Annotated in this window: 57 protein-coding genes, 1 tRNA gene and 1 riboswitch (2 of these 59 running past the window's edge); of the genes, 54 read left to right on the forward strand and 4 right to left on the reverse strand. The window is 43.6% G+C overall.

Going from position 1 to position 57,671, the window contains the following annotated elements; genetic code table 11:
• From OCV54_RS02940 to OCV54_RS02995, 12 genes are all read left to right on the forward strand, one after another.
• Positions 1-414 carry the 3' end of a formate--tetrahydrofolate ligase gene (locus OCV54_RS02940; RefSeq protein ID WP_022216523.1) on the forward strand. 1,257 nt of this gene lie to the left of the window's left edge, so the window shows 414 of its 1,671 coding nt (coding positions 1,258-1,671); its start codon lies beyond the left edge, outside the window; its stop codon occupies positions 412-414.
• A 12-nt stretch (positions 415-426) separates the two neighbouring features.
• On the forward strand, positions 427-1,269 hold the full coding sequence (folD, locus tag OCV54_RS02945) for a bifunctional methylenetetrahydrofolate dehydrogenase/methenyltetrahydrofolate cyclohydrolase FolD (RefSeq protein WP_055222582.1): 843 nt from the start codon (positions 427-429) through the stop codon (positions 1,267-1,269).
• Positions 1,270-1,297: 28 nt separating this feature from the next.
• Positions 1,298-2,611 (forward strand): 30S ribosomal protein S12 methylthiotransferase RimO, encoded by a 1,314-nt coding sequence (gene rimO / locus OCV54_RS02950; RefSeq protein ID WP_055144533.1) that lies wholly within the window; start codon positions 1,298-1,300, stop codon positions 2,609-2,611.
• On the forward strand, positions 2,608-3,132 hold the full coding sequence (gene pgsA, locus OCV54_RS02955) for a CDP-diacylglycerol--glycerol-3-phosphate 3-phosphatidyltransferase (protein WP_055222584.1): 525 nt from the start codon (positions 2,608-2,610) through the stop codon (positions 3,130-3,132). The genes rimO and pgsA overlap by 4 nt, the downstream gene beginning before the upstream one ends.
• 240 nt (positions 3,133-3,372) lie before the next feature.
• The gene (locus OCV54_RS02960; protein WP_015534885.1) at positions 3,373-4,788 is read left to right on the forward strand and encodes an acyl-CoA carboxylase subunit beta; all 1,416 of its coding nucleotides are present in this window, start codon (positions 3,373-3,375) and stop codon (positions 4,786-4,788) included.
• Positions 4,789-4,803: 15 nt separating this feature from the next.
• A complete protein-coding gene (locus OCV54_RS02965; protein ID WP_055222586.1) occupies positions 4,804-5,781 on the forward strand; it encodes an OadG family protein in 978 nt (325 codons plus the stop codon).
• 19 nt (positions 5,782-5,800) lie between these two features.
• The gene (locus OCV54_RS02970; protein ID WP_055222590.1) at positions 5,801-6,163 is read left to right on the forward strand and encodes a biotin/lipoyl-containing protein; all 363 of its coding nucleotides are present in this window, start codon (positions 5,801-5,803) and stop codon (positions 6,161-6,163) included.
• Between the two features lie 41 nt (positions 6,164-6,204).
• On the forward strand, positions 6,205-7,335 hold the full coding sequence (locus tag OCV54_RS02975; protein WP_055222592.1) for a sodium ion-translocating decarboxylase subunit beta: 1,131 nt from the start codon (positions 6,205-6,207) through the stop codon (positions 7,333-7,335).
• Between the two features lie 41 nt (positions 7,336-7,376).
• Positions 7,377-8,783, forward strand: coding sequence for an oxaloacetate decarboxylase subunit alpha (locus tag OCV54_RS02980; RefSeq protein ID WP_015534888.1), 1,407 nt, complete (start codon positions 7,377-7,379; stop codon positions 8,781-8,783).
• A 98-nt stretch (positions 8,784-8,881) separates the two neighbouring features.
• Positions 8,882-10,141 carry a BaiN/RdsA family NAD(P)/FAD-dependent oxidoreductase gene (locus OCV54_RS02985; RefSeq protein ID WP_022216518.1) on the forward strand — a complete coding sequence of 420 codons (1,260 nt, stop codon included), beginning with the start codon at positions 8,882-8,884 and terminating at the stop codon, positions 10,139-10,141.
• 40 nt (positions 10,142-10,181) lie between these two features.
• On the forward strand, positions 10,182-10,844 hold the full coding sequence (gene cmk / locus OCV54_RS02990) for a (d)CMP kinase (RefSeq protein WP_022216517.1): 663 nt from the start codon (positions 10,182-10,184) through the stop codon (positions 10,842-10,844).
• A 16-nt stretch (positions 10,845-10,860) separates the two neighbouring features.
• Positions 10,861-12,810: a bifunctional 4-hydroxy-3-methylbut-2-enyl diphosphate reductase/30S ribosomal protein S1 gene (locus OCV54_RS02995; protein WP_055222594.1), complete on the forward strand. Its 1,950-nt coding sequence runs from the start codon at positions 10,861-10,863 to the stop codon at positions 12,808-12,810.
• Positions 12,811-12,881: 71 nt separating this feature from the next.
• On the opposite strand, the gene OCV54_RS03000 is transcribed toward OCV54_RS02995, so the two are convergent.
• On the reverse strand, positions 12,882-13,940 hold the full coding sequence (locus tag OCV54_RS03000) for a ribonuclease H-like domain-containing protein (protein WP_055222596.1): 1,059 nt from the start codon (positions 13,938-13,940) through the stop codon (positions 12,882-12,884).
• A gap of 202 nt (positions 13,941-14,142) precedes the next feature.
• On the opposite strand from OCV54_RS03000, the gene ruvA reads away from it, so the two are divergent.
• The 10 genes from ruvA (at position 14,143) to OCV54_RS03050 (ending at position 23,431) form a co-directional block, all read left to right on the forward strand.
• Entirely contained in the window at positions 14,143-14,745 is a 603-nt protein-coding gene (gene ruvA, locus OCV54_RS03005) for a Holliday junction branch migration protein RuvA (protein WP_022216514.1), read from the forward strand.
• A gap of 25 nt (positions 14,746-14,770) precedes the next feature.
• Positions 14,771-15,778 carry a Holliday junction branch migration DNA helicase RuvB gene (gene ruvB, locus OCV54_RS03010; protein WP_022216513.1) on the forward strand — a complete coding sequence of 336 codons (1,008 nt, stop codon included), beginning with the start codon at positions 14,771-14,773 and terminating at the stop codon, positions 15,776-15,778.
• Positions 15,779-15,791: 13 nt separating this feature from the next.
• Positions 15,792-16,193 carry a cell division protein ZapA gene (locus OCV54_RS03015; RefSeq protein ID WP_015534892.1) on the forward strand — a complete coding sequence of 134 codons (402 nt, stop codon included), beginning with the start codon at positions 15,792-15,794 and terminating at the stop codon, positions 16,191-16,193.
• A complete protein-coding gene (locus OCV54_RS03020; protein WP_055222598.1) occupies positions 16,183-18,537 on the forward strand; it encodes a peptidase U32 family protein in 2,355 nt (784 codons plus the stop codon). Before OCV54_RS03015 ends, OCV54_RS03020 begins: the two co-directional genes overlap by 11 nt.
• A gap of 23 nt (positions 18,538-18,560) precedes the next feature.
• Positions 18,561-20,060: an FtsW/RodA/SpoVE family cell cycle protein gene (locus OCV54_RS03025; RefSeq protein WP_055222600.1), complete on the forward strand. Its 1,500-nt coding sequence runs from the start codon at positions 18,561-18,563 to the stop codon at positions 20,058-20,060.
• Positions 20,041-21,492, forward strand: coding sequence for a peptidoglycan D,D-transpeptidase FtsI family protein (locus OCV54_RS03030; RefSeq protein WP_082431237.1), 1,452 nt, complete (start codon positions 20,041-20,043; stop codon positions 21,490-21,492). The genes OCV54_RS03025 and OCV54_RS03030 overlap by 20 nt, the downstream gene beginning before the upstream one ends.
• A 121-nt stretch (positions 21,493-21,613) precedes the next feature.
• Entirely contained in the window at positions 21,614-22,066 is a 453-nt protein-coding gene (locus tag OCV54_RS03035) for an NUDIX hydrolase (RefSeq protein WP_022216509.1), read from the forward strand.
• A 63-nt stretch (positions 22,067-22,129) separates the two neighbouring features.
• A complete protein-coding gene (locus tag OCV54_RS03040; RefSeq protein ID WP_055222602.1) occupies positions 22,130-22,984 on the forward strand; it encodes a class B sortase in 855 nt (284 codons plus the stop codon).
• A 45-nt stretch (positions 22,985-23,029) separates the two neighbouring features.
• Positions 23,030-23,113 (forward strand) — tRNA-Leu (locus tag OCV54_RS03045).
• 96 nt (positions 23,114-23,209) lie between these two features.
• The gene (locus OCV54_RS03050; protein ID WP_015534896.1) at positions 23,210-23,431 is read left to right on the forward strand and encodes a hypothetical protein; all 222 of its coding nucleotides are present in this window, start codon (positions 23,210-23,212) and stop codon (positions 23,429-23,431) included.
• Between the two features lie 102 nt (positions 23,432-23,533).
• Here OCV54_RS03050 and sigE read toward each other — a convergent pair whose 3' ends face one another.
• Positions 23,534-24,271, reverse strand: a complete 738-nt coding sequence (sigE, locus tag OCV54_RS03055) for an RNA polymerase sporulation sigma factor SigE (protein WP_015534897.1) — start codon at positions 24,269-24,271, stop codon at positions 23,534-23,536.
• Positions 24,249-24,713 (reverse strand): sigma-E processing peptidase SpoIIGA, encoded by a 465-nt coding sequence (locus tag OCV54_RS03060; protein WP_082418048.1) that lies wholly within the window; start codon positions 24,711-24,713, stop codon positions 24,249-24,251. The genes sigE and OCV54_RS03060 overlap by 23 nt, the downstream gene beginning before the upstream one ends.
• A 283-nt stretch (positions 24,714-24,996) precedes the next feature.
• Between OCV54_RS03060 and OCV54_RS03065 the strand changes: the two genes are divergently transcribed.
• The 3 genes from OCV54_RS03065 (at position 24,997) to OCV54_RS03075 (ending at position 28,465) form a co-directional block, all read left to right on the forward strand.
• Positions 24,997-26,691, forward strand: coding sequence for a S8 family peptidase (locus OCV54_RS03065; RefSeq protein WP_055222604.1), 1,695 nt, complete (start codon positions 24,997-24,999; stop codon positions 26,689-26,691).
• A 102-nt stretch (positions 26,692-26,793) separates the two neighbouring features.
• Positions 26,794-27,486: a CDP-alcohol phosphatidyltransferase family protein gene (locus OCV54_RS03070; RefSeq protein WP_055222607.1), complete on the forward strand. Its 693-nt coding sequence runs from the start codon at positions 26,794-26,796 to the stop codon at positions 27,484-27,486.
• 94 nt (positions 27,487-27,580) lie between these two features.
• Positions 27,581-28,465, forward strand: coding sequence for a phosphatidylserine decarboxylase (locus OCV54_RS03075; RefSeq protein ID WP_022216505.1), 885 nt, complete (start codon positions 27,581-27,583; stop codon positions 28,463-28,465).
• A gap of 113 nt (positions 28,466-28,578) precedes the next feature.
• Here OCV54_RS03075 and OCV54_RS03080 read toward each other — a convergent pair whose 3' ends face one another.
• Positions 28,579-28,953: a metal-dependent transcriptional regulator gene (locus OCV54_RS03080; RefSeq protein ID WP_022216504.1), complete on the reverse strand. Its 375-nt coding sequence runs from the start codon at positions 28,951-28,953 to the stop codon at positions 28,579-28,581.
• A gap of 267 nt (positions 28,954-29,220) precedes the next feature.
• Here OCV54_RS03080 and OCV54_RS03085 point away from each other — a divergent pair, with 267 nt between their 5' ends.
• From OCV54_RS03085 to proB, 29 genes are all read left to right on the forward strand, one after another.
• Positions 29,221-29,430: a FeoA family protein gene (locus tag OCV54_RS03085; protein ID WP_004851067.1), complete on the forward strand. Its 210-nt coding sequence runs from the start codon at positions 29,221-29,223 to the stop codon at positions 29,428-29,430.
• A 53-nt stretch (positions 29,431-29,483) separates the two neighbouring features.
• On the forward strand, positions 29,484-29,705 hold the full coding sequence (locus tag OCV54_RS03090; RefSeq protein ID WP_055222609.1) for a FeoA family protein: 222 nt from the start codon (positions 29,484-29,486) through the stop codon (positions 29,703-29,705).
• A gap of 131 nt (positions 29,706-29,836) precedes the next feature.
• The gene (gene feoB, locus OCV54_RS03095; RefSeq protein ID WP_022216502.1) at positions 29,837-32,326 is read left to right on the forward strand and encodes a ferrous iron transporter B; all 2,490 of its coding nucleotides are present in this window, start codon (positions 29,837-29,839) and stop codon (positions 32,324-32,326) included.
• Positions 32,327-32,442: 116 nt separating this feature from the next.
• The gene (locus OCV54_RS03100; RefSeq protein WP_022216501.1) at positions 32,443-32,598 is read left to right on the forward strand and encodes a FeoB-associated Cys-rich membrane protein; all 156 of its coding nucleotides are present in this window, start codon (positions 32,443-32,445) and stop codon (positions 32,596-32,598) included.
• 108 nt (positions 32,599-32,706) lie between these two features.
• Positions 32,707-32,802, forward strand: a riboswitch (ZMP/ZTP riboswitch).
• A 112-nt stretch (positions 32,803-32,914) separates the two neighbouring features.
• Positions 32,915-33,628 carry an IMP cyclohydrolase gene (locus OCV54_RS03105; RefSeq protein ID WP_022216500.1) on the forward strand — a complete coding sequence of 238 codons (714 nt, stop codon included), beginning with the start codon at positions 32,915-32,917 and terminating at the stop codon, positions 33,626-33,628.
• Between the two features lie 26 nt (positions 33,629-33,654).
• Positions 33,655-34,833, forward strand: a complete 1,179-nt coding sequence (locus OCV54_RS03110; protein ID WP_055222611.1) for a phosphoribosylaminoimidazolecarboxamide formyltransferase — start codon at positions 33,655-33,657, stop codon at positions 34,831-34,833.
• Positions 34,834-35,019: 186 nt separating this feature from the next.
• Complete coding sequence (locus OCV54_RS03115) at positions 35,020-35,838, forward strand: tetratricopeptide repeat protein (RefSeq protein WP_015534900.1); 819 nt, start codon at positions 35,020-35,022, stop codon at positions 35,836-35,838.
• A gap of 27 nt (positions 35,839-35,865) precedes the next feature.
• Positions 35,866-36,669, forward strand: a complete 804-nt coding sequence (locus OCV54_RS03120) for a GTP pyrophosphokinase (protein WP_022216499.1) — start codon at positions 35,866-35,868, stop codon at positions 36,667-36,669.
• A gap of 11 nt (positions 36,670-36,680) precedes the next feature.
• Complete coding sequence (locus OCV54_RS03125; protein WP_055144493.1) at positions 36,681-38,066, forward strand: RsmF rRNA methyltransferase first C-terminal domain-containing protein; 1,386 nt, start codon at positions 36,681-36,683, stop codon at positions 38,064-38,066.
• Positions 38,063-38,830 carry an SDR family NAD(P)-dependent oxidoreductase gene (locus tag OCV54_RS03130; RefSeq protein WP_015534903.1) on the forward strand — a complete coding sequence of 256 codons (768 nt, stop codon included), beginning with the start codon at positions 38,063-38,065 and terminating at the stop codon, positions 38,828-38,830. The genes OCV54_RS03125 and OCV54_RS03130 overlap by 4 nt, the downstream gene beginning before the upstream one ends.
• Before the next feature lie 60 nt (positions 38,831-38,890).
• Positions 38,891-39,460, forward strand: coding sequence for a hypothetical protein (locus OCV54_RS03135; protein WP_015534904.1), 570 nt, complete (start codon positions 38,891-38,893; stop codon positions 39,458-39,460).
• Positions 39,461-39,466: 6 nt separating this feature from the next.
• Positions 39,467-40,471 carry an RluA family pseudouridine synthase gene (locus tag OCV54_RS03140; protein ID WP_055222613.1) on the forward strand — a complete coding sequence of 335 codons (1,005 nt, stop codon included), beginning with the start codon at positions 39,467-39,469 and terminating at the stop codon, positions 40,469-40,471.
• The gene (locus OCV54_RS03145; protein WP_015534905.1) at positions 40,472-41,005 is read left to right on the forward strand and encodes a Holliday junction resolvase RecU; all 534 of its coding nucleotides are present in this window, start codon (positions 40,472-40,474) and stop codon (positions 41,003-41,005) included. It abuts the gene before it with no gap.
• 132 nt (positions 41,006-41,137) lie between these two features.
• The gene (hisZ, locus tag OCV54_RS03150; protein ID WP_055222614.1) at positions 41,138-42,388 is read left to right on the forward strand and encodes an ATP phosphoribosyltransferase regulatory subunit; all 1,251 of its coding nucleotides are present in this window, start codon (positions 41,138-41,140) and stop codon (positions 42,386-42,388) included.
• 58 nt (positions 42,389-42,446) lie between these two features.
• Entirely contained in the window at positions 42,447-43,097 is a 651-nt protein-coding gene (gene hisG / locus OCV54_RS03155) for an ATP phosphoribosyltransferase (protein WP_055144488.1), read from the forward strand.
• A gap of 214 nt (positions 43,098-43,311) precedes the next feature.
• Complete coding sequence (gene hisD / locus OCV54_RS03160; RefSeq protein ID WP_055144485.1) at positions 43,312-44,604, forward strand: histidinol dehydrogenase; 1,293 nt, start codon at positions 43,312-43,314, stop codon at positions 44,602-44,604.
• A 37-nt stretch (positions 44,605-44,641) separates the two neighbouring features.
• On the forward strand, positions 44,642-45,244 hold the full coding sequence (hisB, locus tag OCV54_RS03165; protein WP_015534907.1) for an imidazoleglycerol-phosphate dehydratase HisB: 603 nt from the start codon (positions 44,642-44,644) through the stop codon (positions 45,242-45,244).
• A gap of 17 nt (positions 45,245-45,261) precedes the next feature.
• The gene (hisIE, locus tag OCV54_RS03170; protein ID WP_015534908.1) at positions 45,262-46,536 is read left to right on the forward strand and encodes a bifunctional phosphoribosyl-AMP cyclohydrolase/phosphoribosyl-ATP diphosphatase HisIE; all 1,275 of its coding nucleotides are present in this window, start codon (positions 45,262-45,264) and stop codon (positions 46,534-46,536) included.
• 18 nt (positions 46,537-46,554) lie between these two features.
• Positions 46,555-49,218: an alanine--tRNA ligase gene (gene alaS / locus OCV54_RS03175; RefSeq protein ID WP_015534909.1), complete on the forward strand. Its 2,664-nt coding sequence runs from the start codon at positions 46,555-46,557 to the stop codon at positions 49,216-49,218.
• Positions 49,219-49,366: 148 nt separating this feature from the next.
• Positions 49,367-49,543 carry a 30S ribosomal protein S21 gene (gene rpsU, locus OCV54_RS03180; protein WP_004851031.1) on the forward strand — a complete coding sequence of 59 codons (177 nt, stop codon included), beginning with the start codon at positions 49,367-49,369 and terminating at the stop codon, positions 49,541-49,543.
• 112 nt (positions 49,544-49,655) lie between these two features.
• Positions 49,656-49,931 carry a YabP/YqfC family sporulation protein gene (locus OCV54_RS03185; protein WP_022216491.1) on the forward strand — a complete coding sequence of 92 codons (276 nt, stop codon included), beginning with the start codon at positions 49,656-49,658 and terminating at the stop codon, positions 49,929-49,931.
• Positions 49,932-49,935: 4 nt separating this feature from the next.
• Entirely contained in the window at positions 49,936-51,207 is a 1,272-nt protein-coding gene (locus OCV54_RS03190) for a sporulation protein YqfD (RefSeq protein ID WP_082431241.1), read from the forward strand.
• Between the two features lie 28 nt (positions 51,208-51,235).
• Positions 51,236-52,258 (forward strand): PhoH family protein, encoded by a 1,023-nt coding sequence (locus OCV54_RS03195; RefSeq protein WP_022216489.1) that lies wholly within the window; start codon positions 51,236-51,238, stop codon positions 52,256-52,258.
• 1 nt (position 52,259) lies between these two features.
• Positions 52,260-52,772, forward strand: a complete 513-nt coding sequence (gene ybeY, locus OCV54_RS03200; RefSeq protein ID WP_015534911.1) for an rRNA maturation RNase YbeY — start codon at positions 52,260-52,262, stop codon at positions 52,770-52,772.
• A complete protein-coding gene (locus OCV54_RS03205; protein WP_015534912.1) occupies positions 52,759-53,856 on the forward strand; it encodes a DUF3048 domain-containing protein in 1,098 nt (365 codons plus the stop codon). The genes ybeY and OCV54_RS03205 overlap by 14 nt, the downstream gene beginning before the upstream one ends.
• A 105-nt stretch (positions 53,857-53,961) precedes the next feature.
• Positions 53,962-54,354: a hypothetical protein gene (locus OCV54_RS03210; RefSeq protein WP_262563258.1), complete on the forward strand. Its 393-nt coding sequence runs from the start codon at positions 53,962-53,964 to the stop codon at positions 54,352-54,354.
• A 37-nt stretch (positions 54,355-54,391) separates the two neighbouring features.
• Complete coding sequence (locus OCV54_RS03215; protein WP_055222622.1) at positions 54,392-55,636, forward strand: aminoacetone oxidase family FAD-binding enzyme; 1,245 nt, start codon at positions 54,392-54,394, stop codon at positions 55,634-55,636.
• Positions 55,623-57,266, forward strand: a complete 1,644-nt coding sequence (locus OCV54_RS03220) for an NAD(P)/FAD-dependent oxidoreductase (protein ID WP_055222624.1) — start codon at positions 55,623-55,625, stop codon at positions 57,264-57,266. The genes OCV54_RS03215 and OCV54_RS03220 overlap by 14 nt, the downstream gene beginning before the upstream one ends.
• Positions 57,259-57,671: the 5' end (the start) of a glutamate 5-kinase gene (gene proB / locus OCV54_RS03225; RefSeq protein WP_055222626.1), read on the forward strand. Its footprint extends 448 nt past the window's final position; 413 of the gene's 861 nt are visible here — the first part of the coding sequence; its start codon is at positions 57,259-57,261; its stop codon lies beyond the right edge, outside the window. Before OCV54_RS03220 ends, proB begins: the two co-directional genes overlap by 8 nt.

The following is a 57,671-nucleotide window of genomic DNA, read 5'->3' on the forward strand; positions in this document are numbered from 1 at the left end:
GCAAATGCAGTGCTCAACACGCTGGAGAACAAGAAGAGCAACTTCAAGGTGCTCTACGATGACAGCCTGTCAATAAAGGATAAGATAAATTGTATCGCTACAGAGATATATGGTGCGGATGGTGTTACATACAGCGCAGAGGCCAGCAAGGCCATCGCCAAGATCGAGGAGATGGGATTTGGTAACTTCCCTGTATGTATGGCAAAGAACCAGTATTCTCTGTCAGATGATCCAAAGAAGCTTGGAAGACCTACAGGATTCGATATAAATATACGTGAGGTTTATGTCAGTGCAGGAGCAGGATTTGTGGTAGCGATTACCGGAACGATCATGACCATGCCTGGACTTCCAAAATCCCCGGCGGCAGAAAGGATTTATGTTGATGATGATGGCAAGATCGTCGGATTATTCTAGGAGGACAAATAAATGTATAAGCTTATAGATGGTAAGGTTATATCAAAACAGATAAAGGATGAGCTCAAGGAGAAGGTTGCGGGACTCAAGGCAGAGGGCGTAGAGATATGCCTTGCTGTCATCCAGGTCGGAAATGATCCTGCATCGTCAGTATATGTTGGAAATAAGAAGAAGGCATGTGAGTATATAGGAATAGGTTCACTGTCATATGAGCTCCCAGAGGAGACAACTGAGGAGGAGCTTCTTGCACTTATAGAGAAGCTCAACTCTGACGACAAGGTGAACGGAATACTTGTACAGCTCCCGCTTCCAAAGCATATAGATGAGGATAAGGTTATAAAGACCATATCTCCAAAGAAGGATGTGGACGGCTTCCATCCGATGAGTGTTGGTGCACTCAGCATAGGACAGCCGGGCTTTGTGTCATGTACACCAGCCGGAGTTATCCAGCTCATCAAGAGATCAGGAATAGAGATAGAGGGTAAGGAGTGCGTGGTACTCGGCAGAAGCAATATAGTAGGCAAGCCTATGAGCATGCTGCTGCTCCGTGAGAACGGAACCGTAACCGTGTGCCATTCCAGAACAAGGAATCTCAAGGAAGTGTGCAGACGTGCTGATATACTCGTGGTGGCAATAGGAAAGCCAGAAATGATCGATGCATCTTACATCAAGGAAGGCGCAACAGTTATAGATGTGGGAATCCACAGGGATGAGAATAATAAGCTCTGCGGTGATGTGGATTTTGAATCAGCCAAGGAGGTTGCCGGAGCGATAACTCCTGTACCTGGCGGAGTCGGCCCTATGACCATAGCCATGCTCATGTCAAACTGTGTAGAATCAATAAATATAAACTAAGAACAAGTGCAAAATTATTGGAGAACAGATGAAAGTATTACTCATATCACTAGGCTGTGATAAAAATCTGGTGGACAGCGAGGTCATGCTCGGTTTGCTGAACAAAGCCGGCCACCAGCTTACAAATGATGAGACAGAGGCAGATGTAGTAGTTGTAAATACCTGTGCGTTCATCAGCGATGCGAAAGAGGAAAGCATCAACACCATCATCGAGATGGGAGAACTGAAGAAAACCGGAAAACTAAAAAAGCTTATCGTTGCGGGATGTCTGTCCCAGAGATACAAGGACGAGATAATGAAGGAGCTTCCGGAGATCGATGTCATTATTGGTGCGACCAATTACGATAAGATAGTTGAGGCAATAGGAACCGACGAGGAGTCGATCATAGATGATATAAATTATACTCCAAGGCCGATTGCCGAGAGAATAGTAACGACAAATGCGTCGATGGCGTATTTTAAGATCGCAGAAGGTTGTAATAAACTGTGCACTTATTGTATAATACCTCACATACGAGGCAGATACAGAAGCATGCCGATGGACAGCCTGATCGCATCCGCTGAAAAGCTTGCGTCTGATGGTATAAAGGAGCTTGTCCTTGTGGCACAGGAGACTACGCTGTACGGAGTTGATCTGTATGGTGAGAAGAAGCTTCCAGAGCTTCTCACAAAACTCAGTGAGATAGAAGGCATAGAGTGGATAAGACTTCTGTACTGTTATCCGGAGGAGATAACAGATGAACTAATAGAGGTTATGGCCACGAATCCGAAGATCTGCCATTATGTCGATATACCTATCCAGCATTCTGAGAATGCGATACTTAAGAGAATGGGCAGACGGACCAGCAGAGAGGACATTGTGGAGCTTGTCGGCAGACTGAGGACAGCCATGCCGGATATAGCCATCAGAACCACGCTCATATCTGGTTTCCCAGGTGAGACACAGGAACTGCACGATGGTCTGGTCGACTTTGTTGACGAGTGCGAGTTTGACAGGCTTGGAGTATTCACTTATTCGCCTGAGGAGGGCACTCCGGCTGCGGAGTACGAGGATCAGGTGGATGGAGAGCTGGCTGTAAAGTGGCGCGATGAGATCATGGAGCTTCAGCAGGAGATTTCCTATGAGAAGAACCAGCAGATGATCGGAAGCACCCAGAAGGTTCTCATTGAGGGATATCTGGTCGACGATGATGTATATGTGGGAAGAACCTACAGAGATGCTCCGGGGGTTGACGGAATAGTGTTCGTCAGCGCACCATATGAATTGATATCCGGTTCATTTGTGGATGTGAAGATAACCGAGGCAAATGAATATGACTTGACAGGAGTGATAGTAGAATGAATTTACCAAACAAATTGACAATACTAAGAGCTATAATGATTCCATTCTTTCTCGTGTTTTTATATATGTCACCGGGATGGTCGAAGTGGGTGGCACTTGGAATATTCATAGCCGCATCACTTACAGATATGCTTGACGGAAAGATTGCAAGAAAATACAATCTGGTCACCAATTTTGGAAAATTCATGGATCCTCTGGCAGATAAGCTGCTGGTATGTTCGGCACTCATAGCACTGTCGGATCTGAACAGGCTCCCAGCATGGATCGTTATAGTGATCATAGCGCGTGATTTCATAATAAGCGGATTCAGACTTATTGCGGCAGAAAAGGGAATTGTTATTGCTGCCGGATGGTGGGGAAAGATCAAGACAACGGTTCAGATGATCATGGTAGGATTTCTGATAGCTGATCTCAAGGTGTTCTACATCTTTGATCAGGTGCTCATCTACCTTGCACTTGCACTGACACTTATATCTCTTGGAGATTATCTGTATCACAACAGAGAAGTTCTCAAGGACTAAAACAGTAAAAAATAAAACAGATTTTATAATTCAACGGGGAATTTGGGGTATACTTTTGTTTGGGGGTATATTTTACACAGATTCCCTGTTTTATTTTGAAAAATAATTGCTTACAACGCCGATAAACCTTTGGTGGTTTTTTCGATTTTACTTGAAATATGACGACAAAGGCTTTACAATTATACTCGGCGAAAATTGGACTATATATAGTCCTAAAATAAATTAAACGGAGGGCTAAAAATGAGCAACACACCAAGCTTGTCAGCAAGTGACAGAATTTCAATGTTACTTGATGACTCAAGTTTTGTTGAAATCGGCGCATATGTAACTGCTAGAAATACAGATTTCAACATTCAGGACAAGGATACTCCAAAAGACGGCGTAATAACCGGTTATGGAGTGATCGATGGCAATTTAGTTTATGTTTACAGCCAGGATGCAAAGGTGCTCGGCGGTTCTATAGGCGAGATGCATGCCAAGAAGATCGCAAACCTTTACGACATGGCAATGAAGATGGGTGCACCTGTTATCGGGCTGATCGATTGTGCCGGACTCAGACTTCAGGAGGCTACAGATGCTCTTAATGCATTTGGAGAGGTATTCATGAAGCAGACTCTTGCATCAGGTGTAATACCACAGATCACAGCTATATTTGGTACATGCGGTGGTGGTGCAGCACTTATACCTAATCTCACAGACGTAACATTCATGACTAAGGAAGGAGCTAAGCTCTTTGTTAACAGTCCAAATGCACTGGATGAGAACCGTGCAGAGAAGCTTGACACTGCAGCAGCAGATTATGTTGCAGAGAACACAGCAAATGTTGACGCAGTATACGACACAGAGGCAGAGCTTCTCGGTGCAGTGAGAACTATGGTAGGTCTTCTTCCATCAAACAATGAGGATGATGGCGACTGCGCAGTATGTGAGGATGATGTGAACAGAATCATCCCAGATCTTGCTACAAAGGCAGGGGATGTGAAGGCTGTTATAGCAGATATCACTGATGATGAGTTTGTATTCGAGCTCAAGAAGGATTTTGCAGATGACGTTGTTACTGCATTTATCAGACTTAACGGTGAGACAGTCGGTGTTGTCGGAAACCAGAAGGATGTCATGACAACAGCCGGTGCATATAAGGCAGAGGATTTCGTAAAGCTTTGTGATTCATTCAATATCCCAGTTGTCACACTTGTAAACATCAAGGGATTTGCAGCAACTGTAAAGGAAGAGAAGACTATCTCAAAGGCTGTTGCAAAGCTTACTTACGCTTATGCCAACGCAACAGTGCCAAAGGTAACTGTTATGCTTGACAAGGCATATGGTACAGCCTACACAGTTATGTGTTCAAAGGCTATCGGAGCTGATGTTGTATTTGCTTGGCCTAAGTCAGTTATCGGAACAATGGATCCAGAGATGGCTGTAAAGATCATGTATGAAGATGAGATCGCAGCAGCCGGTGACAAGCTTGCTTATATCAAGGAGAAGAAGGCTGAGTACACAGATGCTCTTTCAGGTGCCGTATCTGCAGCGAGAAGAGGCTACGTGGATGATATCATCGAGCCTGATGCAACAAGAAAGAGAGTTATAGCAGCACTCGATATGCTTTTTTCAAAGAGTGAGGACAGACCATTCAAGAAGCATGGAACAATATAAAGGAGTGACAACTTAATGGAAAAGATAATAAAGAAAAAGTTATTATTGATAGTTTCTATGTTAGCTGTTACATTTGCACTTGCCGGATGTTCGTCTTCAGACAAGAAAGTAGAATTTGACTATGACGGAAACACATTGGTTCAGATAGCAGAAACACAGGCTACGAATTACATGCAGATTGCGCAGGTTGAAGATGTATATAATTTCTATGTGGATGAAGAGGCAAATGGCGGTCAGGTAGATGAAACGACTGCTGATGCATTAAAGGTTTTTTCAACGATTGAGTCTGACTATGGTAAATTCCAGCAGTTTAAGCCGGTCAATCTCGAAGATGAAGATGATAAAACAATACAAGAAGTTGATGACAAGGTTGTTGTTACATTATATGCAGAATGTGCAGAAAAAGAAGCTATAGTAAAGGCAACATTTGTAGACAATTCGGTAACTTACAATTTCCAGAAGTATTCAGTGATGGCTCAGAATAAGTATTCAGAAGAAGAGGCTGATCAGATGCTTGCATCAAATGGTGTTTATCCATACAAGATTTCCGAATTTGAAGTTGCTGCTAATCAGACACTTAAGGACAAGATGAAGGATGCGGGAGCAAATACCCTCATAGGTATGGGTATCGTGTTTATAGCACTTATCTTCATATCATTCATAATTTCACTTCTCAAGTATGTTCCGGCTCTTTTGGACAAGGAGACAAGAGAGAAGAGAAAGGCTGAGAAGGCAAAGAAGGCTCTTGGAAGCGTTGCAACATTAAATGTTGACAAGGAGGATGAGACTCCTGCAGGAAGCGCACCTGCTCCAGCTGGAATAGTAGACATTGTCAACACAGCGACCGGTGAGAGCGTTATGAACGACTCAGAGCTTGTTGCGGTTATATCAGCAGCGGTTATGGCGGCACAGGGCGGAAAGACAAGAGTTCGTGTAAACTATCCAAGTAACGATAAGTTGGTTGTAAGACCAAGAAAAAAGAATAAGAGATAATTATAGGAGGATAATTGTTATGAAGAATTATAGAATCACAGTTAATGGCACATCATACGATGTATCAGTTGAAGAATTATCAGGTGGCGCAGCTCCAGTAGCAGCAGCTCCAGTGGCAGCACCTGCAGCAGCTCCTGCAGCTCCAGCACCAGCAGCAGGCGGCGCAGGAAGCGTTAAGGTTTCATCACCTATGCCTGGTAAGATCCTTGCAGTAAAGGCTAATGTTGGCGACTCAGTAAAGAAGGGTCAGGTAATCCTTATCCTTGAGGCTATGAAGATGGAAAACGAAGTTGTTGCTCCGGAAGATGGTACTATCGCAAGCATAGATGTTACAGTAGGCGCTAGTGTTGAGTCAGGCGACACACTTGCAACACTCAACTAATTGCTTGAATTAGAATAAATCTTATAGGAGGAAACAACTAAATGGGCAGCACAATAGTTGACGTTTTGACAAATTTAGCTAATCAGACCGGTTTTGCAAGTCTTGACTGGAAGAATTACGTTATGATCCTTATAGCGTTTGCTTTCATGTATCTTGCAATCGGAAAGGGTTTTGAGCCACTTCTTCTTGTCCCTATCTCATTTGGTATGTTTCTTGTAAACATGTTCCCAGATATTATGGCAGAGGGCGGCTTGTTACATTATTTTTACCTGCTTGATGAGTGGAGTATCTTACCTTCACTTATATTCATGGGCGTAGGTGCCATGACAGACTTTGGTCCGCTTATCGCGAACCCGAAGAGTTTCCTGCTCGGCGCTGCAGCTCAGTTCGGTATCTATACAGCTTACTTCCTTGCATTCCTTATGGGATTCAACGGCAAAGAGGCTGCGGCTATATCGATCATCGGTGGTGCAGATGGTCCTACATCTATCTACCTTGCCGGTAAGCTCGGCATGGGTGGAACACTTCTCGGACCTATAGCAGTTGCGGCATATTCATATATGTCACTTGTACCTGTTATACAGCCACCTATCATGAAGGCTCTCACAACAAAGAAGGAGAGACTTGTTAGAATGCCACAGCTCAGACCTGTAACCAAGATCGAGAAGATCCTCTTCCCTATCATCGTTACACTTGTGGTAGTTCTTATACTTCCAACAACAGCACCACTTGTAGGTATGCTGATGCTTGGTAACCTCTTCAGAGAGTGCGGCGTTGTTAAGCAGCTCACAGAGACAGCTTCAAACGCTCTTATGTATATCGTAGTTATCTTACTTGGTACTTCAGTAGGTGCTTCTACAAGTGCAGAGGCATTCCTTAAGATGAGTACACTTAAGATAGTATTCCTTGGTCTTGTCGCATTCGCAGTTGGTACAGCAGCCGGAGTTCTCTTCGGTAAGCTCATGTGCTGGGCGACAAAGGGCAAGGTTAATCCGCTTATCGGTTCTGCTGGTGTATCAGCCGTTCCAATGGCAGCCAGAGTATCACAGAAGGTTGGAGCACAGTATGATCCTACAAACTTCCTTCTGATGAATGCTATGGGACCAAATGTTGCAGGTGTTATCGGTACAGCCGTAGCAGCTGGTACATTCCTTGCAATATTTGGAATTTAATTAAGAATTTAGGCAATGAAATTATATAGGAGGACGATAAAATGGCAGATAAGAAACCGATAAAGATTACGGAAACTGTACTGCGTGATGCGCATCAGTCACTTATAGCTACTCGTATGACAACCGAGCAGATGCTTCCTATCATCGACAAGATGGATAAGGTTGGTTATCATTCAGTAGAGTGCTGGGGCGGCGCAACATTTGATGCATCACTCAGATTCCTTAAGGAGGATCCATGGGAGAGACTCAGAAAGCTCAGAGATGGATTCAAGAATACAAAGCTGCAGATGCTCTTCAGAGGACAGAATATCCTCGGATACCGTCATTATGCAGATGATGTTGTAGAGTATTTCGTACAGAAGTCAATCGCAAATGGTATTGATATCATCAGAATATTTGACTGTCTGAACGATCTTAGAAACCTTCAGACATCAGTTAAGGCTTGTAACAAAGAGGGTGGACATGCCCAGGTAGCTCTTTCATATACACTCGGTGATGCATATACTCTGGATTACTGGAAGGATATGGCAAAGAGAATCGAGGATATGGGAGCAGATTCAATCTGTATCAAGGATATGGCTGGACTTCTTGTTCCAAATAAGGCTACAGAGCTTGTACAGGCACTCAAGGATGGTTCAAGCCTTCCAATTCAGCTTCATACACATTACACATCAGGTGTAGCTTCAATGACATATCTCAAGGCTGTAGAGGCTGGATGTGATGTCATCGATACAGCAATCTCACCTCTTGCGCTTGGTACATCACAGCCTGCAACAGAGGTTATGGCCAAGACATTTGAGGGAACAGAGTTTGATCCAGGTCTGGATCAGAAGCTTCTGGCTGAGATAGCAGACTACTTCAGACCACTCAGAGAAGAGTGGATCGCAAGTGGTCTCTTAAATCCAAAGGTTCTTGGCGTTAACGTTAAGACACTTCTCTACCAGGTACCTGGTGGAATGCTTTCAAACCTCGTATCACAGCTCAAGGAGATGGGTGCTGAGGATAAGTTCGAGGCAGTTCTTGAGGAGGTTCCAAGAGTTCGTAAGGACTATGGTGAGCCACCACTTGTTACTCCTTCAAGCCAGATCGTTGGCACGCAGGCAGTTCTCAACGTCGTAACAGGCGAGAGATACAAGATGTGTACAAAGGAGTCAAAGGCACTTGTACGTGGCGAGTATGGTCAGTCAGTAAAGCCTGTTGATCCAGAGGTTAAGAAGAAGGTTATCGGCGATGAGAAGCAGATCACATGCCGTCCAGCAGATCTTCTTGAGAACGAGCTCGACAAGATTGAGAAGGAGATGATCCAGTACAAGAAGCAGGATGAGGATGTACTCACATATGCACTGTTCCCACAGGTCGCAACTGACTTCTTCAAGTACAGAGAGGCTCAGGATAAGAAGGTCGATGTCACACTTGCTGACAAGGACAGCACAGCTTATCCAGTTTAATAACTGAATTCATAAGGTCAGATATATAAATGATCATAAAAAGGGACGGAGCTCCGCGAGCGGAGTCTCTGTCCTTTTGTTTAATATATGGAGATAATATGACAGGAAAAATAGTGGTTATAGGAGCAGGAGCTGCAGGGGTAATGGCTGCACTGACAGCGGCACAGAAGAATAAGGTCATTCTCATTGAAAAGAATGACAGGATCGGAAAAAAGTTATTTATAACAGGTAAGGGACGTTGTAATGTGACAAATGCATGTGACGCTGACGGATTTTTTAATTCAGTGGTCACAAACAGCAAGTTTATGTACAGCTCCTTTTATACATTTGACAACAATATGATAATGGACTATCTGGAGAAGGCCGGATGTCCGCTCAAGATAGAACGCGGAGGAAGAGTGTTCCCGACAAGCGATCATTCTTCAGACGTTATAGGAGCATTCAAAACTCTTATAAACAGAAATAAAAATATAAGTCTGTATTTGAATACGAAGGTTACAGGAATCAATATAGAGGATGGCAGGATAAAGAGTGTTGACGTATCAGGAGATAACGGCGGGACAGGCAATGACAGGATATACTGTGATGCTGTTATAATTTGTACCGGCGGAAGATCGTATCCACTCACGGGATCTACCGGAGACGGATACAGACTGGCAGAACATATGGGTCATACGATAAAGCCGTTAAGTCCATCACTGGTTCCGTTTGAGATAGAAGAGAAATGCTGCTCCATGATGATGGGACTGTCGCTTAAAAACGTGGCACTTCACATAAGCAGTGGAAAGAAGAAAATATTTGACGAACAGGGGGAGATGCTGTTTACCCACTTTGGCATAAGTGGGCCGCTGGTGATCAAGGCCTCCGCATATATACACAGGTATATTGGAAAAGATATAGACATGTACATAGATCTGAAGCCGGCTATGGACAGAGATATGCTTGATGCCAGACTCCTCAAGGATTTCAAGAAATATGCAAACAAAGACTTCAAGAATTCTCTTGGAGATCTGCTTCCGATCAAGATGATAGATGTGGTTGTGGAGAGATCCGGTATCGATCCGTATAAGAAGGTCAACTCAGTGACCAGGGAAGAAAGACAGAGACTTATAGATGTGCTGAAGGAATTCAGACTTACATTTGTGGGGCTTCGGGGATATGATGAGGCTATAATCACAAGAGGCGGAGTGAGCGTAAAAGAGGTAAATCCTTCCACCATGGAGTCTAAGCTTGTGGGGGGCGTGTATTTTGCCGGAGAACTGCTGGATATCGATGCGCTGACAGGTGGATTTAACCTGCAGGTGGCGTGGTCGACTGGATATCTGGCTGGACTTTCTGCTTCCGAGAGTTTACAATAGGCGTGGACGACAGTCAATTTAATTACAGGGAGACGAAGATATGAATATAGCAATAGATGGACCTGCAGGTGCAGGCAAAAGCACGATAGCAAAAAAGGCGGCAGGCGAGCTTGGTTTTATATATGTGGATACAGGTGCCATGTACAGGGCGGTGGCTGTATATCTCACAGAAAGCGATATATCTGCCAGCGATGAAGACCTGGTGGAGAAAAGCATAGCGGACATTTCCGTGGAGATAAAATATGAGGATGGAGCACAGCAGGTCTACCTTAACGGCGAGAATGTAACAGGAAAGCTGAGAACTGAGGCTGCCGGTAATATGGCTTCAAAGGCATCTGCACTTCCATGCGTCAGGGAAAAGCTTTTGTCACTCCAGCGGGATCTCGCTGCTTCAAATGATGTTGTCATGGATGGAAGGGATATAGGAACAAATATACTTCCTTCAGCAGAGCTCAAGGTATACCTTACCGCCTCTTCGGCAGTGAGGGCCAAAAGAAGATATGACGAGCTTGTCGCAAAGGGCGCTGAGAATATTGATATAGAGAAGATAGAGCAGGATATAATCCAGAGGGATAAGCAGGATATGGAGAGAAAAACAGCTCCTTTAAAGAGGGCTGATGACGCGGTTCTTATCGACAGCTCAGATATGACGATAGAGCAGGTTACAGACACTATAGTCGGACTTGCAAGAGAGAGAATGTAATACAGGTGGTTTAGATATGGAGATATTACTTGCAAAGAGTGCCGGATTCTGCTTTGGCGTTCAGCGTGCGGTGGATACAGCATACGAACATGCTGACGAGGAAAATGTGTATACTTATGGTCAGATAATACACAATGAAGAGGTGGTTGGTGACCTTACAAAGCACGGAGTGCAGGTGATCGACAGTGATGACGAATTGCTTGAGATAAAAGACAGCAAGGTCATAATCAGATCCCATGGCGCTGAGAAAAGGATATATGACATTCTGGAGGCTGGTGGGAATACGGTGATAGATGCGACCTGTCCATTTGTCAAGAAGATACACAACATAGTGCGCGAGGAAGGGCAGAAAGGAAATACAGTCGTCATCATAGGCGACTCAAGCCATCCCGAGGTGAAAGGAATCGTGGGCTGGTGTGTAGAGCCTCCGGTAGTCATAGGTTCCGAGGAGGAGGCTGAGGCTTTTGTAAGAAAATATATTGACGGAGAGGTCAAAACAGCGGATAATATATCGATAGTTAGTCAGACAACTTTTAATTACAGAAAATTTAATTATATTGTTGATATTATTCGAAATAAATTGTATAATGTTACTGCTTATAAGACTATCTGTAATGCTACGTCTGTGCGTCAAAGGGAGGCGCAGGAGATTGCATCAAAGGTAGATGCCATGATTGTTATAGGTGGTCGGAACAGCTCTAATACTCAGAAGTTATATGAGATTAGTAAAAAAGAATGTGAGAATACTTACTATATACAGACACTCGTTGATTTGGATTTGACTACTTTTGAATCCGTTAGTAGGGTAGGTATTACAGCTGGGGCATCTACCCCAAACAAAATTATTAAGGAGGTTCATGGTAGGATGGACGAGATGAATTTTGAAGAATTATTAAAGAATGATGAGAGCAGAGTCTCAATCAAGACAGGAGAGATAGTAGAAGGTAGAGTTATCGATGTTAAACCTGATGAGATTCTGGTAGACATCAGCTACAAGTCAGATGGTATTATTCCTAGAAGCGAGTATACCAACACACCTAATGCAGATCTGACAGAGCTTGTACATGTTGATGATCCGATAACAGCCAAGGTTGTTAAGACAAACGATGGCGAGGGATCAGTTCTTCTCTCATACAAGAGAGTTGCTGCAGAGAAGGCTAATGAGAAGCTTGAGGCTGCTCTTGAGTCAGGAGAGATCCTTACAGGTAAGGTTGTTCAGGTTGTAAGCGGTGGACTTAACGTTATGTACGATGAGACAAGAGTATTTATCCCTGCTAGTCTTGTTTCAGATACATATGAGAAGAATCTTGACAAGTACCTTGATCAGGATATCGAGTTTGTACTCACAGAGTACCAGCCAAAGAAGAGAAGAATAATTGGTAACAGAAAGCAGATCGTTGCAGCAAGAAAGGCAGAGGCTGCAAAGGCTCTGTTTGATAGAATAGAAGTTGGAATGATAGTTGAGGGTGTTGTAAAGAACGTTACAAGCTTCGGTGCATTCATAGATCTCGGTGGAGCAGATGGACTTCTTCACATCTCAGAGATGTCATGGGGAAGAGTTGACGATCCTAAGTCAGTTCTCAAGGTTGGTGATACTGTTAAGGCATTCATCAAGAACATTGACGGCGAGAAGATCGCTCTCAGCCTTAAGTTTGATGATACAAACCCATGGCTTAACGCAGCAGAGAAGTATGCTCCTGGAACAGTAGTTACAGGTAAGGTAGCAAGAATGGCTGATTTCGGTGCATTTATCGAGCTTGAGCCAGGTGTTGACGCACTTCTCCATGTATCACAGATCTCATATGAGCATGTTAACAAGCCAGAGGATGTATACAAGGTAGGCGATGAGGTTGAGGCAGTTGTTGTTGAGTGCAATGCAGATGACAAGAAGATCAGTCTCAGCGTAAAGGAATTACTTCCAGCTCCAGAGTATACAGATGATGTAGCAGAGGACACAGAGGAGTAATCTGATATATAGACAGTTAAGAAAACCGTAGTCGATAATGACTACGGTTTTTTTATGTCAGAATATTTATATCAGAATAGTTTGTTCAGGACTGCAAGGATATAGGCGTGGGATTGCTCACATTTTTCGTGTAATTCGGTGCTGTCCGAAAGAAAACGGTTTCCTTTAAGATCTGTATCATAGAATATCTCTCCGTGAAATCCTGGTGGACAGGGTATGAAGCTGCCGGTCTTGGTGGTGAAAGCATTGTCCTTTGTCGCTTTTTCCTTGTGGGCATCGTCCACATAAGCCGCCATTGATTTGTGTATGGCCATGTGCTCCATAGGTAGATAGTAATAATTTTTGTAGTCCTTGAAGAAGTATTTCATTTCGGTGTCCCGGGTCTTTGGAACGACCACATGCATATGTGTGTCACATGCATTTACAAGAATTCCATTCAGGGATTCCGTTATGCGGCATGGAAGCTTTGGAATGGAACAGTTGTATGTTATTGAATCGATGGTATCGGATATATCATCTATCTGAAAGTCATCAGGAATATGAGGGATATTCACAAATTCAGATATAGATATAAGCCCTCTTATATCGTCATGGTTATGGGTGAGCATATCGTCAAGCAGAGATTCGTCGTGAGAACTCAGATAATGCTTGTAGGCGGATATAAGATCGCCTCCTGATATAAAAGTATTTCTCTGGAAGTCAATCAGATGCTCTATGTCAAACTGCTTAGCCGAGTCCAGACGCAGAAGCTTTTTGTATTTTCTGGTTGTTCTATATATATCCACGCTCTGTATATTGTCAAGCGTAGTGTCCACGTCGAATTGCTCCATCTTTTTCAGCAAGTAGGGGATGTCAAAGGTATCGCCGTTGTATGACACCAGTATTTTGTGATTCTTTAGGATCTGTTCAAAATGGGACAGCATTTCAGGCTCTGAAGTTCCGTTGTCATTGAATATCAACTGGGTGCGAAATGCACTGTCTGAGAAATATGAACATCCGATCAGATAGAGATCCGAACGTTTGGCGCTGAGGCCGGTTGTTTCTATATCAAAATAGAGTATATCCGACAGCTCGTCCGATATGTGAGCTGTATCTACATTTATGTCTTCAGTATATTCAAAAATTATCATAATGGCTCCTTTTGGTTCCTTGCGTAAGGTACATTATAGAACATGCATTGTTCTGCAATATATATAGTAGCTGTCGTTTTTCAAAAAAGCAAACATATATTCACAATTGATAAATAATATGATATAATTACGAAGATTTAATGTCGGTTTCTATGCGATTTTGAGATACCGTCATATATTACAGGACAGGAAAAGTTAACGGATGATTTCATATATTCGAGGAGCACTTGAAATAAAGGGTGACAATTATATAGTGATCGAGTGTGGTGGAATAGGGTATCAGCTCATGGTATCCGGAAAGTTTATGGAGAAGCTTCCACCGGTACATTCAGAGATAAAAGTAAGCACATACATGTATATACGCGAGGATGAGATAAGTCTGTTTGGCTTTGAGAACGCAGATGAACTCAATGTGTTCAAGATACTGCTGGGAGTGAGTGGTGTGGGACCAAAGGTAGCCATGTCTCTTCTGTCAACACTCACCGTGAACGAGCTCAGGCTTGCGGTCATATCTGAGGATGTAAAGGCCATATCAAAGGCTAATGGAATCGGGGCAAAGGGCGCTTCGAGGATCATTCTGGAGCTCAAGGATAAGCTGAGTATGGAGGATATGATAGATGCAGCATACAATGATTCGGTTGCTGTGCAGACCGCTGCAGGCGATGTGAGAACAAATGTCATATCGGCTCTCACAGCACTTGGATATTCAGGTGTTGAGGCGGGACGTGCTGTTTCGCGTGTAGATGGTTCAGCGGATATGGATGAGGAGCAGCTTCTTAAGGCGGCACTCAGATTTATGATATAGAATATTGATCAGATAGGTAGAAAAAATGGGCAGAATTATTTCAACAGAAAGCTTGGACATAGAAGAACAGAAAAGTGAATATAATCTCAGACCTCAGTATCTGTCGGAGTATATTGGACAGAAAAAGGTCAAGGATAATCTGCACATATTCATAGAGGCGGCGAAGAAGAGAAATGAGCCACTGGATCATCTGCTTCTGTATGGACCGCCGGGACTTGGTAAGACGACGCTGTCGACCATTGTGGCAAATGAGATGGGGGTAAATATCAAGATCACCTCGGGACCTGCCATAGAAAAGCCCGGTGAGCTTGCCGCGATACTCAACAATCTGTCGGACAACGACATTTTGTTTATCGATGAGATACACAGACTCAGCACACAGGTTGAGGAGGTGCTCTATCCGGCTATGGAGGATTACGCAATAGATGTTGTGATAGGCAAGGGCGCAGGTGCAAGGTCGATCAGACTTGATCTGCCAAGATTTACACTGATAGGTGCAACGACGAGGGTCGGAATGTTGTCGGCTCCCCTAAGGGACAGATTTGGAATGGTGGACAAGCTGGAATTTTATACCCATGACGATCTGAGAGAGATAGTGATGAGGTCAGCGGAGGTTCTTGGAGTTGACATAGACGAGGAGGGTGCACTTGAGATCGCAAGAAGATCAAGAGGTACACCGAGACTTGCGAACAGACTTCTCAAGCGCTGCAGGGATTATGCTGAGGTGTGTCATGACGGCCATATAGATCACGATGTTGCTAAGGCCGCTCTGGACAAGCTTCAGGTCGATTCCATGGGACTGGACGTGAACGATAGAAATATATTAATGACAATGATAGAGAAATTTGCAGGAGGGCCTGTCGGTCTGGATACACTGGCGGCTGCCGTTGGTGAGGATCCGGGCACGATAGAGGATGTGTATGAGCCGTATTTCATAATGAATGGATTCATAAACAGAACTCCCCGGGGAAGAGTTGTCACTGATCTATGTTACAGACATTTTGGACTGGATGCATTTATAAAGGATAAGTAAAGGAGAATGGGATATGGCACAGAAGAATGATATCAAGGTGGTAATCAACAATAAAGTATATACATTGAGTGGCCAGGAGAGCGAGGACTATCTCCAGAATGTGGCGACATATATCAATGGCAAGATAGCAGAATGTCAGTCATCTGAGGCGTACAGGAGATTTAACGCAGAGTATCAGAATGTTTTGCTTGCACTGAATATAGCCGATGACTACTTTAAGGCAAAGGATCAGGTCAATCAGATGCTCACCGAGGATGACGACAAGGATAAGCAGATATATGATCTGAGACATGAGGTTATCGAGGTGCAGATAAAGTATGAGTCTGCACAGAAGATGATAGAGGAATACAAAGAGAAGATAAGTGAACTTCAGAGACAGATCATAAAACTTGAAGCGGAGAAAAATGTTAAATAAGACTGAAATTTTGGCGCCGGCGGGCAACACGGAGGCGGTGAGAGCTGCAGTCAATGCATATGCAGACGCGGTATATCTTGGAGGCAGTATGTTCAGTGCCCGGGCATTTGCCGGTAATTTTGATGAAAAAGAATTGCTTGATACCATAGACTATTGTCACAGATTCGGAGTGAAGGTCTATATGGCGATCAACACACTGCTTAAGAATGAAGAGATACAAAGGCTCCCATCATATGTGGAGCCTTATTACAGGCAGGGCGTGGATGGGATAATTGTACAGGATATGGGAGTTGTCTCCGTTCTGGGCAAGTCGTTTCCAGACCTTCCACTGCATGGAAGTACACAGCTCAGCGTGTCCAGTTCACAGGGTGCTGCGTTTCTGAAAAGCATAGGCATGACCAGATTTGTGCCATCGAGAGAATTGTCATTGTCAGAAATCACAGAGATCAAGAAAAATGTTGATATAGAGGTGGAGACATTTGTCCACGGAGCGATGTGTTACAGCTATTCCGGAAGGTGCCTGATGAGCAGCTTTGCCGGAGGAAGAAGCGGTAACAGGGGAAGGTGTGCCCAGCCGTGCAGAAAGCAATATGCCTCAAATGATGTAAATGAGTATATGCTCAGCCTGAAGGATATGTGCATGTTGAAGAGTCTGAGCAGGCTCATAGATGCGGGAATTGATTCTTTCAAGATAGAGGGAAGAATGAAAAAGCCAGAGTATGTGGCTGCAACCGTGACTGCGTACCGTGAGGTCAGAGATGCTTATCTGGCGGGCGAATCAGTGGAGAAACTGGCAGAGGAGCAGGAGAAGAAGCTTCTCGACATATATAACAGGGGCGGATTCTACTCAGGTTATTATTACACATCCAATGGCAAAAATATGCTTGCGAACAGCAGACCGAACCACACAGGAATTAAGGTTGGGCGTGTGAATGCGGTAGAAAAGCCATATGTGGATATAAAACTTGACGAGAATGTATCCGCAGGCGATGTCCTTGAGATAAGAGGCAGAAATGGTGATGTGGAGCTCACATGCAATGTGGCGGCAAAAGCGGGAAAGAATGTCAGACTTAAGGCGAAGTCATTCAGGAACATTGCAAAGTTCAATGATGTATACCGTACAAGAAACGGTAAGCTTCTGGAAGATATACAGAATAATATAATAAATGCCGACAGGAAGATAGAGCTCGCTGCACATGTCAGTGCGTATGCGGATCAGCCATTAGAGCTTAAGCTTTCAACTGTAGAAGGAAAGTGTTCTGTCTCAGTCGAGGGGCCTGTGTGTACACAGGCACTTAACAAGCCTGTCACAGAGTCACAGATAGTTGACAAGATCAAAAAGACAGGCGGTACAGATTATGTGCTCGGGGATATAGCTGCTGATGTATCTGACAACCTGTTTGTACAGATAAGCGCAGTGAACAACCTGAGGCGGGAGGCGCTTGAACAGCTTGGACTGCAGATCTCACAGAGTTACAGGCGGGATGGCGGTGCAGTAAGAACTGGCCTGCCTGGCGCTGAAAGACCTCTTGAAAATGTGAAAAACAACACTGTTCACGGTGTTACAGTTGGAGTGTCGGACGCTGACCATGTAAATATTGTTAAGAATTATAAATGGGTCAGCAATGTAATAGTAGATTATAATGTCAGAAAATATGCAGATGAATTGAAGCAGGCCGGATTCAGAGTGATCCTTGCTCTGCCTGAGGTATTGCGGCAGAGAGAGCTTGACAGATATTCAGGCCTTTCCGGTGAACTTGGTTCATTTGACGGTGTGATGATCAGAAATTATGATGAGCTGGGAATTCTAAAGAAGTTGGACTATAAGGGACTCGTGATCGCAGATGCCAGTCTCTATGCGTATAATGATAATGCGTTTGATTTCTATAGAGAGAATATGGGTGATGTGTGCTTTATGTGTTCAAACGAGCTCACACTTGATGAGATACATGGTCTTTCATATGATACACTCATAAAGCTCTATGGTCATCAGAAGGTTATGATCACTGCAAACTGTATAGCAGGCAATTACATGAACGGCTGTGCCTCAAGGAAGATGTCCCGGAATGTCCTGACGGATGACAGGGGAAACAGATTCTATGTCAGAAATGACTGTGCGCACTGCTATAACATTATATATAATGGTGTTCCTACAAATATGATAGACAGACTGGCTGAAACCGGTATTTCAGGTAAAGACTGTTATATTGAATTTACAATTGAGGATACTAATAAAGTAAAGGATATAATGGACAGTCTGGAGCTTGCCATGTCAGGGGAAAAAGCAGTATCCATGTCTGTAGATCAGTATACCAGGGGACATTATTACAAAGGAATCGATTAAGATTTTTTGATAAAGGTGGAAACATGATAACAATAGTAACGGAGATAGCGAAGTATTTGATCATATTTTTTATGGTTTTATACACCGTAAAATGCTTTACGGTTTTAAAGCCTGTGCCTGCCGATAAGAAACGGCGGGCGCTTAATGTGCAGATATTTTATGTGTTCATGATACATTTTCTTTGCTATCTGACATTATATCTGCATTATGAGAAGAAGAGCATACTTATATTTTATCTGCTACAGATGATAGTATCCATAACATATATGGTTTCATATCATGCCATTTATAAGGGCTCATCGAGACTTATAACGAACAATATGTCATTCCTTCTTCTCATAGGTTATGTCATGCTGACAAGACTTGATTTTGACCTGGCGAAGAAGCAGTTTATATTTGCCACGATCATGTTGGTGGTGACGGCATTTGTGCCGTTGTTCGTGGTAAAGTTCCCGCAGATAAAGAAATGGAATATATTCTATGCGGTGTTTGGTATAGGCTTCCTGTGCACGGTGTTCATCCCGCATGTGGGAGTTGATAAATATGGTTCAAACAACTGGATAAGCATAGGCGGAATATCGATGCAGCCTATGGAGATCGTCAAGATCATATTCGTATTCTTCCTTGCCAGCTCATTTGAAAAGGCAAAGAACTTTAAGGATATGATGAAAACGATCTGTGTAGCAGGACTTTTCATGCTGGTTCTGGTGGCTGAGACGGATCTCGGTGGTGCGGTGATCTTCTTCATGGTATTTGTCATGATGCTGTACCTTGCCACTGGTAAGCACAGCATACTTATAGGCGGAGGCCTCGGAGGTTCGGTTCTTGCTGTGGTTGGATATATGCTTTTGAAGAATCATTTCAGCCATGTCACCATGAGAATTGATGCATGGCTTAACCCGATCGAATATATAGATGGAAGTGGATATCAGGTTGCACAGAGTCTGTTTGCGATAGGCTCGGGCGGATTCGAGGGAACGGGTCTGTGCCAGGGACTTCCGACATCGATACCGGTCGTGTCCAGTGATTTTATATTTGCTGCGATATGTGAGGAGCTTGGAGTTATATTTGGACTCTGCCTGCTTCTTATGTATCTGAGCTGCTTCATATATTTCATCAATATATCGATGAAGATAAGAGATGCTTTTTATAAGAATGTAGCCTTTGGTTTTACAATATGCTTCATATTCCAGATATTCCTGAACGTTGGCGGTGTTGTGAAGTTCATACCATCTACGGGTGTGACGCTGCCGCTTGTGAGCTATGGAGTGAGTTCGGTTGTCAGCACACTCATTATATTTGGAATAATTCAGGGTATATGTGTATTAGAGAACAGTGGAGTTGATAAAAATGTCAGACAGGAAAGTATCAGCAGGGAAGAGTGGACAGAGACCCCAGTTGCGGTCAGGGGCCAGTCAAACAGCGGTGAAAAACAACGCAAACAGAAAAAGCCAGTCCAGCGCAAAGCAAAGACAGGATACTACAGGAAAGAGACGAACTCAGATGAATTCTGGGGAGAATAGTGACATTCTGGACAAGAAGACAAATGACAAAAAGAATGTGCCTGTTCTGGTTATAACATATTTTGTTGTCATAATCTTTATCTGTATGTTTGCATATATTATCGTGTTTATGGTGAGGGATTCAAGAACATTCATCGCCAATTCATACAATGGGAGACAGTCTCTCTATGCGGAGAAGATAAAGAAGGGAAGCATCATATCCAGCGATGGAAATGTCCTTGCGGAGACATTGACGGATGATGATGGAAATGAGTACAGAAATTATCCATATTCCAATGTGTTCGCACATGTTGTCGGATATGACAGCAACGGACAGGCGGGACTTGAGATGAGCTCCGCGTACTATCTCCTGACATCAAACCAGAACATAATCACGCAGACATACAACAAGCTCAGGAATGAGAAGAGTCTGGGAAACAATGTCATAAGTACACTGAATACCACGCTGCAGAGCACGGCTTACGATGCACTGGGATATAATGACGGCGCTGTTGTGGTTATGGAACCGGATACTGGAAAGATCCTTGCCATGGTTTCTAAGCCAGATTTTGATCCGAACTATATAGACAGTGCGATAGAGGAAGCCCAGGATACCGACAGCTCTTATCTGTTGAATCGTGCAACACAGGGTCTGTATCCACCTGGTTCAACCTTCAAGGTACTCACGGCTCTGGAGTATATTCATGAGAACAGCAATTATCAGAAATATTCGTATGAGTGCGAGGGCGAGGATATATTTGACGGAGTACAGATACACTGCTCAGATTATGCGGTTCATGGAACTGTGGATCTGGCGGACTCACTGGCGAAATCTTGTAACACTTCATTTGCCAATATAGGAATGAAGCTCAACAAGCAGTCGTACAAGGATCTGTGTGAGAAGTTCCTGTTTAACAAGGATCTTCCTTATGACGGATATTACAGAAAATCAGTATTCGAGTTAAATGCAACCTCAGATGATTCGGAGATACCGCAGACAGCCATAGGACAGGGCGACACACTTATAACACCTCTGCACAGTGCCATGATCATGAGCACCATAGCAAACGGAGGAGTCATGATGTCCCCATATCTCATCGACAGGATAGAGACATGCGATGGCAATCTTGTAAAGACATTCAAGCCGAACACCTACGGTAAGATCATATCTGCATCTGACGCAAGACTTCTGAAGGATCTGATGCTTGGCGTAACATCATATGGTACGGCATCGGATGCATTTGCAGATTGCTCATATACCATAGCCGGAAAGACAGGTACTGCGGAGTTCAACGACAACATGGATTCACATTCGTGGTTTGTTGGATTCTCAAATGTTGATGATCCGGATATTGTCGTATGTGTCATAGTTGAGAATGCAAGCTCAACTGGAGCTTCAGCAAAGTATATTGCCAGACAGCTCTTTGACGCATACTATAATTATGTGAAATAATTGCACAAAATGATGCGTATGCCATTAATACGTGATCATATTTACTTTAAAAATAATTTGACATATGATATACTGACTTCAAGTTTTAATTACACACCCGGAAGAAACAGGAGGAATTGCAGTGATAGAAGCAACAAGCTGTGGAGGGGTGGTAATCTTCAGAGGAAAAGTATTGTTGTTGTATAAGAACTACAAGAACAAATACGAAGGATGGGTTCTCCCCAAGGGAACTGTTGAAAAGGGCGAGGAGCACGATGAGACCGCCTTGCGAGAAGTGAAAGAGGAGACAGGTGTAAGCGCATCTATAATCAAATACGTGGGAAAGAGCAATTACACTTTTAACACGGCATTTGATGTGGTAAATAAGGATGTTCATTGGTATCTCATGATGTCTGACAGCTATTACAGCAAGCCACAGAGAGAAGAGTATTTCGTGGATTCCGGTTACTACAAATACCATGAAGCCTACCACCTTCTGAAATTTCCTAACGAGAAGCAGATACTTGAACAGGCATATTCAGAGTATGTTGATCTTAAGAAAAAGAATCTGTGGGGAAACAAGAAGTATTATTAATCAACAAAAGGACTTCTGTATGCAGGTACAGAAGCCTTTTTAGTTTTCTTTTGAGGGTAAGACATGAACAGAAAGAATGCAGACAGATCAAAACAAAAGAAAAAGAGAACAGCAAAGGATATAGTTCTGGACATACTACTGGTCGTTTTTTTACTTATAGCAGTTTGGAGCGGTGCGTATCTTGGAAGGTATTATTATATTGCGAAGAATGCGCAGAATAACTTCAATGATCTTAAAGGAATGCTCGATACCGATGGGGATGATACCGAAAAGGTTACGGTGGAGGTCTCGGATAAAAGTAAGGACAATGGCGAGAAGAAGATACTCAAGAAATTCGAGAAGTTATACGAGAAGAACAGTGATATTGCAGGATGGCTCACGATCGATGGCACGACCATAGATTATCCGGTCATGTACACTCCCGATGACAACGATTATTATCTGCATCTGGACTTCGATAAGAACTGGAGTGATCCGGGTACACCGTTCATAGATACGAACTGCAGGCCGTTTGATGACAGAACGGACAATGTTCTCATATACGGACATAACATGAAGTCGGGAATAATGTTCAGAGAGCTGCTTCAGTATGAGGACGAGAGCTTTTATAAGAAGCATAAGAATATCAAGTTTGACACGTTGTATGAGACCGGAACATACGAGGTCATCGGTGCATTCCGATCGGAGATATATCCTGACGATGACACGGATCACTATCATTATTATGAGTTCTTTAACGCTGCGGATAAGGCGAAATTTGATGAATATATTGATTTTGTCAAGTCAAACACATCATATGACAGCGGTGTTACGGCTGAGTACGGTGATGAACTCATCACACTTTCAACATGCGCTTCACACACTGAGGATGGCAGATTTGTCGTGGTTGCGCGAAGGATAACAGGGGATGATAAGTAGTTGACACTAAATGGGGCATGTGTTAATATAACAAATGTCGCAAGCGCCGGCTTGTCGGAATTGGCAGACGAGGCAGACTCAAAATCTGTTGGTGGCAACATCGTGCGGGTTCAAGTCCCGCAGCCGGCATTATATTGAGCCTGAAACCTGAGTAGAATCAAGGGTTTCAGGCTCTTTTGGTATACGTGGGAATAAGATCTTGAAATGAATGGGCGGTGATATATTATGATGAGTAGAAAAGTAAAACAGCAGGTGAATTCGGCTGTGAATGAGTTGGATATGAATCTGGCGAACAACTACAAGGATCTGGCGCATAAAGCCTTGAAGGAACTTGATGAGCTGGTTACGAAGCTTAATGAGGAGGGGCAGCTCAAGGAAAAGGACTACACCAAACTGAGGGATAAAGTGGATGATTACAAGAGACGTATGGCGGGATATCATCACTGACAGTATGTCATAATGACATAATATCGTCACTGAAAGATTATGACCGGGAGACTGCAGAACAACGGATGTATGTAGCTTCCCGGTCATATTTGTCTGTGTGTATCAGTATTGCTTCATTATCTCTCTGCGAAGCTTCTTGATTATTCTTTTTTCCAGCCTGGATATGTAGGACTGGGATATTCCCAGGAGATCAGCCACCTCCTTCTGAGTCTTTTCTACCCCACCTATGGTGTTTATTCCATACCGCAGTTCTATGATGGTGCGTTCCTTTTCACAGAGCTTTGATATGGCATTGTCGAGGAGATTGTAGTCTACCTCTGTCTCCAGATCACGGTAAACTACGTCCTCATCCGTTCCCAGAATGTCGGACAGAAGCAGTTCGTTGCCGTCCCAGTCAACATTCAGCGGTTCATCGATGGACACCTCTGTTCTGAGCTTGCTGTTGCGACGGAGAAACATGAGTATCTCATTTTCAATACATCTTGATGCGTAGGTGGCAAGCTTTATGTTTTTGTCATTTTTGAAGGTGTTTATGGCCTTGATGAGACCGATCGTGCCTATGGATATCAGATCCTCAATTCCGACACCCGTGTTGTCAAATTTTTTAGCAATGTATACGACAAGTCGCAGATTTCGCTCTATCAGCATTTTCTTTGCGGAATCCGACTGGTTGTTTGTGAGTTCGTTTATGACCACGGCCTCCTCGTGGGGCTCCAGCGGGGCGGGAAGTACCTCGGTTCCTCCAATATAATATATATCTTTGCCGCTTTTCAGGGAGCGCAGTGAAATATTGCTGGCAACAGTAAATTTGAAGTCGTTACCCCTTATTGTGTTTAACATGTCTTTTGCCTCTTTTCATATAATATTTGCTTAAAAGAATACATTTGTCTGTGTGAAGTATATTAAATGTATTTGGGCTGATACCGATCAGTGGTCTGTGTTCCATGTATGAGCTGTCGATGAACATGTAGTCAATGTCCATGGCGAGCATAAGCTGATTTCCGGAGCATATCGTATTGTAGGGAATTATGTGTATTCCAGCCGGAATGTCATCACGGTAATCATATTCATATATGGAAGACGGTTTTTTGATGTAGTCATCGAGCAGTGGAGTCAGTTCCGGTGGAGCCAGTTCGATGGCTACGGCGTATGTAGTCACGGCGACGTTGCGTCCTGTGAGATTGCATCTTAGCGTGTTACCTGTGTCCAGGTAACCGATAGCATTGGTGATCCTTGAATGTCTGCCTAGTAATACATTTGTCAGAAAGTTCAAATAATTCACTTCTTTTCATGTAGTGCAATTGGAATTATATATGTGGGCCGGTAAGAAAATGGTCGTATTACAATAAATGAAGCATCGATATTTCGATTGAATTTTTAATATGTTGATGGAAATGTGGTTAAGTTTTTCAATATACGACTATATATTTGAAAAATGTGTATAAATCTGTGGATAATGTGGAAAAGTGCTAAAACATCCTAAAAAGTGCGAAATAAGCAAACAATTTGCGACATAGAGCGATATTTTGTGCAATATAATGATAAAAAATGAGAAATGTATATGTATGGATGACAAAATAAGCCCTGAACTTAAACTTGCCATGGATGCGGATGGTTACATGCCGTACAGCAGTCTTTATCTTGGATATAACGCATCCGATGATTCGTGGATGCTGATAATCAGACATTCCGGTGACATAGATGATCTTGAGGGAGATATTCTGAATAGCTGCGTTTATCTGCTCGGGGGATATGCCATAGTGAACGTGTATTCCTACAATATAAAAAGGCTTCAGGAGGAGCCGAGGGTACTTTATATCGATAAAGCGCAATATTACAGTTATGGTGCGGGTGTCGCCTATGACAGATACATATCCTGCATAACGGAAAATTTCATGTCGAAGTATGGGCTCACAGGCGAAGGCGTATGTATCGGAATTATAGATAGCGGCGTGAATATCCTCAACCGGGAATTTGCAGATGACGCCGGCTCCAGGATAGTCATGTATTGGAACCAGAATACAGATTATGAAAGGACTTACCCAAACCGCTATGGCCTTGGACGGATATATGATCAAAGTGAGATCGGGCAAATGTATGAGGACAGGCGGCTGCCCGGTGTCATGGGAGAGCAGCACGGCACGGAGGTTGCATCTGTGGCCGCCGGGAGCAATATAGGAGTGGCGGGAAAAGCCCGGATCATTGTCGTTGAACAGTCGCTTGAACGCGCGCTGCCGGACACGATAGGTATAATGATGGGGATAGATCTACTTGTGAGATACAGCATGGAGACTGGAACTCCGGTAGTGATAAATCTTTCATATGGAAATAACTTTGGAGCCCATGATGGTACGTCGACACTTGAGCTGTTTGTTAATTCTGTGGCCCAGATGGCTAAGGTGTGTGTTGTCACGGGTTCAGGAAATGACGGTGGAAGACAACTGCATACCAGCGGTATGCTTGGAAATGTAAGCTATGCGAGTATTGACATTGCGGTGGCGGCCGGTGTGAAAAACTTTGGCCTGCAGATATGGAAAAACTATATCGACAGCTTCGATGTGCTCGTCTATTCGCCGTCCTACGACCTTGTGGCGTATCTCACGGAGGGACAGATAGTATCCGGGGCGTATTATGGGAGTACGGAGTTGCTTGGGATATTCCAGGGACCTTCACCTTACAATGTCAAGCAGCTCATATATGTATTTTTCCAGTCTGAGACCGGGGATATAGAGCAGGGGATATGGCATGTGAGGATTGCACCGAAGAGCATTGCAAATGGGATATTCAATGCGTATCTACCCGGTGACAGTTATGTGACGGGGCAGGTTGCATTTGAGAATCCTTCGGTGTATGGAACCCTCACGATCCCGGGTACGGCATCAAATATAATAACGGTGGCTGCCTATGATCAGGTAAATGCATCCATAACGGGATTTTCAGGCAGGGGTTTTACGTCGGATAATGCCATAAAACCGGATATTGCAGCTCCGGGTGTCGGAGTGACTGTCAGCTATGGTGAGTATGGATACGGAAATGCCGATGGCACATCGCTGGCGGCGGCATTTGTGTCTGGCTGTGCGGCACTTATCATGGAATGGGGGATAGTCCTGGGGAACGATCCATTTATGTACGGAGAGAGGGTTAAGGCTCAGCTTATAAGGGGAGCAAAGCCTCTCGGTTCACTGGGCAGTTACCCGAACAGATATACAGGCTGGGGGACCGTGTGTATGGAAAACAGCTTCAAAGGATTAATTGCATGAAAGATTTGCAAAAAGATGTGGTTTTATGTCAAGTAATTGTGTATAATTTGATTCATACGTGCTTTTTGCAAGTATAAAAGAAAAAAACGGGGTATTTCACACATGGTAGGATTTTATAATTATACAGTTATTTTGACATATATGAGCCTGGTGTCATCTATCACAGGCATGTTCTTTACATTTACCGGACACCTTAGCATAGGAATATTGTGTCTTGCACTTTCCGGTCTGTTTGATGCATTTGACGGAAAAGTCGCAAGGAGCAAGAAGGATAGGACTATGGATGAGAAGAGATTTGGTATCCAGATAGATTCTCTCTGTGACCTGGTGAGTTTTGGAGTTTTTCCTGTTGTATTGTGCTGGTATTCAGGAATGAACACGCCGTTTGGAATGGTTATTCTTGCACTGTACTGTCTGGCTGGAATGATAAGACTTGCATACTATAACGTGCTCGAGGAGAAGAAGAACAATGACGATGATGATGCTGAGGTCATAGAGCAGCCAGATGGAAGAAAGTATTTCCATGGAATGCCGATCACCGCAATATCGGTGGGGCTTCCTATAATATACGTTACGTCACCTTTACTTGGATCCTCTTTCCCAATTCTGCTTCATGGAATCATGATACTTGCAATGATACTTTTCATAACAGATTTCAGATACCCTAAGCCAACCACAAAGGAACTTATGGTGATAATTGTCATTGTGGCAGTTGCCGTAGTTTGGCTTATGATAAGATACATGGTCAGACGTCATATCATAACTATTCCTTATTTTATATCCCTTCTATTATAAGTTATAAGTGTATAGGAGCTATGAAAAATAAAAGATATAGAAGTAATTTGGCTAAACCGGATATACAGAAGCGATGAAGGATGATGTATAAGATATGATAAAGAACAAATATGCAATATACAAAAGATCAAAACATAATGAGTGTGTATCGACACAGGACAGAGTCCTGCGCCTGTTATATGGCAACAGAGCGGGTCGTATGGTGCTGGGATGGCTGATCAGACCAGAGGTGTCAAAGCTTGTGGGAAGATTCATGGACACTGGATTATCCAGAATCATGATCAACCCATTCATTAAGAAAAATGATATTGATATATCTGTGTGTCAGAAGAATGAGTTTGACTCATATAACGATTTCTTCAAGAGAAAGCTGGTGCCGGGAGCAAGGGCCATAGATATGACCGATGAAGGTTTTGTGAGTCCATGTGACAGCAGGCTTACGGTATATGATATAGAAGACACAGAACGACAGACTTTCAATATAAAGGATTCAGAGTACACGGTGGCATCCCTCCTCAGGGACAAAAAGCTTGCGAGACACTACAGAGGTGGAAAATTGTGGCTGTTCAGACTGTGTGTCGATGATTATCACAGATACATATATAACGTGTCTGGAAAGCAGTCTGATGTCAGACGTATAGAAGGCTTATATCACACAGTTAACCCTATAGCCAGTGAATATTACGACATTTACAAAGAAAATACCAGAGAGTATTGTCTTATAAGGACGCAGGATGCGGGAACCATCATTGATATGGAGGTTGGAGCACTTCTGGTTGGTCGTATAGTTAACAGGTATGTGGCTTCCACGGATGTCAGAAGAGGAGAGGAAAAGGGCTATTTTGAGTTTGGTGGCTCAACAATCATTCTTCTCATCCAGAAGGACAAAGTCGCTCCTTTAGACAGAATAGTTGAGAATTCTAGAAAAGATATTGAGACCAGAGTTAGACAGGGCGAGCTGGTTGGATATGTACGTTAAGAGCAATATTATATATTCCATATAAAACAGGAACAGCGTATAGCTTGCTATGGAGCTATACGCTGTTCCTGTTTTGTTGTTTATCCAGTCTGTGTCAGAACTTATATTCTATATTATTCATTTGTAGAATTCACATGCCTCTTGATGGCCTCAAAAGTCTCCTGGCTTATAACATGTTCGATCTTGCAGGCATCCTCGGCTGCGGTCTCTTTTGCAACGCCGAGACTTGTGAACCATGAAGACAGAAGCTGGTGCCTCTCATATATCATCTCTGCAATTTTTTTACCAGCTGCTGTGAGAGTTATGTATCCTGAATCGCTTACTTCTATATAACACATCTCCCTGAGATTCTTCATAGCAACGCTTACACTTGATTTCTTATAGCCAGTCTCGTTGGCAACATCAACGCTTCGGACGACCGGAAGCTTCTGGCTGAGAACGAGAATGGTTTCAAGATAATTCTCTACTGATTCATTCGTGGTCAACATTATTATATATCCCCCTTATATTTAACATTATAAATGTATCTGTATCAATGTAGCAATTATAAATAATATATCATAAATGAATTTTTTATTCAATTTGATAATTGAAATACGAATTTCGACAAATAGGCACTTTTTATCAATAAAAGAGCCGTGTTTTGTTCAATTAGTCCAAAATGATTAATATTATTGACATCTAATTAATGTTAGTATATACTAACCACGATATGAAAATCAGTGGTTTAAGTTGCTAGTTAAGGAGGTGCAATTATGCCATTAACATTTGCAAAACCGGGAGAAGCCAATGTGATCAAAAAGGTTGGCGGGAGAGAGAAAACACGATTGTTTCTTGAAAAGCTGGGCTTTGTTGAAGGCAGTGTTGTAACTGTCGTGGCAGAGAATGCAGGAAATCTTATAGTTAATATCAAAGATTCCCGTGTTGCCATTGATAAAGATATGGCCAGCAAGATACTTGTATAGGTACGATTACATGTATCTGACTGACGACAAAAGTATGTAAAAGGAGTAAGATCATGAGCACATTAAAAGATGTCAAGATTGGCAGTACTGTCACTGTCAAGAAGATTGCAGGCGAGGGTCCTGTAAAGAGACGTATCATGGACATGGGCATCACAAAGGGTGTACAGGTTTATGTTCGTAAGGTTGCCCCTCTCGGTGATCCTGTAGAGGTTACTGTAAGAGGCTATGAGTTATCAATACGTAAAGCTGATGCTGAGATCATAGAGGTAGAGTAACAGCTTATTTTTTTGTTCATACGTTAGTATATGCTAACATATGATAGAAAAGGCTAATATGAAGTACGCAGACGCCGTGCGTAAGCACCTTTAAATGCGTTTGCACAATACAATAGGAAAGAGGGTAAACAATGTCAGTAAAGATTGCACTTGCAGGAAATCCTAACTGCGGTAAAACAACATTATTCAATGCTTTAACTGGCGCTAACCAGTACGTAGGTAACTGGCCAGGTGTTACAGTTGAGAAGAAAGAGGGTAAGCTTAAGGGTAACAAGGATGTTATCATAACCGACCTTCCTGGTATCTATTCACTTTCTCCATACACTCTTGAGGAAGTTGTTGCCAGAAATTATCTTATTCAAGAATATCCTGATGCCATTATCAACATTATCGATGGTACTAACATAGAGAGAAACCTTTATCTCTCAACACAGCTTATTGAGCTCGGAATCCCTGTTGTCATGGCTGTTAACATGATGGATCTTGTAAAGAAGAACGGCGACTCCATCAACATCAAGAACCTGAAGGAAGCTCTTGGATGTGAGGTCGTTGAGATCTCAGCTCTTAAGGGTACCGGTATTGACGAGGTTAAAGAGAAGGCTATCGCAGCAGCAAAGTCCAAGACAGCAAATGAAAGAGTTCACAACTTTGATGAGGCTGTTGAGGCTGCAATCGAGAGCGTAAGCACTAAGCTTGACATGGAGGAGAACAGAAAGAGATTCTTCGCAATCAAGCTCATCGAGAAGGATAGCAAGATCATAGAGCAGATGAAGAATGCTCCAGATTGCTCAGCAGAGATCAAGAAGCTTGAGGATGACTTCGATGATGACACAGAGAGTATTATCACAAGTGAGAGATATTCATACATTTCATCAATCATTGACAAGTGTGTAAAGAAGGCTGCAAAGGGACAGAAGCTTACAATATCAGATAAGATCGACCGTGTTGTAACAAACCGTATCCTTGCACTTCCTATATTCGTTCTCATCATGTGGCTCGTATATTATATAGCAATGTCAACAGTAGGTGCATGGTGCACAGACTGGACAAATGATAACCTGTTCGGCGATGGTTTCCATCTCTTCGGCATCGGAAGCTCAGCTTATGAAGATGCATCAGGTGACTATGATGCAGCAACAACAGCACTCGATGCATACGGCGTACTCGTAACAGATGACGAGGATGCTGTTGATGTAGATGCCACAAAGGCAGCTATCGAGGCAAACACAAACACAGAGGCAAGCGTTAAGTATGAGATGGAAGATGAGGAGACACTCGATACATACGATATCGATGTATACTACTCAGAGGTTCCAGCAAATGCTGACGAAGAGACAACAAACGCAATGTCATATCTTGATGCAGTTGATTACTTCAACGAGACACAGATGGCAGAGATTGATCCTGCTGATTATGGCGTATTTGTTCCTTCAATCCCAGATCTCATCTCTGCAGGACTTGACAAGATTGGATGTGCAGACTGGTTACATGGACTTATCATCGATGGTATTGTAGCCGGTGTTGGTGCTGTACTTGGTTTCGTACCTCAGATGCTCGTACTGTTCATCTTACTTGCAATCCTTGAGTACTGTGGATATATGGCACGTATCGCCTTCATCATGGACCGTATCTTCAGAAAGTTCGGTCTCTCAGGAAAGTCATTCATACCTATCCTTGTAGGTACAGGTTGTGGTGTGCCAGGTATCATGGCTTCACGTACAATTGAGAATGAGAAAGACCGTCGTATGACAGTCATGACAACAACATTTATACCATGTGGTGCTAAGGTTCCATTTATCGCCATGATCGCCGGTGCTATATTTGGTGGTTCATCAATAGTTGCAACAAGTGCTTACTTTATTGGTATTGCAGCAATTATATGTTCTGGTATAATACTTAAAAAGACAAAGATGTTCGCCGGAGATCCATCACCATTCGTTATGGAGCTTCCACCATACCATATCCCAACAGTTGGTTCTGTACTCAGAAGTATGTGGGAGCGTGGCTGGTCATTCATCAAGAAGGCTGGTACAATAATCACACTTTCAACAATCGCTGTATGGTTCACAACATACTTTGGATTTGTTGATGGTTCATTCCAGATGCTTGATGAGAGCCAGATCGATTACAGTATCCTTGCAAAGATCGGTAATGCGATCGCTTGGATCTTTGTTCCACAGGGATGGGGTAACTGGCAGGCAACTGTAGCATCTATCACAGGTCTTGTTGCAAAGGAGAACATCGTTGGTACAATGGGTATCCTCTACGGTGGTGGAGATGGTACAGTTTACCAGGCACTTGCAGGCGCATTCACAACAGCAAGCGGATTCTCATTCCTTGTATTCAACCTTCTCTGCGCACCATGTTTCGCAGCTATGGGTGCTATCAAGAGAGAGATGAACAGTGCTAAGTGGTTCTGGTTCGCAATCGGATATCAGTGTGGATTTGCTTACCTTGTAGCACTTGTTGTATACAGAATCGCAGGTCTATTCACAGGAGCTTGTACATTCGGTGTATGGTCAGTAGTAGCAATTGCACTTGTTGTTCTGTTCTTCTTCATGCTGTTCCGTCCGGATCCAAACAAGAAGGTAAAGACAAGCAAGGAGTTCCTCAACGCTTAACTTTTCATAAGGAGGGACCCACGTAAGTGGGAGGAATCCTTATGAAGCACGCAGACGCCGCGCGTAAGCGCATTTAAATGCGTCTGCTCCATATAATATAAAAGGAGTGGTGACTTATGTCAGAGTATCTTGGTACAATCATTGTGGCGGCCATAATCGTTCTGATGGTGTTCTTCATTGTCAGAGGTATGGTAAAGGATAGAAAAAAGGGCAAACACATATGTGGTGGCGACTGTTCGAACTGTCATGGCGGATGTAGTCACAAGCTCTAATTAAATAACAGTTGTAGTTTTAAATAGAATGTGCGTCGTAAAAAATTACGGCGCACATTTGTTTACAATGTGCTTGCAATAAGGAAGAATTTACTATATTATAAAAACATGTTGGTACACGACTGGCGGAGACAGCCGATGGCTGGTAGGAATTACCTACAGGGAGTGTACTGTTAAGACAAGCCGACCGCCTGGGCAAGCAAATATATCAAGACATGTATTTGTGTGCGCAGGTGGCTGGCTTTCTTTTTTAGGATGCTTTGCAGCATAACATCAGCTCACAGGTACGAGAAAAGACATGGAGGTACAACAGAAAATGGAAATGTTATCACTTGAGAAGGAACTTAGTGAAAATGCATATCCAGGACGCGGAATCGTTATCGGTGTGTCCGAGGATGGTAAGAAGGCAGTGACAGCTTATTTCATCATGGGAAGAAGCTCAAACAGCCGTAACAGAGTATTTGTGACAGAGGGCGAAGGAATCAGAACAGAGGCGTTTGATCCATCAAAGCTTGAGGATCCAAGCCTTATCATCTATGCACCTGTAAGAGTTCTTGGCAACAAGACTATAGTTACAAATGGCGATCAGACAGACACTATATATGACGGACTTGACGATGAGCTCACATTTGAGCAGTCACTCAGAAGCAGACAGTTTGAGCCTGACGGCCCTAACTACACACCTAGAATCTCAGGTGTCATGCACATAAAGAATGGCGTGTTCGACTATTCAATGTCCATACTTAAGAGCAACAACGGCAACCCTGCTGCAAATAACAGATACACATTCTCATACGAGAACCCTGTAGCCGGTGAGGGACATTTCATTCACACATATATGCATGATGGCAATCCGCTCCCAAGCTTTGAGGGTGAGCCAAAGTGGGTTAAGATATCCGGTGATATCGATGAGTTCACAGACAAGGTATGGAACAGCCTCAATGAGGACAACAAGGTGTCACTGTTCGTCAGATATATTGACATCGCAACAGGTGAGTATGAGACAAAGATCGTGAACAAGAATAAGTAATTAAAGAATAAAGGAGATATTTGATCATGAACGAGATTCAGTTAAAGTACGGTTGTAATCCAAATCAGAAGCCATCAAGAATATATATGGAGGATGGCAGTGATCTTCCTGTTAAGGTTTTAAACGGCAAGCCTGGATACATCAACTTCCTTGATGCATTTAACGGATGGCAGCTCGTAAAGGAACTCAAGGCGGCAACAGGACTTCCAGCAGCAACATCATTCAAGCATGTTTCACCAGCAGGCGCTGCAGTTGGACTTCCACTTACAGATACACTTGCAAAGATCTACTGGGTAGATGATCTCGGAGAGCTCTCACCACTTGCATGCGCATATGCAAGAGCAAGAGGTGCTGACAGAATGTCATCATTCGGCGATTTCATCGCACTTTCAGATGTATGTGACGCAGACACAGCACGCCTTATCAAGAGAGAGGTATCAGATGGTGTTATCGCTCCTGGATACACAGATGAGGCTATGGAACTTCTTCTTGCAAAGAAGAAGGGAAATTACAACATCATCCAGATAGATGAGAACTATGTTCCTGCTGAGATCGAGAGAAAGCAGGTATACGGTGTTACATTTGAGCAGGGAAGAAATGAGCTCAAGATCGACAAGGATCTTCTGTCAAACTTTGTTACAAAGAACAAGGATCTTCCAGAGCAGGCTGAGATCGATATGAAGATCGCGCTCATCACACTCAAGTATACACAGTCCAACTCAGTATGCTATGTAAAGGGCGGACAGGCTATAGGTATCGGAGCCGGACAGCAGTCAAGAATCCACTGTACAAGACTTGCAGGACAGAAGGCAGACAACTGGTTCCTTCGTCAGTCACCACAGGTTATGGGACTTCAGTTTGTTGACGGACTTGGAAGAGCCGACAGAGACAATGCCATCGACGTATACATGGGTGATGAGCATGAGGACGTTCTTAAGGAAGGCGAGTGGCAGAAGAGATTCAAGGTTAAGCCTGAGGTGTTCACAGCAGAGCAGAAGAAGGCATGGCTTGCGCAGAACACAGATGTTGTCCTTGGATCAGATGCATTCTTCCCATTCTCAGACAATATAGAGAGAGCTCACAAGAGCGGTGTCAAGTACATTGCACAGCCTGGCGGATCAGTTCGTGACGATCTTGTTATCGAGTGTGCTGACAAGTACGATATGGTCATGGTATTTACAGGAATCAGATTATTCCATCACTAATCTGCCAGACCTGTCGGCGTCAGATATTGTATTTATAGAAGAATTGAGAGCGGTTTTGCTGATGAAAATCAGCAAAGCCGCTTTTTTACTTTATATATTTGTTGGATTGTGCTAATATAAAATGATGTATAAACTGCGGTAGCTATGCCGTGTAATAAAAATACTGTGATTCAAAGGAGATAACATATGTCTAGACGTAAACGCAGCATATTTAAAGAGAGAAGAAAGATCAACTATAAACTAATTTTTGCATTGGTGATACTTGCGTGTGTGGCTGTATTGCTGATCTCATACGCTATATCGGCAATAGTGTCACAGAAGGATGAACTTTACGATCAGGGCGTAAAATATTACAAGTCAGGTTCGTATCAGGAGGCAATAGATTCATTTGACAATGCCTTGGCAGAGAATCAGTTGTTCTCAAAGAAAAAGGATCAGAATATAAAGCTGTATCTGGCTGATGCGTATCTCAAGAGCGCGCAGTACACAGAGGCCGCAAATACATACAACGAATTGATACAGGATTCATTTACCGGATCAAATGTAAAAGATCTGAAGGAACTGGCAACTGCACTCAGTGATTTCTCACAGGGAAATTATGGCGGTGCTCTCGATGTTCTTCTGAAGCAGGCGGAGACATATCCGGAGCTTTATATGTACATAGGAACATGCTACGCAGTTACTGATGAGTCCGATAAGATGTTTGAGAGCTATGAAAAATATGTCCAGACATTTGGATTCAACTCGTATGTATATGCCATGTACGGTTCATATTATCTGAATAACGGTGATATGGAGTCTGCGATCGCATATATTACAAATGGACTTGACAGTGGAGACAAGATATACAGAAAAGAGCTCCTGATGCTTGAGATAACATATTATGAGAAGAACGAGGATTACGATAAGGCTTATGAGATAGCGGGACAGCTTGTGTCTGAGTATCCGGATTATGAGAAAGGACAGAAGGAGTATACATTCCTGAGCACAAGAGTGTCACAGTAGTATTTGTATTGGGAGGAGTTATTTTATATGGAGATTCAGCTTTGGAAGGAGATACTGTCTCCTTACGAGCAGGCGGTTGATGAGCTTCTCGTGAAGTTCAACCACATAATAATGCAGTACAAGAGTATGGGAAAGTACTCACCTATAGAGAGTGTGACCGGAAGGGTGAAAACGGTCTCCAGTATTATCGATAAGCTTCAGAAGAAGAATATTCCTATGGACCGGATCGTTGAGGAGATGGATGACATAGCCGGAATCAGGATCATGTGCCAGTTCACCGAGGATATCAGCAAGGTGGTTGAGATTATACGTGGCAGACAGGACATGAGGATACGTGAGGAGAAGGATTATATAGCAAATGCCAAGGCCAGCGGCTATCAGAGCTATCACATCATACTTGATTACGATGTATATACGGTAAATGGATGCACCACCATACAGGCGGAGATCCAGATAAGGACAATGGCGATGAACTTCTGGGCAACCATAGAACATTCATTGCAGTACAAGTACAGGAAGGGAATTCCAGAGGACATAAGGGCGAAGCTCAAGAACGCTGCGGATGCCACCGTTGCACTTGACAGGGAGATGTCATATGTCCGCGGAGAGATCATGGATGCACAGAATTCGTTCAATATCAAGGCGAATATAGTTTCGGAGATCATTGTTAATATCCAGAATCTGTACAAGGTGGGAAATCCAAGAGAGATCCAGAAGATTCAGGATGAGTTTTATTCTATATATAAGAAGGATGATATGGAGCTGCTTGAGAATTTTGCAAAGCAGCTTGACATAATAGCTGAGGGTTACAAGGCCCAGAGCGTAAGATAAAGGAGTTTGTTATGACTTTACCAAAGGCGTTTGACGAGAGGATCAGAATACAGCTTGGCGATGAATACGAGGATTATATAAAGTGTTTTGACAGTGATATGTATCATGGAATCAGGGTGAATACATCCAAGATATCCGTGGAGGACTTTCTGAAGATAAGTCCTTTCGAGCTGGAGCCTGTGCCGTGGACTAAGAATGGTTTTTACTATGATCACAGGAAGTATACGCCTTCCAAGCATCCATACTATTATGCGGGGCTCTATTATATACAGGAGCCAAGTGCCATGACACCTGCCAGCGTTCTGGATATAGAGGATGGAGATGTGGTACTAGATATATGCGCGGCACCGGGAGGCAAATCCACCGAGCTTGCGGCGAAGCTTAATGGCACGGGAATACTTATATCCAATGATATAAGCAACTCGAGAGCCAAGGCGCTTCTGAAGAACCTGGAACTTTTCGGAATAGGAAACATGTGTGTGGTAAGTGAACCTCCAAATAATCTGTCAAAGGCATTTGAGGGTACATTCGATAAGATACTTATAGATGCACCGTGTTCCGGAGAGGGCATGTTCAGAAAATCTTCATCGATGATGACTGCATGGGAGAACAACGGAACTGAACTTTTTGCCGGACTGCAGAGAGGAATATTAAATGAAGCGTGCAAGATGTTGAAACCGGGCGGAAAGCTGCTTTATTCCACATGTACATTTTCCCCCGAGGAGGATGAGAGGTCGGTGGAGTATCTGCTGTCGATAGATGACAGTATGCATCTTGTGGATTTTCCTAAATATGAGAAATTTGATGACGGCAATCCGGCCTGGGGAGAGACCGGCAATCCTGAGCTTGTGAAATGTTCAAGACTGTGGCCTCATCACGTGAAGGGCGAAGGTCATTTCATAGCTCTGTTTGAAAAGGATCAGGATGACTCATATAGAGGAAACTCAACATACTCGTTCAAGTCGTACAGGCCGGATGAGGATTTCATCGCATTTATAAAGCATGTATCTGAGTCTGCGGGTATAAAGACAGACAGGATAGAGGAAAATAAGGGAAGACTTTATTATATATCAGAGGGAATGCCTGATGTTAAGGGACTCAGGCTTTTGAGACATGGACTGTTCCTCGGTGAGGTCAAGAAGAACAGATTTGAACCGAGTCAGTCACTTGCGATGTATCTCAAGTCAGATCAGTTTGACAATGTTGTGAGTTTTTTGGCGGATGACATAAGGGTCATAAAGTATTTAAAGGGAGAGACCGTCGAGCTGGAAGATGATCAGGATATAGAGAATGGGTATGTGCTTGTCTGCGTGGATGGATATCCGCTCGGGTGGGCCAAGAACAACAGAGGAGTATTAAAAAACAAATATTTATCGGGATGGAGGATGATGTCATGAGAAAGGTAGCGATAATCACAGGAGCATCTTCAGGGATTGGAAGAGAATTTGCACTTCAGATAGCACAGCGATACAGGACAATCGACGAGATATGGCTTATAGCAAGGAGAAAAGACAGGCTTGCTGAGGTTAAGACCGAGATAAACGCGGTAAGTGGAAAGCTTGTAAGGATACTTGCGCTTGACCTAACCGATGAGACTGATATCAAGTTCTACAGAAATCTTCTTGAGAGACAGGCTCCATCAATAAGAGTACTTGTAAATGCAGCTGGATACGGAATAGCAGGCCATTTTGAGAATATGACAGTGGACGACGTGACTGGAATGTTGAATCTCAACTGCAGGGCGCTGGCTGCCATAACACATATATCTCTGCCATATATGTCAGGCCCTTCAAATATAATCAATCTTGCTTCATCTGCAGCTTTTCTGCCTCAGCCATCATTTGCTATATATGCGGCATCCAAATCAATGGTGCTGAGCTTTTCAAGAGCACTTAACAGAGAGCTTGAGGAAAAGGGGATAACTGTTACGGCTGTCTGCCCGGGACCTGTCAAGACAGAGTTCTTCGATGTTGCGCAGAAGTACACAAAGTCCAAGCCGTATAAGATGATTCTAAGAGCAGATCCTGTGAAGGTTGTAAAAAAGGCACTGTTTGACGCGTATTATATGAGCGATATATCGGTGTATTCGCCGCTTATGAAGGCGTTCAGACTTGTGAGCAAGTACCTGCCTCACAGTTTGCTGATCAGATTTATGAAGTAGATATATGGGCTGCAGGCGGACATAGCTCTACAGCCAGACCAGAGATAAATGGAGGATGATATGGAAAAAGGACAACACGGATACATGAACAGGCATAAGAGAAATGTTCTTATTAGTATCATTGTACTTGGATTGTTTGTTATAGCCGGAGTATTCTTTACTGTGGCTATGTTTGACACAAGAAAGACTGTATTTATAGTCATACCGATACTCGTCGCCCTGCCGCTTGCAAAACAGCTTGTGGCATACATAATGTGTGCAGGGTTCAAGGAACTCACGAAGGATGAGTACGCTAAACTTGAGAAGTTATCATACTTTGGAGATCCGTCACTTGTATATGATGTGTCGATAAGCAGGTACGAGGGAATAGTGTATTTCCCTGCTGCGGTCATAAGAGATGGCAGAATGCTGTTTTACTACAATGGTGGATATGGCAAAAAGATACCTGATGAGGCAGCGCTCAAGAAGATCATTACAGAGGCTCTGGCAGACCAGAAAAAATATGTTGTGATCATAGCCACAGACATTGATGGTTTTGTGGCAAAGGCCGAGAAGATCAAAGCACCTTCAGATGAATTTGTCGGTGCCGATGAGAAGATCAGAAACAGATTATATGAGCTGGGAATATAGACAAAAATGAGAGAGATAGTTATTTCAAAGAACGAAGCCGGCCAGAGGCTTAACAAGCTGGTCATGAAGTACCTTAACAAGGCTCCTTCAAGCTTCGTCTACAGGATGATAAGAAAGAAAAACATAAAACTTAATAACGGCAAGGCGGTTGGAAATGAGATCGTGTATGTTGGGGATGTGATACAGCTCTATCTGTCGGATGAGACCATAGAATCATTCAGGGATGACAGCGTGAGAGCCGGTGCTTCCACAGGTGGAAACAGGTTTAAACCGGAGATCATATATCACGACCACAACATACTTATAGTCAATAAACCGGCGGGTGTATTGTCACAGAAGGCATCGAAGGACGATTACTCGATCAATGAGAGTGTCATCGATTATCTGCTTGACAATGAGTATATAACTGAGACTCAGCTCAGAACCTTCAAGCCTTCTGTATGCAACAGGCTGGACAGGAATACCTCCGGCCTTGTTCTGTGTGGAGTGTCACTTATGGGAAGTCAGGAGCTTTCGAGGATCATAAGGGAGAGACGCATAGACAAATATTACTACACCATAGTCAAGGGAAATATGACAGAGACGCAGGATATTACGGCATATCTCGTGAAGGATGATAAGAAGAACACTGTGACAATACGTGACAGCGTGGAGGAGATACGCAGGGCTGCCGGGGACTTGGACTATGATAAGATCCACACCATATTCCAGCCGGTCAGAACAAATGGAAAATATACAGAGCTTAAGGTAAAGCTCATAACGGGTAAGACTCACCAGATAAGGGCACAGCTCCAGCACATGGGGTATCCGGTGATCGGTGACCAGAAGTATGGTGACAGGGAGACAAACATACATTTCAGACAGACATACAAGCTTAGAAACCAGATTCTGCACTGCGGCGAGGTGGAGTTTACCGATGTTGTCGGTGGACTGGATTATCTGACGGGCAAGAGCTTCTCAGCATTCAAGCCTGATATGTATAAAAGAATAGAAAAGGATTTGTTTGAATAGATGGCTACATGGAATTCGCGAGGGCTTCGTGGCTCCACACTGGAGGATATGATAAACAACACAAATGAATATTACAGACAGAAGAACCTCGCGCTGGTCCAGAAGATCCCGACACCTATCACGCCGATAAAGATTGACAAGGACAGCAGCCAGATCACCCTGGCGTATTTCGAGAAGGATTCAACCGTCGACTATATAGGTGTTGTCCAGGGAGTTCCGGTATGTTTCGATGCAAAGGAATGTGCCACTGATACATTTACAATGCGTAACATTCATGAGCATCAGATAAGGTTCATGGAGGATTTCGAGAGACAGAACGGTGTAAGCTTCCTTATCATAATGTTCTCGGGACGAAATGAACTGTATTATATGAGATTCGAGGAGCTTAAGGGGTATCTTGAGAGAGTCCAGAATGGGCATGTCAACAACTTCAAGTACAATGAACTTGATCCCAATTTCTTTATAAGAGCCAAGGGTGGTGCATTGGTACATTATCTTGAACCTCTAAGCAGGGATCTTGATGATAGAGGTTGACAAATACAATCCGCTTTAATATAATGTGCACGTTGACATGCTACCAAAGTAGCAAATTATCACTTTAATGCGATAAAGTAAAAATAAAGAACGTGAAGCATGGCAAAGTTTAATTGACAAGGAGATATGATTATGCAGGACAAACTGTTACAGACCCCGGATGGAGTGAGAGACACCTACGATGTAGAATGTAGGAAGAAGAGAAAGGTTATGCATGAACTCCATCATATTCTGGAGTTATACAGCTATCACGATATAGAGACACCTACATTTGAGTTTTTTGATATATTTAACAGAGATAAGGGTTCAGCACCTTCCAATGAGATGTACAAGTTCTTTGACAGGGACAACAATACTTTGGTGCTCAGGCCGGATATAACACCTTCAATAGCGAGATGTGTTGCAAAGTATTATGCAGATGAGGAACTTCCTGTCAGACTCTGCTATACAGGCAATACCTATACAAACACACTCAAGCTTCAGGGAAAACTCAAGGAGGTCACACAGATCGGTGCCGAGCTTGTAAATGATGATTCATCCGCTGCTGACGCTGAGATAATCGCAACTGTGATAGACTGCTTCAACGAGATCGGGATCAGTGATTTCCAGATAGAGATAGGCCAGATAGACTACTTCAAGGGTCTGGTTGCTGAATCTGGTATCAGTGAGGACGAGGAGGATCAGATAAAAGAGTACATCCATATCAAGAACTTTTTCGGACTTGAGGAGTATGTGGATGCACTTGATATAAGTGACTCTCTTAAGAAAGCATTTGTTGCATTTGATTCTCTGTTCGGCGGAATATCCATGCTTGACAAGGCTGAGGGATATGTGTCAAATGAGACATCACTTGAGGCTGTGAAGAGGCTCAGAAGAGTATATGCAGCCCTTGAGTGCTACGGATATCAGGATCACATAAGCTTTGATCTCGGTATGCTTGACGGATACAACTATTATACAGGAATCATATTCCGCGGATATACTTATGGAACCGGTGATGCTGTTGTCAAGGGCGGCCGTTACAATAATCTTCTCAAGCAGTTTGGAAAGGATGCACCGTCTATCGGTTTTGCCTTCACTGTTGAGGAGCTCATAATGGCCATGAACAGACAGAATATAGACATAGATGTGGATTATTCAAACACGATCATCCTCTATGATATAGAGAATCAGGGCAAGGCTATCAAGGCCGGTATGAAGCTCAGAAGTGAGGGACGCAAGATAGAGCTCATAAGAAAGTCACAGAAGAAATCGGTTGATGACTATATCGAGTATGCGGGTAGAGAGCATTTCTCAGGCCTTATATATTTTGAACAGTCAGGCGATGCGGTGGCATACGATCTGATAAGCCGATCACACTCCAAGTGGGATGGCAATTTATAGAAGAAACTTTTACGGCTTGATTGAGAATAGATTGAATTAGATGAAAGGTTATGGAGAGATGAGATATTTAACATTTGCCCTTGCTAAGGGGCGACTTGCAAAAAAGACACTTGCGCTGCTTGAACAGATAGGTATAACATGTGAGGAGATGAAGGATCCCGACACAAGAAAGCTTATATTTGTGAACGAGGAGCTTAAGATGAAGTTCTTCCTGTCAAAGGCCACAGATGTTCCTACTTATGTAGAATATGGTGCGGCCGATATAGGCGTTGTAGGTAAGGACACAATACTTGAGGAGGGAAGAAACCTGTATGAGGTCATGGATCTCGGTTTTGGAAAGTGCCGCATGTGTGTATGCGGACCGGCATCTGCCAGAGAGCTTCTCAAGAAGAATGAGATCATAAGAGTTGCAAGTAAGTATCCGGTGATCGCAAAGGATTACTTCAACAACCGTAAGCACCAGACAGTTGAGATAATCAAGCTCAATGGTTCAGTGGAGCTCGCTCCTATAGTTGGACTTTCAGAGGTGATCGTAGATATAGTTGAGACAGGAAGCACACTCAGGGAGAACGGACTTGAGGTGCTTGAGGAAGTTTGTCCACTCTCAGCCCGCATGGTTGTGAACCAGGTAAGTCTCAAGATGGAGAATGAGAGGATACACAAGCTGTTGGAAGATCTCAACAGACTTATAAAGGAAGAGAACAAGTAGCATATATAGATGATATAATGAGCGCAAGTGAGCCAACATGCTTGCATGATTGGCGAGCGGCGAATTGGATCATGATAGTTGCGAAAGCAACGGAAAGCACCGTAGGTGCGAATCATGATATAATGAAGCACGCTGAGGCATGCGCAGGTCATCGCGCTCACGCACGACGACCTATAATATAACAAATTGATAATCACACGGAGGCATAACAGAGATGAGAATCGTAAAGCTTAATGCAGAGACAAAGAAGGATCTTCTGAAGAATCTTCTGAAGAGAAGTCCAAGTAATTTCGGTAACTATGCAGAGACTGTACAGGAAATAGTTGACGATGTGAGAGATAACGGCGATGCCGCACTCTTCTCATACACAAAGAAGTTCGACAAGGCAGATATAACAGCAGAAAATGTCAAGGTTACACAGAAAGAGATAGACTACGCATATACACAGGTCAGCCCTGAGCTCCTTGACGTTATCAGAAAAGCCAAGAAGAACATTTGGGAGTACCATGAGAAGCAGAAGCAGTATAGCTGGTTTGACTCCAAGCCAAATGGAACTCTTCTCGGACAGAAGGTTACAGCACTTGCATCTGTAGGTGTCTATGTTCCGGGTGGAAAGGCTGTTTACCCTTCATCAGTTCTGATGAATGTTATGCCGGCAAAGGTTGCAGGCGTTGAGAAGATAGTCATGACAACTCCATGTAATGCTGAGGGTGAGGTGTACGCCACAACACTCGTTGCAGCAAAGGAAGCAGGAGTGGATGAGATATACAAGGCAGGCGGCGCGCAGGCCATAGCTGCCCTTGCATACGGAACAGAGTCAGTACCTAAGGTTGACAAGATAGTTGGCCCTGGAAACATATTTGTCGCTCTTGCAAAGCGTGCCGTATACGGACATGTCAGCATAGATTCCATAGCCGGCCCATCAGAGGTAATGGTACTTGCCGATGAGACTGCCAATTCTAGATACGTGGCTGCAGATCTGCTGTCACAGGCAGAGCATGACGAGATGGCATCAGCCATACTTGTGACCACATCAGAGGAGCTTGCCGAGAAGGTATCAGTTCAGGTTGACAAGTTCATCGATGAGCTTTCAAGAAAAGAGATAATGAGAAAGTCTATAGACAATTATGGATATATTCTTCTTGCAGACAACATGAGCGATGCCATAGATGCTGTCAACGACATTGCATCAGAGCATCTCGAGATCGTCACAGCCAATCCATTTGACGTGATGACAAGAGTGAAGAATGCTGGAGCTATATTTATCGGAGAATACTCATCAGAGCCTCTTGGAGATTACTTTGCAGGCCCTAACCATGTACTTCCAACAAACGGTACAGCAAAGTTCTTCTCACCGCTTTCAGTAGACGATTTCATCAAGAAATCCAGCATAATCTACTATTCAAGAGAGGCACTTGAGGCAGTTCACACTGACATTGAAGCATTTGCCAAGGCTGAGCAGCTCACAGCACATGCCAATTCAATAGCAGTAAGATTTGAAAAATAAGACATAATGATATAGAATATGGGAAGGAGACAGGGATATGGCAGAGAAAGCAGCTAGAATCGCCAAATGTACAAGAACGACAAACGAGACAGACATAACCCTCGAGTTTAATATAGATGGAAAAGGACAGTCAAAGATCGACACAGGAATCGGTTTCTTTGACCACATGCTCACAAGTTTTGCGAAGCATGGTTTCTTTGATCTCAACGTTACAGTCAAGGGAGATCTGTATGTGGATTGTCACCATACCATTGAGGATGTGGGAATTGTGCTGGGCAAGGCCATCAAGGAGGCTCTTGGAGACAAGAAGGCCATCAAGAGATTTGGCAATTTCTTCCTGCCGATGGACGAGACTCTCGTAATGTGTGCCATAGATCTGTCGGGAAGACCATATCTTGTCTATGATCTGAACCTCCGCACAGAGAGGGTTGGATACTTCGACACACAGATGGTCAAGGAATTCTTCTATGCAGTATCATACGCTGCTGAGATGAATCTCAATATTAAGCAGTTCTCAGGGGAGAACGATCACCACATCATAGAGGCCGCATTCAAGGCATTTGCGAAGGCTCTTGATGAGGCGACAACTTATGACAGAAGATTAAACGGAAAGGTGCTTTCTACCAAGGGCACACTTTAAGGAGGTGCTGGTTCACTATGGATAATGATATGATCTGCAAAAAGATAATTCCATGTCTGGATCTGAACAATGCGGTCGAGATGGCAAAATATTACAATGATGCCGGAGCTGATGAGATAGCTTATTTTGACAGCAAGGCAACAAAAGATGGCAGAGAACCCAATGTTGCCATTATAAGACAGATATGTGACAGTGTTGATATTCCACTTATTGCCTGTGGCGGTGTGAGGGAGCTTGAAGATGTCAAGAAGCTTCTGTATGCAGGTGCATCCAAGGTATGTATGAAATCTGCGGCGCTGAACACGCCGGAGCTTGTCACTGAGGCTTCTGACAGATTTGGTTCAGAGCGAATAATCTGTACTATAGATCTTAGTGAGTGTGATGATCCTGTCGGATATGCCAGAAAACTGAAGACGCTTGGAGCGGGAGAACTTCTGCTGCTTCACAACAACATGGTGCCGGAATATCTGGATATAGTAAAATCCATAAGAGAAAATGTTGCACTTCCTGTTATAGTTTCTACCTATTCCACTAACGGGGAAGCTGTGGCAGAGATGCTCAATGAGACAAATGCTGAATCAATTTCTCTGTACAATCTCCAGAAGATGGATATAATGGAGATTAAACAGCATTGCCGTGAGGCAAATATAGATGTGGATCTGTTTGAATCGTCCATGCCTTTTGAGGCGTTCAAACTCAATTCGGATGGACTTATTCCATGTGTTACACAGCACTATAAGACCGGTGAAGTGCTCATGGTCGCTTATATGAACAAGGAGTCGTATGAGAAGACCATCAGAACAGGACGCATGACATACTGGAGCCGCAGCCGCAATGAGCTGTGGACCAAGGGTGATACATCCGGTCATTATCAGTTTGTCAAGTCTCTTACGATAGACTGTGACAAGGACACCATACTTGCCAAGGTGTCACAGATAGGAGCTGCGTGTCATACAGGCAGCCGTACTTGTTTCTTTACAGATCTGGTGAGAAAGGAGTACAATGATACCAATCCTATGAAGGTATTCGAGGAGGTATACAATACCATACGCGACAGAAAGGATCAGCCAGGAGATGATTCTTATACCAATTATCTGTTCGGCAAGGGTATTGACAAGATCCTGAAGAAGGTCGGTGAGGGAGCTACGGAGATAGTCATAGCTGCCAAGAATCCTGATTCAGAGGATATAAAATATGAAATATCTGACTTCCTTTATCATCTCATGTGTCTGATGGTAGAGAGAGGAATCAGCTGGAAAGATATTACAGAAGAACTGGCTGACAGAAGATAGAGTGGAGGATATTAGACAATGCAAAATTATGGCGTGAACGAACTGAGAAAAATGTTCCTGGAATTCATGGAGAGCAAGGGTCATCTTAGAATGAAGAGCTTTTCACTTATTCCACACAATGACAACAGCTTACTGCTGATCAATTCAGGTATGGCACCACTTAAGCCTTACTTTACAGGTCAGGAGGTACCACCTAGAAGACGTGTGACAACATGTCAGAAGTGTATCAGAACAGGAGATATCGAGAATGTAGGTAAGACAGCCCGTCATGGTACATTCTTTGAGATGCTGGGTAATTTCTCATTTGGCGATTATTTCAAGCATGAGGCTATATCATGGACATGGGAGTTCCTCACAGAGGTTGTAGGACTTGACAAGAACAGACTCTATCCATCGGTTTACCAGGATGACGATGAGGCATTTGATATATGGAATAAGGAGATCGGTGTCGATGCTGACCGTATATTCAGATTCGGCAAGGAGGACAACTTCTGGGAGCACGGAGCTGGTCCTTGTGGTCCTTGTTCAGAGGTTTACTATGACAGAGGCGAGAAGTATGGCTGCGGTAAGCCTGGCTGTACTGTAGGCTGTGACTGTGACAGATACATGGAGGTTTGGAACAACGTATTTACACAGTTCAACAATGACGGACACAACAACTACACAGAGCTTGAGCAGAAGAACATAGATACAGGTATGGGTCTTGAGAGACTCGCAGTTGTTGTTCAGGATGTTGATTCTATATTTGATGTTGATACGATCAAGGCTCTCCGCGACAAGGTATGTGAGATGGCAGGCGTGGAATATGAGACAGATCATGAGAAGGATGTATCGATCAGACTTATAACTGATCATATCCGTTCAGTTACATTCATGACATCAGATGGTATCGTTCCATCGAACGAGGGCCGTGGTTATGTTCTTAGACGTCTTCTCAGACGTGCTGCAAGACACGGAAGACTTCTCGGCATCAAGGGCAAGTTCCTGTCAGAGCTTGCAAAGACAGTTATCGAGGTGTCAGAGGATGCATATCCTGAGCTCAGTGAGAAGAAGGAATATATCTTCAATAAGATAGACAAGGAAGAGGAGAGCTTCAATAAGACCATAGATACAGGTCTTGCGATCCTCAAGGATTATATAGACGAGACTAAGGCTGCAGGTGAGAAGGTTCTCTCAGGTGACAAGGCATTCAAGCTCTATGACACCTATGGATTCCCTCTTGATCTCACAAAGGAGATCCTCGAGGAGGAGGGGATCGAGGTTGATGAGGACAGATTCACCGAGTGCATGAATATCCAGAAGGAGACTGCAAGAAAGGCCAGAAAGACCACAACATACATGGGTGCAGACGCAACCGTATATGAGCAGCTTCCTGTTGACATGACATCTGAGTTTGTCGGATATGACAAGCTGACATACAAGTCAACTATATCAGCCATCACAACAGAGGTTGGTGAGGGTGATGATAAGAAGTCAGTTCTTGCAGATACTGTATCTGAGGGAGCACAGGCTTCAGTTATAGTTCCTGAGACACCTTTCTACGCTACCATGGGTGGTCAGATCGGTGATAAGGGAATCATCAAGACAGAGAACGGTACATTCGTTGTTGAGGATACTGTCAAGGTTGTAGGCGGCAAGATCGCACATATCGGTTATGTTGAGTCTGGCGAACTCAATGTTGGTGATGAGGCAGAACTCACAGTTGATGCTGAGAACAGAGCACTCATATGTAACAACCATTCCGCAACACATCTTCTTCAGAGAGCACTCAAGATGGTTCTCGGAGATCATGTAGAGCAGGCAGGTTCACTCGTTGAGCCGGGAAGACTGAGATTTGACTTCTCACATGATCAGGCGATGACTAAGGAAGAGATCAAGAAGGTTGAGGATATTGTAAATGAGCAGATCCAGCTCGATATACCTGTATGCACGGATGTAATGTCTGTAGATGAGGCTAAGGAGACCGGAGCCATGGCTCTGTTTGGTGAGAAGTATGGTGAGAAGGTCCGTGTGGTATCAATGGGAGACTTCTCAAAGGAGCTCTGCGGTGGTACACATGTTGCCAGCACAGGAGCTATAAAAACATTCAAGATCATATCAGAGGCAGGTGTGGCCGCAGGTACAAGACGTATCGAGGCACTTACATCTGTCGGAGCACTTGATTACTACAGAAATGTAGAGCAGGAGCTCATGGATGCTGCAAAGGCAGCTAAGACTGATATCTATGGTGTGGCATCAAGAATAGAACAGCTTCTTGCAGAGGTTAAGGAACTTACGAATGAGAATAAGAAGCTCAAGGATAAGATGGCAAAGGAGGCAGCTGGAGACGTTCTTTCAAGTGCTATAGACAAGGACGGAATCAAGATCCTCACAGCGGCTATCCCGGATACAGATATGAATTCACTGAGAAACCTCGGAGATGACTTCAAGAGCAAGCTTGGTGACAGCGTTGTTGTTCTTGCATCTGCAAAGGATGGCAAGGTAAATCTCATTGCCATGGCTACAGACGGCGCAGTTGCTAAGGGAGCCCATGCCGGTAATATCATCAAGGCCGTGGCTGGCCTTGTAGGTGGTGGCGGCGGTGGTCGTCCTAACATGGCTCAGGCCGGTGGAAAGAATCCTGACGGAATCGAAGCAGCTCTTGCCCAGGCGGTTACAGAGGCTCAGAATCAGATAGCTTAAGGTTTCGTGACAGATATTTTATTAATTTGTCATTTTCCTGTTGACGATTAGGAATTTTATGTATATAATACATTTTGTGCTTAAAAATACCCAATCAGTTGTTATTTGGTAGCATAATTTTACAACTGGAGGGAGGTCAGGTGAGAGAATGTCAAGTGTAATAGTTAAAGAGAACGAAAACTTAGATAGCGCTCTTCGCAGATTTAAGAGAAATTGTGCGAAGGCTGGTATTCAGCAGGAGATTCGTAAGAGAGAGCATTACGAAAAGCCTAGTGTAAAGCGTAAGAAGAAGTCAGAGGCAGCTAGAAAGCGCAAGTACAAATAAATCATAGTATATATATTTGATTTTAAATTGATTTCTAAGAGTACCGAGTTTATTCGGTACTCTTTTTTTATGTGTATTCATATAATGTTCCAAAAGCGTTATGGTGGTATTCATGAAAGACAGAGCGAAAAAAGTTATAGCATTTGAACCTCCGTGCTGGTGTCCGGACTCGGCGGGAACGACCTCCAGACTCACCATGTTCAACAATGATGAGCTGGTGATAGAGAATTTCAGACATGTGATCTACTCTGACGACGAGAGAGTGTCTGTTAAGACCCGGAAAGGGATATTGAATATATATGGGAAAAGATTACAGATTGCTTACTACGCATCCTATGAAGTGAAAATATGCGGTTCGATAAACAGTGTAGATTGGCTGACAGTGTGACTGCATGAATATTAGAAGGGAAATAAGAGGTGTGTGCTATGTGAGCTGTGACAGCCGCGCAGCTCTGCGCCTGATGAATATATGCAGCCATAAAGGAATACGTACATGGTGCGAGAGGGATGTAAAGAAGAACAGAAAAAAGAATGGCAGTAAACAGAATGACAGTAAATGGAATGGCAAGGCAGAAAACTTCTTCATATACTCCGATGACAGAAAAAGACTTGAAGAGATAGCGGACAAATGTATGATAGATATCCGAATAGCTGAGAATAAGACTCTGAGAACCGGTTTGCTGGGCAATAGGAAGAGGATCTCGATATTACTCGGAGTTTTATTATTTTTGCTGTTTGTATACTGGGAATCAGGGTATGTATGGTACATAGAAATTGACGGATGTGAGGATTATACAAGTGAGGAAATTGCAGATCTTATCGAGATGGAGTATCCGTGCTATGGACATAGAAAAAAGAGTATTGATCTGAGCGAACTGACAGACATGCTGACGGATAATCTTGGGGAGATATGTTGGGCATCCTGCAGCATCAGTGGGACAAAGCTTACAGTTGCGCTCAAGGAGTCCGTGGATGTATTTACAGTTCCGGAAGATGGCAGACCGTGTGATCTCGTGGCCACAATGGATTGTACGATCTATTCCCTTGTTGCATCGGCGGGGACGCCTGTTGCATCGGTTGGAGATGAAGTGAAAAAAGGGGATACTCTTATATCGGGAACAGTTAACATATACAATGATGACAGTGAGGTTGTGGATACGGTGTTTGTACCTGCTTCCGGAGAGATATATGGTCTTTGTGATGTAGAGTACAGAGATGTGGTTGAGAGTGAGCTCCAGGAAAAGGAGACTACAGACAGGAAGGTAAACAAAGTAGATATAAAAATTGGACGCCGGGTATTTACTCCGTATAAAACTGCTGCCTCCGACGGCTCATACGACCTTTCCGCCGAGGAAAAACGGCTGCATATCGGCGATATGTATTTTCCGTTATCCGTGAATATAGAGCGAAAAGTGTTCTATAAAGTAAATACACGTAAGCTTACGGATAAGGAGCAGAAAGACAGACTTAACCAGCATCTGCATGTTTATATTGGCAAAATGCAAGAAAAAGGGGTGCAAATTGTCCGAAAAAATGTTATTATTACTAATGAAAGCGGTGAGGCTTCGGCTGAAGGCGATATCAGTATCAGACTCCCGGTTGCTGTGCCGAGATATATTGACGTAAACAATACATCGGGGAGCGAAGAGGTGGAGCCTGACTGACAAATAATAATGACAGGGGATACAAGTATTGAGCGAATATTCAGAATCCGTAACTGTTGCATCAAACTATATACAGACTGTGTTTGGACAGTTTGATGCCAATATAAAAAAGATTGAGAAAGAATACAGTGTGTCAATGATACTTCGCGATGACAAGCTTAAGGTCAGCGGCTCCGAGGAAGGCGTGAAGAAGTCTATTCAGGTTATAGAACAGCTCTTCCAGATGGCAGACCGTGGCTCGTCCATCGATGAACAGAAGGTAGACTACACTATATCGATAGTCAATGAACACCCGCAGGAGGCTAAGGAGAGTCTTGCTGAGCTTGACAGGGACATAATCTGTCACACGATGAGCGGCAAGCCGATCAAACCGAAGACTGTCGGACAGAGAACATATGTCAATTCAATAGAAAAGTCCATGATAGTATTCGGAGTGGGCCCTGCCGGAACAGGAAAGACTTATCTTGCCATGGCAAAAGCCATAACGGCATTTAAGAATAATGAGGTTGGAAGGATCATACTTACAAGGCCGGCCATAGAGGCCGGTGAGAAACTGGGATTTCTTCCGGGTGACCTTCAGAGCAAGGTTGATCCTTATCTTAGGCCGCTCTATGATGCATTGTATGAGATAATGGGTGCTGATGCATTTATGAAGAATATGGAAAAGGGACTGATCGAGGTTGCTCCTCTTGCCTACATGAGAGGAAGAACTCTTGATAATGCGTATATTGTGCTGGATGAGGCCCAGAATACCACTCCTGCCCAGATGAAGATGTTCCTTACCAGAATAGGATTTGGCTCAAAGGCCATAATAACAGGAGACCTTTCACAGAAGGATCTTCCACACGACGCGCAGTCAGGTCTTGATGTTGCACTCAAGGTGTTAAAGGATATTGATGACATAAGCATTTGCCATCTGACGAGTCTTGATGTTGTGAGACATCCTTTGGTGCAGAAGATCGTAAATGCGTATGAGAAATATGAGGATAAGAGGAGCAGACAGGCAAAGCCTAGAAAAACCACAACTGCTCAGAAAAACAGAGGAAAATAATATGTCAGTTAATATTGAGAATGAGTATGGAGATATTGATATTAAGAATTATGAGGATGTCATAACAAGTATCGTCCAGGCTTCGCTGGAATTCGTTGGGTGTCCATATCCCTGCGAGGTGAACGTGCTGCTCACGGACAATGACTCCATACATGAAATCAATAACCAGCAGAGGAATATAGACAGGGCGACAGATGTTCTGTCATTTCCACTGATTGATTATACAATTCCTGGAAACTTTGATGGTCTCGAGGATAGCCGGTGTGACTACTTTGATCTTACTACAGATGAACTGCTATTGGGAGATATCGTTATATCTATTGATAAGGTGTATGAGCAGGCAACTGAGTACAATCACTCAAAGACGAGAGAGCTGGCTTTTCTTGTAGCCCACAGCATGCTCCATTTGTCAGGATATGACCATATGGAGGACGATGAGCGCAGGGTCATGGAAGAGATGCAGGAAAAAATACTTACAATGAAAGGATATACAAGAGACTATGAGGAGAATTAAGACGGGATTAGTTCTGGCAACCGCTCTTGTGATGGGATTATCACTTTTTGGATGCGGCTCGAAGAAAACGGAGGAGAATGTCACTACAACGGAGGCTAAGGCAGAGGTGGATGTATCACAGGCCGATATGATGAAGTCTGCCACAGCGGTTGATGAGACTTACCATGAGGGAGTATATAATGATCTTACAGGCGAGTGGAACACCGACAGAAAGGAAGAGTACGGAAGACCGATCGCTATAATGATCAACAATATTGAGAATGCGATTCCTCAGTCAGGCATAGGCCAGGCTGATGTTTTATATGAGTTTGTCGTTGAGGGCGGAATAACAAGAATGCTTGCAATATTCAACGACTATGACAATCTTGAGAAGGTCGGTTCGATCAGAAGCTGCAGACCTTACTATGTTACAACTGCCATGGAGTTTGATGCTATATACATGCATTATGGTCAGTCTCCACAGGGACAGGAGGAGCTTGACAGGACAGGAATAGATCATATAAGCGGACTTGGTGGAGAAGGATCTGTATCTTTCTACAGATCATCAGACCGCGAGGCTCCACACAATGTGTACACAAACAGCGATATGATCAAGGCTGGTCTTGATTATCTTGGATGCTCAACTACCCACAACAAGGGATACAAGAGCAAGTTTGAGTTCAATGAGGAAGATACGGTTCCTGAGGGCGAGTCTGTAAACAAGCTCACACTCAACATGTCAGTTTACACACAGCCTTGGTTTGAATATGATTCAAAGAATAAGGTATATAACAGATTCCAGTATGGTGACAAGCAGATCGATGACCTCACAGGAAAGCAGCTCACATTCAAGAATATCATCATACAGTTTGCTCACTACACCAGCATTGATGATCACGACAGACAGATGATCGATCTCGTTGGCACAGGAGACGGATACTATGTTTCAGATGGAAAGATCGTTCCTATCACATGGACAAAGTCAACCGATGACTCCGTGACAAAGTATTCAACAGCAGATGGAAAAGAACTTCAGCTCAATCCGGGCAAGACCTATGTCACAGTATTTGAGAGTGACAATAAGGCCGGAGTTGTATGGGAATAATACAGACATAAACCACATATATTAACAAGGACAGAAGATGGGATGGAATATCCTGTCTTCTGTTTTTTGTTATGAAGAGAAGGTGTGGTAATGTTTAAAAGAATTATGTATTTTTTTGTTATCATTATAGCGGTATTTGTGTTATCTTTTATAACTAGAGAGATCGTGGTGAGTACGGCGTGCAGATCCGGAGACAGTAAAAGTGTGTATAGAGAATTTGACGGTATGGATAGCGGGCATATATTACCCATATCAAATGAGAGTGAACCGGAGCTTTACGGAGGGCTCGTGATTGCTGCTGAGGGTGGAACACCACATGGCAATTTCTATGTGAGCACTTATTATGGACATGTGGCGGTGTACAACAGATTTGGCAGTCTTTGCAGGGAGACGACTTGTACAGTGGATTCATTGGACAAACGTATAAGAGAACTGATCCACAAGCACGTGTATTTCAATGATATAGATGACATGAACAGGTTTATTGACAGCCTGTAAAACGTATGATAAATGATTATGGGAAAGGTGTATCGGAATGATTTATGATATTATAGTTATCGGCGGTGGCCCGGCTGGGATGACAGCCGCAATAAAAGCAAAAGAGACAGCACCATCGGCTTCGGTAAAGCTTATAGATAAAAACAAAAAACTCGGAAAGAAGCTGTATGCGACGGGAAATGGCAAATGTAACATTGCAAATACGAAGCTTGATCTGTCGTGCTATTCCAGTGCAAATGAATTTTTCCCATTTCAGTTCGTAACAACGGACAGTCATAATGATGTCATGGATTTTTTTGAAAGTCTTGGTGTTTCCAGCTATGATGATAATGGATATATATATCCTGCATCGCTGCAGGCATCTACCATAGTGTGGGCACTGACGGACAGGCTCAAAATTCTTGGTATAGAAAACAGCACATCGGAAGAAGTCCTGAGTATAAAACAGGGAAAAGATGGTACATATATTGTAGACACAGACAAAGGCGGGTATAGGACGACCCAGGTGATACTTGCACCCGGAGGTGCGGCTGCGCCAAAGCTTGGCGGATCTGATAGAGTATACAGACTTCTGGATGATCTGAATGTACGGTTTGTGAAACCGCATCCGGCTCTGTGTAAATTAAAATGCCATGAATATATATCTGATATGTCAGGGGTACGTGCAAAGGCTGTTGTCCGCCTAATGTGTGATGGCGAGGAGTATGACCACGAGAGAGGCGAGGTTCAGTTTGCATCGGGATATCTTTCGGGTATAGCGGTTTTTAATATGAGTATACAGTGTATAGACCTGATGGAGACTGGCAAGAAGCCATACATAGAACTTGAACTTGTTCCGGACATCAGTGATGATATGCTGGCGGACAGGATGAGACGATTTGCCGAGGTAAATGGCAGACGGAGAGTCGAGGCGATGCTCAATGGTATTGTCAACGAGAAGATCGCCGGGTATATTATAAAAAGTCTTGGTATCAAAGCTTCTGAAGCGGCCGGACTTGACGCGGCTGATATAACATCCATATGTGATATGCTCAAACATATGAGATTCAACATAGATGGATTCGGCAGCTATGAGGACAGCCAGGCGGCAAGCGGTGGAGTTGACACATTGCAGCTCAGGGCAGATAACCTGGAACTTGCTGGACACAGAGGTTTATACGCCGCTGGAGAGTATGTCGATGTGACCGGCAAATGTGGTGGATATAATATAATGTGGGCTGTTATAAGCGGCATGAGAGCCGGGGAGTCTGCAGGAAAGAGAATAAAAGATGATCAGAATTAACAATGTAAAACTGCAGCTTGGATTTACAGAGGCAGATGTTAGAAGTGTTATTAAAAAGACGCTGAAGACAGATAAGGAGTTTGAGTATATTTTTTTCAAGCTGTCTCTTGATGACAGGCGGAGAAACCAGGTGAAATATATTGCATCCATAGATGTGGATGTTCCGAATCCGGAAAAATTATTGAAAAGACTTCACAATAATAATGTTATGTTAACAAATGCTACCCAATATAGATTTCCGGAGCCGGGAAATGTCAAAATGACCTATAGGCCTGTGGTGATAGGAACAGGACCGGGTGGCTTATTTGCTGCACTGTATCTTGCCAGAGCCGGATACAGACCGGTTGTTTTTGAGCGCGGCATGGATGTTGACAGGAGAATGGAGCATATAGAGAGATTCTGGAAGGGTGAGGAAGGACTTGATCCAAATTGTAATGTACAGTTTGGAGAGGGCGGCGCAGGAACCTTTTCGGACGGCAAGCTGAATACGGTCATAAAGGATGGCTCGGGCAGACGCACTGAGGTCATGCGGACATTTGTGGAGTATGGTGCAGATCCGTCCATAATGTATATAAATAAGCCACATGTGGGCACTGATGTGCTGTCTGGTATTGTAAGGAATATGCGTGAGGATATAAAGAGACTTGGCGGAGAGGTACATTTTGATTCACTTTTTACCGGTTATGATCAGATCACACAGGATGAGGTGTGTGTACATATAAAGAACCTTTCAGTTGGCAGTGAGAAGGAATACAGGACAAATGCCCTTGTTCTGGCACTTGGACACAGCTCAAGGGATACTGTGGAGATGCTTTACAAAAAAGGTGTTCCGATGGAGCCAAAGCCATTTGCCATGGGACTTCGTATCGAACACAAGCGAGCAGATATAGATGTCATGAAGTATGGCGATGATCCGGCGTATGCAAAGCTGCTGCCGGCGGCAGACTACAAGATGACGCATCAGGCGTCAAATGGCAGGGCTGTATATTCATTCTGTATGTGCCCTGGAGGTTACGTGGTGAATGCATCATCCGAGCACGGTGAGACGTGTGTGAATGGTATGAGCTACAGCGGCAGGGATGGTGAGAATTCCAACAGCGCCATTGTGGTAAATGTTACCCCGGAGGATTACGGGTCAGATCATCCTCTTGCGGGAATGAAGTTTCAGAGAAGATGGGAGAAGGCCGCATACGAGGCCGGACAGGGGGCTGTTCCGGTGCAGCTCTTCGGAGATTACAGAAGGGACATTCCTACGGAAAAGCTGGGCGGTGTTAAGCCTCAGATTAAGGGTAAGTGCAGGCTTACAAGCCTCAAATGCTGTTTGCCAGAGTATATAAAGGATGCTATAATAGAAGGAGTTGTGTCCTTTGATAAGAGGATGCCGGGATATTCATCTGACGATGCAGTTCTCTCAGGAATCGAGGCCAGAACCTCATCACCTGTTCGTATGATACGAGGCGATGAGCTGCGCTGTGAGGGGACATGTATATACCCGTGCGGGGAAGGCGCGGGCTATGCAGGGGGAATAACCTCAGCCGCTGTCGATGGTATGAAGGTGGCCGAGGCCATAGCATCCAGATTCAGCAATGAGGCAATAACAGACGGTACACAGGAGAATATAAATGGATAGAGAGTATTTGAAATACAAGAAAAAGATAGTAATAAAGATTGGTTCATCTTCACTTATTCACGAGGAGACGGGTGGACTTGACTATACAAAGCTTGAGAAGCTGGTGCGCATCATATGTGATCTGAGAAATCAGGACAAGGATGTGGTCCTCGTATCATCGGGAGCCATCGGAGTCGGAGTACAGGCGCTGGGACTTGCCAGAAGACCTAAGACGACCTCGCTCAGACAGGCGTGTGCTGCAGTGGGACAGGGACAGCTAATGATGATATATCAGAAGCTTTTTCAAGAGTATCACAGCACAGCAGCTCAGGTTCTGCTAACATTTGATGTTATATCGTCGGATGAGAGGAGAAAGAATGCCATCAACACATTCAACGAGCTTCTTCAGCTCGGTGTCGTACCGAT

The organism is Coprococcus aceti (assembly GCF_025567285.1).
GTDB lineage: Bacteria > Bacillota > Clostridia > Lachnospirales > Lachnospiraceae > Coprococcus > Coprococcus aceti.

Coding starts and splice junctions, on each gene's coding strand:
- OCV54_RS03120 (WP_022216499.1), top strand. CDS start 35,866: ATGGAGATTCAGCTTTGGAAGGAGATACTGTCTCCTTACGAGCAGGCG.
- OCV54_RS03020 (WP_055222598.1), top strand. CDS start 16,183: ATGTTAAATAAGACTGAAATTTTGGCGCCGGCGGGCAACACGGAGGCG.
- cmk (WP_022216517.1), top strand. CDS start 10,182: ATGAATATAGCAATAGATGGACCTGCAGGTGCAGGCAAAAGCACGATA.
- OCV54_RS03205 (WP_015534912.1), top strand. CDS start 52,759: ATGAGGAGAATTAAGACGGGATTAGTTCTGGCAACCGCTCTTGTGATG.
- OCV54_RS03100 (WP_022216501.1), top strand. CDS start 32,443: ATGTCAGAGTATCTTGGTACAATCATTGTGGCGGCCATAATCGTTCTG.
- OCV54_RS03220 (WP_055222624.1), top strand. CDS start 55,623: ATGATCAGAATTAACAATGTAAAACTGCAGCTTGGATTTACAGAGGCA.
- folD (WP_055222582.1), top strand. CDS start 427: ATGTATAAGCTTATAGATGGTAAGGTTATATCAAAACAGATAAAGGAT.
- hisZ (WP_055222614.1), top strand. CDS start 41,138: ATGCAGGACAAACTGTTACAGACCCCGGATGGAGTGAGAGACACCTAC.
- OCV54_RS03015 (WP_015534892.1), top strand. CDS start 15,792: ATGGCACAGAAGAATGATATCAAGGTGGTAATCAACAATAAAGTATAT.
- OCV54_RS03135 (WP_015534904.1), top strand. CDS start 38,891: ATGGAAAAAGGACAACACGGATACATGAACAGGCATAAGAGAAATGTT.
- OCV54_RS03080 (WP_022216504.1), bottom strand. CDS start 28,953: ATGTTGACCACGAATGAATCAGTAGAGAATTATCTTGAAACCATTCTC.
- OCV54_RS02960 (WP_015534885.1), top strand. CDS start 3,373: ATGAGCAACACACCAAGCTTGTCAGCAAGTGACAGAATTTCAATGTTA.
- sigE (WP_015534897.1), bottom strand. CDS start 24,271: ATGTTAAACACAATAAGGGGTAACGACTTCAAATTTACTGTTGCCAGC.
- ruvA (WP_022216514.1), top strand. CDS start 14,143: ATGATTTCATATATTCGAGGAGCACTTGAAATAAAGGGTGACAATTAT.
- OCV54_RS03065 (WP_055222604.1), top strand. CDS start 24,997: ATGGATGACAAAATAAGCCCTGAACTTAAACTTGCCATGGATGCGGAT.
- OCV54_RS02980 (WP_015534888.1), top strand. CDS start 7,377: ATGGCAGATAAGAAACCGATAAAGATTACGGAAACTGTACTGCGTGAT.
- hisIE (WP_015534908.1), top strand. CDS start 45,262: ATGGATAATGATATGATCTGCAAAAAGATAATTCCATGTCTGGATCTG.
- OCV54_RS03030 (WP_082431237.1), top strand. CDS start 20,041: ATGAATTCTGGGGAGAATAGTGACATTCTGGACAAGAAGACAAATGAC.
- ruvB (WP_022216513.1), top strand. CDS start 14,771: ATGGGCAGAATTATTTCAACAGAAAGCTTGGACATAGAAGAACAGAAA.
- OCV54_RS03040 (WP_055222602.1), top strand. CDS start 22,130: ATGAACAGAAAGAATGCAGACAGATCAAAACAAAAGAAAAAGAGAACA.
- OCV54_RS03215 (WP_055222622.1), top strand. CDS start 54,392: ATGATTTATGATATTATAGTTATCGGCGGTGGCCCGGCTGGGATGACA.
- OCV54_RS03125 (WP_055144493.1), top strand. CDS start 36,681: ATGACTTTACCAAAGGCGTTTGACGAGAGGATCAGAATACAGCTTGGC.
- OCV54_RS02970 (WP_055222590.1), top strand. CDS start 5,801: ATGAAGAATTATAGAATCACAGTTAATGGCACATCATACGATGTATCA.
- alaS (WP_015534909.1), top strand. CDS start 46,555: ATGCAAAATTATGGCGTGAACGAACTGAGAAAAATGTTCCTGGAATTC.
- OCV54_RS03025 (WP_055222600.1), top strand. CDS start 18,561: ATGATAACAATAGTAACGGAGATAGCGAAGTATTTGATCATATTTTTT.
- OCV54_RS03115 (WP_015534900.1), top strand. CDS start 35,020: ATGTCTAGACGTAAACGCAGCATATTTAAAGAGAGAAGAAAGATCAAC.
- OCV54_RS03185 (WP_022216491.1), top strand. CDS start 49,656: ATGAAAGACAGAGCGAAAAAAGTTATAGCATTTGAACCTCCGTGCTGG.
- hisB (WP_015534907.1), top strand. CDS start 44,642: ATGGCAGAGAAAGCAGCTAGAATCGCCAAATGTACAAGAACGACAAAC.
- hisD (WP_055144485.1), top strand. CDS start 43,312: ATGAGAATCGTAAAGCTTAATGCAGAGACAAAGAAGGATCTTCTGAAG.
- OCV54_RS02995 (WP_055222594.1), top strand. CDS start 10,861: ATGGAGATATTACTTGCAAAGAGTGCCGGATTCTGCTTTGGCGTTCAG.
- OCV54_RS03145 (WP_015534905.1), top strand. CDS start 40,472: ATGGCTACATGGAATTCGCGAGGGCTTCGTGGCTCCACACTGGAGGAT.
- OCV54_RS03000 (WP_055222596.1), bottom strand. CDS start 13,940: ATGATAATTTTTGAATATACTGAAGACATAAATGTAGATACAGCTCAC.
- hisG (WP_055144488.1), top strand. CDS start 42,447: ATGAGATATTTAACATTTGCCCTTGCTAAGGGGCGACTTGCAAAAAAG.
- OCV54_RS03090 (WP_055222609.1), top strand. CDS start 29,484: ATGAGCACATTAAAAGATGTCAAGATTGGCAGTACTGTCACTGTCAAG.
- OCV54_RS03075 (WP_022216505.1), top strand. CDS start 27,581: ATGATAAAGAACAAATATGCAATATACAAAAGATCAAAACATAATGAG.
- OCV54_RS03130 (WP_015534903.1), top strand. CDS start 38,063: ATGAGAAAGGTAGCGATAATCACAGGAGCATCTTCAGGGATTGGAAGA.
- OCV54_RS03190 (WP_082431241.1), top strand. CDS start 49,936: ATGAATATTAGAAGGGAAATAAGAGGTGTGTGCTATGTGAGCTGTGAC.
- ybeY (WP_015534911.1), top strand. CDS start 52,260: ATGTCAGTTAATATTGAGAATGAGTATGGAGATATTGATATTAAGAAT.
- OCV54_RS02975 (WP_055222592.1), top strand. CDS start 6,205: ATGGGCAGCACAATAGTTGACGTTTTGACAAATTTAGCTAATCAGACC.
- feoB (WP_022216502.1), top strand. CDS start 29,837: ATGTCAGTAAAGATTGCACTTGCAGGAAATCCTAACTGCGGTAAAACA.
- pgsA (WP_055222584.1), top strand. CDS start 2,608: ATGAATTTACCAAACAAATTGACAATACTAAGAGCTATAATGATTCCA.
- OCV54_RS03105 (WP_022216500.1), top strand. CDS start 32,915: ATGGAAATGTTATCACTTGAGAAGGAACTTAGTGAAAATGCATATCCA.
- OCV54_RS03140 (WP_055222613.1), top strand. CDS start 39,467: ATGAGAGAGATAGTTATTTCAAAGAACGAAGCCGGCCAGAGGCTTAAC.
- OCV54_RS03110 (WP_055222611.1), top strand. CDS start 33,655: ATGAACGAGATTCAGTTAAAGTACGGTTGTAATCCAAATCAGAAGCCA.
- rimO (WP_055144533.1), top strand. CDS start 1,298: ATGAAAGTATTACTCATATCACTAGGCTGTGATAAAAATCTGGTGGAC.
- OCV54_RS03050 (WP_015534896.1), top strand. CDS start 23,210: ATGATGAGTAGAAAAGTAAAACAGCAGGTGAATTCGGCTGTGAATGAG.
- OCV54_RS02965 (WP_055222586.1), top strand. CDS start 4,804: ATGGAAAAGATAATAAAGAAAAAGTTATTATTGATAGTTTCTATGTTA.
- OCV54_RS03085 (WP_004851067.1), top strand. CDS start 29,221: ATGCCATTAACATTTGCAAAACCGGGAGAAGCCAATGTGATCAAAAAG.
- OCV54_RS03210 (WP_262563258.1), top strand. CDS start 53,962: ATGTATTTTTTTGTTATCATTATAGCGGTATTTGTGTTATCTTTTATA.
- OCV54_RS03070 (WP_055222607.1), top strand. CDS start 26,794: ATGGTAGGATTTTATAATTATACAGTTATTTTGACATATATGAGCCTG.
- rpsU (WP_004851031.1), top strand. CDS start 49,367: ATGTCAAGTGTAATAGTTAAAGAGAACGAAAACTTAGATAGCGCTCTT.
- OCV54_RS02985 (WP_022216518.1), top strand. CDS start 8,882: ATGACAGGAAAAATAGTGGTTATAGGAGCAGGAGCTGCAGGGGTAATG.